Consider the following 57,671-nt stretch of genomic DNA (forward strand, 5'->3'; position numbering starts at 1 on the left):
GGCAAAGGTCTGCAAAACCTCTATCCCCCGGTTCAAATCCGGGTGGCGCCTCCAAATTAATATCGGTGATTTACTAAAGATAGCTTATGCTGTAACTTGTAGAGAGTTAATAGTGTAGGCTATTTTTATTTTGAGATATCCTCATAAATTTTTTGTCGTTTTTTGTTTATAACCTAGATTTTAAATTTTTTTCATAAATATACTGCATTTATATATATTTCCTCCATATATATAATAAGTTTTTGAATTTTATGGTTAGTTTATAAATATTATACACACTAATGAATGGGTAGAATTTTAATGTTTTATAAAAAGTTAAAATCAATTTAAAAAAATATTAAAGTTTGTATAATTATTAACGAATTTAGTGATGTAAACGTAATTTCTCAAATGATAAATAATACTCTCAATAGTAGTTAAAAATTATTAAGGTTGTACTATTTATCTTATTAAAATATTAATAATATGGAGGTATATATTATGAAATCAAAAAAACTTACTGCACTTGTTTTATCAGTATTAGTAGCTTCAGGAGCTACCTTGGCAATTCTTACAGAAAAAAATATAGTCCAAGCTAAAGAGATGACAACTAGTAGTGTACAGTCTAAAATAGCTACTAATATAGGAATAGGAGAAGAATACTGGGGATCTACTGTTTTTGCACCATATGTAGATGCTTGTTCATACCCTGTATTTTCCCTTACTGAATACGCAAAGGAAACAGGAACTAAACATTTTATATTAGGATTTGTAGTTGATAAAAATGGAGAACCTTCCTGGGGAACCTATTATGATATGGAAGAAGGACCTACAGATTATCAAGGTGGTGGATTATTAAAAGAAATTAAAGCTTTAAGACAAATGGGCGGAGATGTAATGGTATCTTTTGGGGGTGAAGCGAATACTCCATTAGCAGCATCAATTAAAGATGTTAATAAATTAAAAGATGCATATAAGAAAGTAATTAAAGATTATGGATTAACTCATGTAGATTTTGATATTGAAGGAGCCTGGACAGCTGATACCGCTTCCATAGAAAGACGTTCACAAGCTATTGCATTACTTCAAAAGGAACTTAAAGCTGAAAATCATCCACTTGAAATATGGTATACATTACCTGTATTGCCTTCAGGTATGACTAATGGTGTGGATGTAGTAAAGAGTGCTGTTAAAAATGGTGTTGAGCTAAGTGGAGTAAATGTAATGACTATGTGTTTTGGATATAAGGCTCCAGATGGAACTATGGGAGATTTAGTTATTGAGTCAGCTAAAAGCGTTCACAAACAATTAAAGAATATATACACACAAGCCAATATACAAAAGTCTGATAAAGATATTTGGAAAATGATAGGAGTAACTCCTATGAATGGTTTAGATTATAGTGGAAGTGTACTTGACCAAAATGAAGCAAGAGAGGTTGCTAACTTTGGTAAAACAGTAGGAATGGGACTTATAGGTATGTGGTCAGTAAATAGAGATTATCAAAATCCTAAGGGTTCAACAAATTACGTATCTATAACAGATAGTTCTATATTACAAGAAAAATTTGAGTTTGGTAAAATACTTTCAAATTATGATTCAAATGATGGTTCAGGTGTAATAGAGAAACCAGGTGATAGTGGAGATGGTGAAGATGGTCAAGATGGTGAAGGCGGAGGAGAAGTAGATGGGGTTCCTGCATATAAGTCTGAGCAAGAATATTGGGCAGGAGATAAAGTTAGCTATAAGGGAAAGATTTACCAAGCTAAATGGTGGACAAAAGGGTTTGCACCAGATACAGCAGTACAAAACTCCTGGGATACACCTTGGGAACTAATAGGAAATTCAGATGATGTTGAAGATGGTAAAGACGTTGAAGACGGTAAAGATGTTGAAGATGGTAAAGATGTTGAAGATGGTAAAGATGTTGAAGATGGTAAAGATGTTGAAGATGTTGAAGATGGAGGAGACGTTCCTTCATATAATCTACAACAAATATATTGGGCAGGAGATAAAGTTAGCTATAAAGGAAAGGTTTATCAAGCTAAATGGTGGACACAAGGATTTGCACCAGATACGGCAGTGCAAAATTCCTGGGACACACCGTGGGAACTAATAAAGTAAAATAGAACATCAATAAAATATTAAATATGTAAGTTCTTATCAAGAGCGGTGGAGGGACTGACCCTATGAAACCCGGCAACCAGTATATATTTGATACATGGTGCTAAATCCTGCAGATTTAACTGAAAGATGAGAGAATTTCGCGACTTGAGCTAGAGATTTTTCTCTAGCTTATTTTTTTATGTGCCCCCAGCATGGGCGCAATCTATAGGGTGAAAGTCCCGAGCGCCGAAGGTGATATAGGCGTTAGCAAAGAGAGAAAGATGAAACAATGTAGTAGATGATACTAATAACTTACTTGAAGGAATTCTAGCTAGAGAAAATATGCTTAAAGGTATGAAAAGAGTAATTGCTAATAAAGGAAGTCATGGTGTTGAATGTACTTAATAGTTAAATTACAAACAAGCTACCTCTATCTATAAGTTTTCCCCTTCTTAAATAAATTGGTTCTACATCATATTTGTATAAGAATTCTAAAACTTCTTTTCCGTAAGCGTAATAATTCAAGTCTCCAAAAAAAGCTAATCTATTTTCATGGAGAAGCCCGCAGCAGCCTCCAATAAAACCATAATCTAGACCAGGAAGTATTATATCGCCGGGAGGGAGGAGTAGTACATCTATGTTTTCTCTTTTAACTGCATTGGCAATTCCAATATCACTGGTGATGATTGCATTATCATTAACTATTGCTGTGGAACATTTAGTATATCCTTGCTTTACATTTAATAATTTTTTATCGGTGATCATATTTAGTAATATGCTATCTGTATGGCGAATATTATGTATGAAATAACTTTTTAAATTAACTGCGTTTAATCCTATATTATTTGGATATTTAGTTTCTAAACTTTTATTAGACAAAAATACATTAAATTTTAGGTTCTTAAAGAAATTTATAAAGTTATTTTCTATATCTTTATGAAGTATTATATTTTCTTTATCTATAAAATGGATCAGCATATCAGGATGACCACATACAGAATCGTAAAGATTAGAACAAGGGGGACATGTTATTATGTGGTACCCTAATTTTATTAAATTATCTTCTTCTTCTTTAGATATTCTAAAATCAATTATTGCATAATTTTTCATAAAAACCTCCATACTATGTTATGTTAATTTTAAATTAAAAAAATTTACTTGTCGATATTTATGTTTTTCCATTATGAATATACCTTTTAATTACACACATACTATTGTAGAAAGGAGTGAGTGGCATGCAATATTTAAAACTTGTTTATGAAAATGATTTTGATGGATTGGTAGAAGAGATTGAGGAGATGAAGGAATACTTTAGATGCAAAGGAATTAACATAGGAATATCAGAGAGTATGGAAGAAAAAACTCACTTCATAAATATATCTTTTGACGGTGATAGCTTAAATGAAAAGGCAGTAAATATTTTTAATCTACACATATCCAATATATTATACAAAGCTTTAGTAGAGGAATTTAATGAAAAATATATAACAGAATTTATAACAGAGACATATTTTTTTCTCAGTTTAGATGAACTAAAAGAAATAAGACATATAAGCATAAATGTTTTTAAAGATGATGGTCCAGCTATAAATGATAATAGTATATTTTATATAAATAGTAAAAATGAAATAATAAAAAAAATTCTTGAATGTGTTGAAAACAAAGAAGAAGTAAATATAAGTGGTTTTTTAACTTTTAGAATGAAGGTCCTTAGAAGTGGATTAGAAAAGATTATAGATAAAGTAGTAGAAGAGTATCTAATAGAAAAAGAATATAATGAATTTATAAAACTACTAAAGTACTTTGTTGAAATACAGGATAGTAAAATTGACATGCTAAATATACTGATTAAAGATGATGGAAGTTATGGTGTATTGGATAAAGAGGGGAAAGATATAATGGAGGATTTTGTAAAGGATTTTATGGATAGTAGGATTAGCGGAAGTATAAACATGGAAGATATTTTAATAAGTGGATTAATAACTTATTGCCCGGAACAAATAATAATACATGGTGATAAAAACTGTAAGAATAATGAAATTCTGAACACCATAAAAAATGTATTTATAAATAGAGTTTACTTTTGTGAGGAATGTAAAATGTGTACTGATTTAAGAAATAAGAGTGATGTTAAAAGATAAAGAACTGTTGACAATAAAGGCTAATAAGAATATAATAATAAAAAGAAAATAAAAGCTATGACAAGGAAGAGTAAACAAAAGATCTGTTAAAAGAGATGGAAACCCATGGGCTGAAAGGTTTTCTTATCAGTATTTGTTGAAAACCACCTTAGAGCTGGATGCTGAAATTAATATTTGAGTAAGCAATCCCGTAACCTGCGTTAAAGGAACTAAAGAGGATAGTTTTACTATCAATCTGGGTGGAACCGCGAATAGATCGTCCCATTATATTGGGAGGATTTTTTATTTTTTGAAAATATTATTAATTATTATAAATTTAATATAAAATCGGGAGGTAAACCATGATTAACGTAACTTTAAAAGACGGAAAAGTAATAGAAGTAGAAAAAGGGGCAAAAGTTAGTGATGTTGCAATGAAAATAAGTCCAGCCCTTTACAAGAAAGCTTTGGGAGCTAAGATAAATGGAAAAGATGGAGAACTTATGACTCAAATAAATGAAGATTGTACATTAGAGATACTGACTTTTGAGGATTCGGATGGAAAATGGACATTAAGACATACAGCTTCACATATATTGGCACAAGCAGTTAAAAATTTGTATCCTAATACTAAGCTAGCTATAGGACCAGCTATTGATACTGGATTTTACTATGATTTTGATGCAGATGTAACATTTACACCAGAGATGCTACAAGATATTGAAAAGGAAATGGCAAAGATAATTAAAGAAGATTTACCATTAGAAAGATTTGAGTTGCCAAGAGAAGAAGCTATAAAGTTTATGAAAGAAAAAAAAGAAGACTATAAAGTAGAATTAATAGAAGAACTACCAGAAGATGCAGTAATTTCTTTTTATAAACAAGGAGAATTCACTGACCTATGTGCAGGACCTCATGTGCCTTCAACTGGTAAAGTTAAGGCAGTGAAGCTTCTTTCATTAGCAGGTGCATACTGGAGGGGCGATGAAAAAAATAAAATGCTTCAAAGAATCTACGGAACTGCTTTTACTAAGAAGAGTGAGTTAGATGAATATTTAAAAATGTTAGAAGAAGCTAAAAAGAGAGATCATAGAAAAATAGGTAAAGAGTTGGAGTTATTCTCCATACTTGAAGAGGGCCCAGGATTTCCTTTCTTCCTACCAAAGGGAATGGTTGTAAGAAATCAACTAGAGGGATTCTGGAGAGAAAAACATGCAGAGGCTGAATATCAAGAAATTAGAACTCCAATTATACTAAACGAGAAGTTATGGCATCGTTCAGGTCACTGGGATCATTACAAAGAAAACATGTATTTTACAAAAATAGATGAAGAAGATTTTGCTGTAAAACCTATGAACTGTCCTGGAGCAATATTAACATACAGAAACTCATTACACTCATATAAAGAGTTTCCGTTAAGATTAGCGGAGTTAGGATTGGTTCATAGACATGAATTATCTGGGGCCCTTCATGGAATGATGAGAGTTAGATGCTTCACACAAGATGATGCTCATATATTTATGACAAAGGAACAAATAAAAGATGAATTATTAAAAGTAATTAAGTTAATAGATGGTATATACAAGGTATTTGGCTTTGAATATCATGTGGAGCTCTCCACTAGACCAGAAGATTCAATGGGTAGCGATGAAGATTGGGAAGCTGCAACAAATGGATTAAGAGAAGCTCTAGAGGAAATAGGACTTAGCTATAAAGTTAATGAAGGAGATGGGGCTTTCTATGGTCCTAAAATAGACTTCCATTTAAGAGATTGCATAGGAAGAACATGGCAGTGCGGAACAATACAGCTTGATTTCCAAATGCCAGAAAGATTTGATTTAAACTATGTAGGAGCAGATGGAGAAAAACACAGGCCAGTAATGGTTCATAGAGTTGTATTTGGAAGTATTGAAAGATTTATAGCTATACTTATTGAAAATTATGCAGGGGCATTCCCGACTTGGTTAGCTCCAATTCAAGTTAGAATTATGAATATAACAGATGCACAAAGAGATTATGCAAATAAGGTTGGAGAAATTTTAAAGAGCAAAGGTATAAGAGTAGAAATAGATACTAGAAATGAAAAAATAGGATATAAGATAAGAGAAGCTCAACTTCAAAAGATTCCTTATATGATAGTAGTTGGGGATAAAGAAATGAATGAAAATAAAGTAGCTATAAGAAGTAGAGTTAATGGAGATTTAGGGGCTATGGAAATAGAGAACTTTATATCTCATATAACTGATGAAATAAAGAATAAGTGCTACGATAATTGTTCATTATAATATTTAAAATATATGTTGACAAAATTTAAGTAACATAGTAAAATGTTATCTGTTAAGAAGAAACCAGCCGTTTCTCACCTTACAGCATGGCTAGTAAGGTTCAATGTAAAAGTACGTTATTATATTGTACTTATGGTGTTTGTATTTAGGGACGGCTATAGCCGTCCTTTTTTATATTGTTTATTTTTTTATAACACCTAGGGGGTGAATAGTATTAATAAAGATTTCTTATTAAATGAAGAAATTAGAGAGAATGAAATTAGGGTTATAACAGATGAAGGTGAACAATTAGGAATACTATCATCAGCGGAGGCCCTAAAAATTGCGGAGGAAAGAGAATTAGATTTGGTAATGATTGCTCCTTCAGCAAAGCCGCCTGTTTGTAAGATAATGAATTATAGTAAGTTTGTTTATGAACAATCTAAAAAAGACAAAGAGGCAAGAAAAAAACAAAAAGTTATTAATATAAAAGAAATAAGATTAAGTGCTACTATTGAAGAGCATGATATATCAATAAAGGCTAACCATGCTAGAGAGTTCTTATTGGACGAAGACAAGGTAAAAGTTACAGTAAGATTTAGAGGTAGAGAAGCTGACTACTCCTTTACAGGAGAAAAAATACTTCGTCTATTTCTTTCAAAAGTTGAAGATGTATGTGTGGTTGAAAAGCCAGCTAAAAAAGAAGGAAGAAATATGACGATGGTTTTAGCGCCAAAAAAATCATGAATATTGAGAGGAGGAACACACTATGCCAAAAATGAAAACACATAGAGGTGCAGCAAAAAGATTTAAAGCTACAGGAACTGGTAAATTAAAGAGAGCGAAAGCTTACAAAAGCCATATATTAACAAAGAAGAGTTCTAAAAGAAAAAGAGATCTTAGACAGACTGGATATGTAGCAGAATGTCAGGAAAAAGCAATTAAGAAATTGTTACCATATCTATAATTACAGTAGGAAAAAAGGAGGTTACGTTAAATGGCAAGAGTTAAAAGAGCTGTAAACGCTCGTAAAAATCATAAAAAAGTACTTAAACTTGCAAAAGGATACTACGGTGGAAAAAGCAAGTTATTTAAAACAGCTAATGAAACAGTTATAAGAGCATTAAGAAATGCATACGTTGGCAGAAAATTAAAGAAAAGAGACTTTAGAAAGTTATGGATAGCAAGAATAAATGCAGCTTCAAGAATGAATGGATTATCATATTCAAAATTCATGAATGGCATTAAGCTTGCAGGAATAGATATAAATAGAAAGATGTTATCAGAAATAGCTATCAATGATGAAAAGGCTTTTTCTGAATTAGTAGAGATAGCAAAAGAAAAATTAAACGCTTAATAGAAAATGCAGCCTTAATGCTGCATTTTTTAATTTATATAATTTGACAATGTAAGCTCAAGTGCTATAATAAATTACATTAATGCTATAATAAATTAGATTGGTTTCATAATATATGATAAATGAAATTGTTGTATGAGGTGCTTACAATGAAAATCAATGTTTTTAAAAAAGTTAAATTAACTCCAGTGCAAATACTAGCACTGGGTTTTGCCGTTGTAATTTTTATGGGAACAATTTTATTACATTTACCAATAGCAACTCAAAGCGGAGAGAGTACTCCACTTATTGATTGCTTTTTTGTTTCTACATCTGCAACTTGTGTTACGGGATTGATAACGGTAGACACTGGAACCCATTGGAATTATTTTGGTAAAACGGTGATTATGCTTTTAATTGAAATTGGTGGATTAGGATTTATGTCTTTTGCCACTTTGATTGCTTTAATATTAGGTAAAAAAATCACATTAAAAGATAGATTAATAATGCAAGAAGCGCTAAATTCATTTTCCCTACAAGGGTTAGTGAAAATGGCTAAGTATATATTGTTATTTACTTTTTCAGTACAAATTGGGGGAGCGTTGTTATTTGCAACTCAATTTATCCCTGAGTTTGGATTAGCGAAAGGTATATATTATAGTATATTTCATTCTATTTCTGCATTTTGTAATGCAGGTTTTGACTTGTTCGGTAATTTCCAAAGCCTTACGGGATATTATGATAATACTGTTATAATTTTAACAATGTCTGGTTTGATTATAATAGGTGGTTTAGGATTTTATGTTTGGCATGAAATTTATAACTTTAAGACTTTAAAGAAATTATCTCTACATTCTAAAATAGTATTATCTGTTACTACATTTTTAATAGTAGGTGGAACTATACTTATGTTTATACTTGAGTACAATAATCCAGGAACCATGAAGGATATGTCGCTTAAGGGCAAGGTTTTATCATCTATATTTGCATCTGTTAGCCCGAGAACTGCTGGACTTAACTCCATATCTACATCAGATATGACTACTGCAGGAAAATTCTTGACCATAATATTAATGTTTATTGGAGGTTCATCTGGATCTACAGCAGGAGGTATTAAAGTTACTACAGTAGGATTACTTATATTAGCGGTTATCTCTATAGTTAAAGGTAGAGAAGATGTGGAAGCTTTTAAAAAGAGAATACCAAAGGATACAATATATAAATCCTTGGCAATTACAGTTATAGGTTTAGGACTTGTTATATTTGTTACAATGGTATTGTCAATAACTGAAGCTGGTGCATCGTTGGAATATCTTCTTTATGAGGCAACCTCTGCTTTTGCAACTGTTGGATTGACATTAGGATTGACTACTAAATTAAGTTTTGCAGGTAAAATAATTATTGCCTTTACTATGTATGCTGGAAGAATAGGACCTTTAACTTTATTTTTAGCTTTATCAAGGAAAAAGACTTCAAGTAATATAAAGTATCCAGAGGAAAAAATATTAGTGGGATAGGAGAGGTTTAAATGGAAAAGAAACAGTTTGTTGTTATAGGATTAGGTAGATTTGGAACTTCTGTAGCTAAGACTTTATATTCCCTTGGGAATGATGTATTAGCTATTGATTCAGATGAAGATATAGTTCAAAGTGTATCAGATGATGTTACTCATTCAGTACAATTAGATGCTACAGATGAGCATACCTTAAGATCATTAGGTATAAGTAACTTTGACGTAGCTGTGGTAACTATTGGTTCAGATATACAAGCAAGCGTAATGGTTACATTAATTGTTAAAGAGCTAGGGGTAAAATATATAATAGCTAAAGCAAATAGCGAACTCCATGCAAAAGTACTGCATAAGATAGGTGCAGACAGAGTAATATTACCAGAAAGAGATATGGGTGTTAGAGTAGCACATAATTTAGTTTCAGAAAATATACTTGATTATATTGAGTTATCTCCAGAATACAGCATAGCAGAAGTATTGAGTCCTACAGCATGGCATGGAAAGACTTTAAATGATTTAAGCGTGAGGGCTAATTATGGAATAAATGTGGTAGCTATTAAAAGGAATAATGATATAAATGTATCTCCAACAGCAGATGATGTTATTAAACCAGGAGATATAGTTGTGGCTATTGGTGAAACGGAAAACTTAAATAAATTAGAAAACTTAGTTTCTAGATAAAGGGTGGAATCATATTGGAAGTAATATCTAGCAAGGATAATGTTATTATAAAAGATATAAAAAAGTTAAAGGAAAGAAAATACAGAGATAAAGAAAAGAAATTTTTAGTTGAAGGATTTAGATTTGTTGAGGAGACATTAGATTCAAATTTTACTGTTTCTTATATTTTTATAAATGAAAAATCAAAGGATAAATTTTACCAATTAGGGATTAATAACAAGATAGAAGAGAATACTAAGGTTTATATACTTACGGATTCAATATTTAAAAAAATAAGTAATACTGAAAATCCTCAAGGAATAATAGCGGTAGTACAAAATAAAGAGATAGCTATAGAAGATAAAGAGGGCTTTTATGTACTAGTTGATAAAGTCCAAGATCCGGGTAACTTAGGGACCATAATAAGGACTGCACATGCTGCTGGTGCATTAGGAGTAGTCACAATGGAGGGAACTGTGGATGTTTATAATGATAAAACTCTCAGGTCTACCATGGGATCAGTATTCCATATTCCAATTTTAGATAGCAGAGATTTAACTTTCATAAAAAGTCTTAAGGAAAAAGGATATAAATTTTTAGTAAGTTCCCTAGAATCAAGAAATAACATATATGATTTAAGTTTGAAAAATGAGAAGGTAGTAATATGTATAGGTAACGAAGGTAAGGGAATAAGTGAGGAAATATTCAATTTAGGAGATGAAAACTTTAAAATTCCTATGCCTGGAGGAGCAGAGTCACTTAATGTAGCAGTGGCGGCAGCAGTGATTATGTTCGAAATAGTTAGGCAAAATGCAAATTAGCATTGACAATTCAATTATAAATATGTAGAATTTTAAATTAAAGACATAAAATATAATATTTAAACGGTGAAGAAGAGAGTAAATATAAGGATTACTTCAGGGAGAAAGGGCCCTAGACTGAAAGCCTTTTTATTAGTTATTATATTGAAGTTCCCTTCTGAGTTCTAATTGTGAATGGATTTAGTAGCGATTAGCGGTTGATAACCGATAAATTATGAAAGATGAGCATGTTATGCTAATCAGGGTGGTACCGCGGATATAAGTTCGTCCCTATCAGGGATGGGCTTTTTTATTTTATAAATTATTATTGAAAGGAGCATTATACAATGAGAGAAAAGTTAGAAAATATTAAAGAAAGTGCTATAAATGAGCTAAAGACTATAGGAAATAAAGTTGAGTTAGATAGCATTAGAGTTAAATACCTTGGAAAAAAGGGTGAGTTGACCCAAATATTAAGAGGAATGGGTGGATTAAGTTCGGAAGAAAGACCTATAGTAGGTAAAATAGCTAATGAAGTGAGAGAAGTTATAGAAAATTTAATAGAAGAAGCTTCAAGTGAGATGAAAAATAAAGATAAAAATTCAAGGTTAAAAAATGAAACTATAGATATATCCTTACCAGGTAAGAGAAATATTTTAGGTAAGAGACATCCTTTAGACTTAACTTTACAAAGCATGATTGATATATTTATATCCATGGGATTTACTATAGAAGAAGGTCCAGAAGTAGAATTAGATTACTATAATTTTGAGGCGCTAAACATACCTGAAAATCATCCAGCGAAAGGGGAGCAGGATACTTTTTATATAAATGATAAAATGGTTTTAAGGACTCAAACTTCTCCAATACAGATAAGAACTATGGAGAAACAAAAACCTCCTATAATGATGATAGCTCCTGGAAAAGTTTATCGTTCCGATGCCGTAGATGCTACTCATTCACCTATATTTTATCAAATGGAAGGGTTAGTAGTAGATAAGGGAATAACCTTTGCAGATTTAAAAGGTACTTTAGAAATGTTTGCTAAAAAAATGTTTGGGGATAAGGTTAAAACTAAATTTAGACCTCATCATTTCCCATTTACAGAGCCTTCAGCAGAAATGGATGCCACATGTTTTGTATGTGATGGCGAAGGATGTAAGGTATGCAAAGGAAGTGGATGGATTGAATTGTTGGGTTGCGGTATGGTACACCCACAGGTTCTAAGAAATTGTGGAATAGATCCAGAAGTATATAGTGGATTCGCTTTTGGTTTTGGCGTTGATAGAATGGTTATGTTAAAGTATGGAATAGATGATATTAGATTACTTTATGAAAGCGATATGAGATTTTTAAATCAATTTTAATATTATGAATGGAGGCAAGTAAAATGAAAGTTCCAGTTAAATGGTTAAAAGATTATGTAGATATAAATATTTCAGCAAAAGAACTAGGGGATAGACTTACCCTTTCTGGTTCAAAAGTAGAAGAAGTTGTTACATCAGAAGATGAAATTAAAAATGTAATTACAGGTAAAATAAGTTCTATTGTACCTCATCCAGATGCTGAGAAATTAGTTGTGTGCCAAGTTAATATTGGGGAGGAAGAACTAACACAAATAGTTACTGGAGCAAAAAATATGAGAGAAGGAGATATAGTTCCAGTCGCTGTACATGGTTCAAATTTACCAGGTGGAGTAAAAATTAAGAAGGGTAAATTAAGAGGTATAGTATCTAATGGAATGATGTGTTCAGCAGATGAGTTAGGAATTGGGGGAGAAGAAGCTGCGGAAGGATTGCTAATACTACCACAGGAAACTCCAATAGGAAAAGATATAAAAGAAGTATTAGGATTAGATAATGCAGTAATTGAGTTTGAAATTACATCCAATAGACCAGATTGTTTAAGTGTAGTAGGTATGGCTAGAGAAACAGGAGCTACTCTAGGGGTTGAGTATAAGCAACCAGAAATTAATTATGTGAGTAAATGCAAGGAAAACATAAATGATATTTTAAAAGTAGAAATAAGAGATGATTTATGTAGAAGATATATGTCTAGAGGAATAAAAAATGTTAAAATAGCTCCATCACCAGCTTGGATGCAAGAAAGGTTGATGGAAGCAGGTGTTAGACCTATTAATAATGTAGTAGATATAACTAATTTTGTAATGTTAGAATTAGGTCAGCCAATGCATGCTTTTGATGCTAGAGAAATCACATCTAATAGCATAATTATTGAAAGAGCTAAAGATGGAGAAAAGTTTACTACTTTAGATGAAATAGAAAGAAATATAGATTCTAATGTATTATGCATAAAAGATGGGGAGAGAGCAGTGGCTCTTGCTGGCATAATGGGAGGATTAAATTCAGAAGTAAAGGAAGATACTACTGAAATAATTTTTGAATGTGCAAATTTTGAGGGTACAAATATTAGAGTATCTTCAAAGAAACTAGGGTTAAGAACAGAAGCTTCATCAAGATTTGAAAAAGATCTAGATGCAAACTTAGTTCAAATTGCTATAGATAGAGCATGTAATTTAATTAACGAATTAGGCGTTGGCGAAGTAATGGAAGGAACTATAGATGTATATCCAAATCCATTAAAGACCAAGGCTATTGAAGTAGAATATATATGGATAAATAAATTTTTAGGAACAGAAATATCAAAAGAAAATATGAAAGAATACTTGGATAGATTAGAATTAAAAACTGAAATAGAAGAAGAGAGATTAGTCATTAAAGTCCCTACATTTAGAAGTGATATAAATATTAAAGAAGATGTAGCTGAAGAAATTGCAAGAATTTATGGATATAACAATATACCTACTACTTTACTTAAGTCCACTAGCGAAAGAGGAGGAAAAACTAAGAAGCAGCATTTAAAAGATAGCATAGTTGAAGTGTTGATAGGAAGCGGTTTAAATCAATCTATAAGCTATTCTTTTGTAAGTCCAAAGGTGTTTGATAAAGTGCTGATTTCTAAAGAAAGTCCTCTTAGAAATGTAGTTAAAATAAAAAATCCTTTAGGGGAAGATTATAGCATAATGAGAAGTACTTCCATTCCTTCTATAATGGAAGCTTTAGCTAGAAATTATTCGAGAAGTAATGAAAGAGCAAGATTATTTGAAATTGGAAAGGTGTATCTACCAAAGGAAAGTGAATATGAACTTCCAGAAGAGATAAACATAGCAACTTTAGGTATATACGGCGGGGTAGATTATTTAGATTTAAAGGGTATTGTAGAAAATATAGTAGATAGCTTAGGTATAAAGGATATAAACTATAAAAGAGAAAGTGAAAATCCTTCTTTCCATCCAGGAAAAACAGCAAAAGTATTCATTGGACAAAAGTTACTTGGAACTTTAGGAGAAATTCATCCGGATATTACAGATAATTATGGAGTAGAAGAAAGATGTTATGTAGCTGAGTTAAACTTAGATTTATTATATCAATATGCAAATGTAAATAAAGCTTACAAACCTCTTCCAAAATATCCAGCAGTAACTAGAGATATCGCATTAATAGTTGATGATGAGGTTATGGTACAGGATATTGAAGGAATTATAGCTAAACAAGGCGGAAAAATGGTAGAGAATATTAAACTATTTGATATATACAAGGGTAAACAAATAGATGAAGGCAAGAAAAGTGTTGCTTATTCTATAGTATATAGACTTGAAAATAAAACTTTAACAGATGGAGAAGTAAATAAGGTACATGATAAAATAGTGAGAACTCTAGAAAATAGGTTAGGAGCAACTCTAAGATAAATTCTATTTTAACTATCAGAGAATTGTGTTAAAATATATATAAGAATTTATCTGAGAGGGTGTTTTCATGAACATAGTAGCTGTTAGGATAAATGGAGTTGAATATAACTTAAAAGGAAATGAAAAAGAAGAATATTTACATAGGGTAGCAGCTTATGTGGATAAAAAACTTAAAAACATAACTGATAATAACAGTAAACTCAGTACAGCTTCAGCTGCCATATTAACTGCCGTTAATGCTGTTGATGACATGCTTAAAAAGGAAGAGGAAAATCAACAGCTTAAAAATAAGTTAAACTACATGGAAGAACATGAGAGGAATTATGTAAGCGAAATTGAGGATTTGAAGAAGAAGGTATCTGAATTAGAAAAATATGTTGAGGAATTGAAAGAAAAAAACCAGTTAGAAGAATACGAAGAAGTATTAAAAAGTAAAGAGGCAATTCTTAGCAATGCCGAAAAAGAAAAAAGTGAACTTAGAGACAATTGTAAAAAATATTTAGAAGAAAATAATAAATTAAAATTAGAATGTAAAGAATATAGGTTTAAGATGCAATCCTCAAAATACAAGATACTAGATTTGCAACATAAGCTTATTGAAACAGAGGTTAAATTGGCAAAAGAGAAGAAAATGAATAATCCAATGATAAAATAAGGTGCATTAATTTGTACCTTATTTTATTTTAAATGTGATAATAACATTCAAAGTTGCATAATAATAATTTAAACACGGAGAAATTTAGGGGGATATATATGAGGATTCTATATTGCATAAGGAATGACTATTTGAGAAATTTTGCAGGAGATTCTATGCAAGCTTTAAAGTCAGCGGAACATTTGAGGAAAACTGGAGTCCATGTAGATATAAATAATGGTCATATAGAGGATTATTCTTCTTATGATTTAATTCATCTATTTAATTTAACTAGAACTGGGGAAACATATAAATATTATAAATTAGGTAGACACTATAAGAAAACAATTGCTTTATCGCCAATGTACTGGAATTTAACAAAATATTATAAATATATTAATGATGTGGATAGTATAAAAATGTGGGATAAATGTAGCCATTATAAAGTTGAGATATTAAGAGGTTGTAAAATAATATATCCTAATAGCAAAACAGAAGGAGACTTAATTAAAGAGGAATTTGGTAAACATATTAAGTATGAAGTAATATACGATGGAGTTGAAGTAGAAGATGATCAGGTTCCATTATATAATTTTAAAGATAGATATAATTTAGATAATTATGTTCTTTGTGTTGGAAGAATATGCAAAATGAAAAATCAGTTAACTTTGTCTAAGATTTGTAATGATTTAAATTTACAATTAGTGCTTATAGGTACTATAGATGATAAAGATTACTTTAATGAATGTATAAAATATAAGAATACTACTTACTTAGGATTTATGGACAGCTATAATATTTATAATGCATATAGATTTGCAAAACTTCATATATCTCCATCTTTTATGGAGATACCAGGGATTTCTTCCTTAGAAGCGGCTGCTAGTGGATGTAACATACTAACCACTAAAGAAGGAAGTGCTTACGAATACTTTAAAGAAGGTGCTACCTATTGCGATCCATTTGAAGAAATGTCCATAGCAAAAGGGATAATGGAAGGAATTAATAGAAAGAAAAACGGGGAGTTTAAAAACTATATTTTAGAAAATTATAATTGGAATAAATGTATACAAAAATTATATGAAAGTTATTTGGCTATCCTATAGTAAAGGATAGCCTTAAATTATTGTTAGAAACTATGGGTATTATATTGTATAATAAATCTAGATTAAATTAGGAGAGATGAATATGAAAAAAATAGAGTTGTTAGCTCCAGCAGGTAGTATGGAAAGTTTATATTCAGCGGTTAATGGTGGAGCAAATGCAGTATATTTAGGAGGAAGTAAATTTTCTGCAAGAGCATATGCCTCTAATTTTGATGAGGCGAATATGACTAAGGCAGTGGATTATTGTCATATATATGGAGTAAAAGTATACGTTACGGTAAATACCTTATTGAAGGAAGAGGAATTAGAGGAAGCCTTAGAATACACTAAATTTCTTTATAAAATAGGTGTAGATGGGTTGATAATACAGGATCTAGGATTAGCTAAAGCCATAGGAAGGGAAATGCCAGACTTCGAACTACATGCTTCAACCCAGATGACCATACATAATTTAGAGGGAGCAAAATTGCTTAAAGAAATGGGCTTTAAAAGAATAGTTCTCTCTAGGGAATTATCTTTAGAGGAAATTAAATATATATCAGAAAATATAGGAATAGAGACGGAGATATTTGTACACGGAGCTTTATGTATATGCTATTCAGGTCAATGCCTTATGAGCAGTATGATAGGAGGCAGAAGTGGAAACAGAGGAAGATGTGCTCAACCTTGTAGATTGCCTTATTCATTGATGGAGGGGGATGAAGAGGGAGTAAAAAAGAGCTATCTATTAAGTCCTAAGGATATTTCTACATTAACCAATATTGAGGATATAATTTTAAGTGGCGCCACTTCACTAAAAATTGAAGGTAGAATGAAAAGACCAGAATATGTAGCAGGGGTTATAGATAATTATAGAAAGGCTATAGATAATATACAAATAAAAGAAGAAAAATTAGATTATGAGGCGGAAAATAAAAAGCTTCTTCAATTATTTAATAGAGAAGGCTTTTCTAAAGCTTATCTATATGGAAGTGTAGGGAAAGATATGATGGCATATAACTTTCCTAAAAATACTGGTATATTGCTAGGAAAGATAGATAAGGAATTAAAAATCACCTTAAAGGAAGATATAGATTTAAAAGATGGAGTGAGAAATGGAGAAGGTGGTTTTGCCATATCTAAAATGACAAAGGATAATAAAGAAGTAGAAAAGGCTTATAGGGGAGAAAAAGTTAAAATATACCCAACAAATTATAAGGCAGGGGACACAATATTTAAGACCTCTGATGTAAAACTGTCGAAACACTATGAAGGATTCTATAGCAATAAATATAGTAAAAAAATAAATATACCTTTAAAAGTAGATTTTAAAATAAATTCTCCTATAGTTATTTCCACGGAAATAAAGGGGAGAACTATAACAGTTAAAGGAGAGGAAATTCAAGAGGCAATAAAAAAACCACTAGATAAAAATAAAATAATCGATAGCTTAAGAAAAACTGGAGATACTCCATTTAATTTTGAAGAGATTACATTCAATAATTTTGAAGAGGGATTTTTGCCAGCAGCTTCAATTAATGGAGTAAGGAGAGCTTTATTAGAAAAGGTAGAGAATTTTATTGTTGGTTCATATAAAAGAGATGGGGACTTAGGTAAAACAAACTATAATAAAAATTATGTTATAAAAGAGAAGAGAGTTTTACCAGAGAAGTTAATATATATAATCACTAAAGACCAATTAAAAGCAGTGTTAGAGTTTGATATAAAAGACATATGCATTAATCCTTTTATGAGAAATAATGAAATAGATATCGATTCTATAGATGGAGAAAAAGTAAACTTATATTTAAAAATACCTAATATTATTAAAGGAGAGTTTCAATTTATAAGTGAATTCATAGAAAAAAAATTGCATAAAATTAAAGGTGTTACCACAGCAAACTTAGGTATTATAAATAAGTTTAAAGATAGAACATGTATTATTGGAGATTACAAACTAAATGTATTTAATAGTGAAAGTTTAAATTTCTATGATAATCTTATAGATGGAAGTTGTGTAAGTGTAGAGCTAAATAAAAAAGAGTTGGAAAATACTTTTAAAGAAAATAAAAATACACAAATGCTTGTTTATGGCAAAATTGAGCTTATGGTAAGTGAATATTGTGCTATTGGAAGTGTTTTAGGCGGTAAGGATAAGAATAGAAACTGTGATTCATATTGCAATAAGAAAAAATTTAAGCTCATAGACAGGATGGGAGAAAAGTTCCTACTGGGTACTGATAAATTTTGTAGAAGCTATATATATAATTCAGTAGCTTTAAATTTACTTCCTAATGTAAAAGAACTAAACAAAATAGGTTTTAAAAACTTTAGGCTAGATTTTACAGATGAAAACTATGAAGAAGTAGTATGTATAATGAAGTCTATGCAAACTAAAACCTGGGATGGAGATTTTAAAAATTATACTAGGGGACATTATAAAAGAGGTGTAGAATAATGAATGATAGAGCATTAAGAGTATTAGAATTTAATAAAATAAAGGAAATCTTAAAGGGGTTTACCCATACTCAGGCAGCTAAAGATATAATTGATGATTTAAAGCCATATGATAATTTATATGAAATTAGAGAGCATCTACAGGAAAGCAAAGAAGGACTAGAGTTGCTGATGAAAAAAGGGTTACCACCTTTTGAGGGAATATATGATGTTAGAGAGGAAATAGGAAAAGGAGAGAAGGGTTTTACTCTTCTTCCTGGACAATTGTTAAAGATTGCAAATGTTATGAGATCATGTAGAAAATTTAAAGACTATGTTTCACATAAAGATGAAGAAGAAGGATATAAAGTTATAGAAGACATTTGCGAGAGTATATATCCTCTTAAATCTTTAGAAGATGACATATATAATGCAATCATTGGCGAAGAGGAAATATCAGATAGAGCAAGTAGCACTCTTTACAATATAAGAAGATCATTAAAGGATAAGAATGCTTCAATAAGAGATAAGGTTAATTCACTTATGAGAAGTTATGCTCCTTATCTTCAAGAAAGCTTATATACCATGAGAGGAGAGAGATATGTTCTTCCAGTAAAAGCTGAGAATAAAAGTTCAGTTCCTGGATTAGTACATGATCAGAGTTCCTCAGGTGCCACATTGTTTATTGAACCTATGAGTTTAGTGAATTTAAATAATGAAATAAAAGAGTTGATTTTAAAAGAAAAGGCAGAAATAGAGAGAATACTAAGGGAGTTATCAAAAAAAGTATGTGATAATATAGCATATGTTAAAAATAATGCAAACATAATATGGGAGTTGGATTTCATATTTTCGAAATCTAAGTTTGCTAGTAGTTTAAATGCTATTTGCCCTCATGTAAATGAGGATGGATTTGTAGACATAGTACAAGGGAAACATCCATTAATTGATCCTAAAGTAGTTGTTCCTACTGATGTATATCTAGGAAGGGATTTTACTTCCATTGTAATAACAGGCCCTAATACTGGAGGGAAAACAGTAACTTTAAAGACTGTAGGACTTTTGCACATTATGGCTATGAGTGGTCTTATGATTCCTGCTAGAGAAAATTCCACTATAAGCTTTTTTAAAGAGATATATGCAGATATAGGAGATGAACAAAGTATAGAGCAGAGTTTGTCAACATTCTCATCACATATGACAAACATAGTAAATATAATAGGAAATGCAGATTCAAAGTCATTGGTATTGTTTGATGAATTAGGAGCGGGGACGGATCCAACAGAAGGAGCTGCCTTAGCTGTTTCAATATTAGAATACTTAAGAAAGAAAGAGGTTAAAATTATTGCTACTACCCACTACAGTGAGCTAAAAGGATATGCATTAAAGACTGAGGGAGTGGAGAATGCTTCGGTGGAGTTTGATGTAGAAACATTAAAGCCTACCTATAGATTACTCATTGGAATACCTGGTAAATCTAATGCTTTCCAGATTTCAAAAAGATTAGGGCTTCCAGATTTTATTATAGATGAAGCTAAAAGTAGTATAGCTAGTGAAAGTTTGAGATTTGAAGATTTAATACAAAGTCTTCAGGAGAAAAGCATTAAAGCTGCGGAAGATGCAAGAAAGTCAGGGATGCTGAAGGATGAAGCGCAGAAGTTAAAGGAAAAATATGAAGAAAAATTGTACGGCCTTAATAAAGTAAGAGAAAATGCTCTTATAGATGCCCAAAGAGAAGGGAAAAGACTTGTAAAAGAGGCAAAAGAAGAGGCAGATAATATATTAAAAAATATAAGAGAATTGGAGAAAATGGGGTATACCTCAGATTTAAGACATAAATTAGAAGAGGAAAGAAAGAAATTAAAGGACAAATTAGAAAAAATAGAAGCACAGGGAGAAAATTTAGAAAAGGAAAAAGGAGAAAAAGTTAAAGAGATAAAATTAGGAGAAGAAGTATATCTACCAAAACTAAATCAAAATGTAATTGTTCTAACTAGGCCTGATAATAAGGGAGAACTTCAAGTTCAGGCTGGTATAATGAAAATAAGTGTGAATATAGAGGATTTAAGGATATCACAAAAAAGCGCAAAGGATAAAAAGGCAGTAAAAAGAGAAGCAAGATTAAATCTTAAATCCGTTGGAACCTCAATTGATTTAAGAGGAATGGATTCAGAAGAAGCTATTTATGCTACTGATAAATATTTAGATGAAGCCTACATGGCGGGGTTAAGTGAAGTTACTGTTATACATGGTAAAGGTACAGGAATATTGAGAAAAGCTATAAATGATATGTTAAAGAGACATTCTCATGTAAGATCTTATAGATTAGGAGAATATGGGGAAGGAGGCACCGGAGTTACGGTGGTAGAATTAAAATGATAGGTAGTAAAGATAAAATGATATTGGTAAGTGCTTGTCTTTGTGGAGTTGATTGTAAATATAATGGCAGTGATAATACAAATCTTGAAATAATGGAGATGGTTAAAGAAGGAAAGGCCGTCCTTGTATGTCCTGAACAATTAGGGGGTATGGAGACCCCCAGACCTCCTCATGAAATAGCAGGAGGTGATGGAAGTGATGTATTAGAAGGCAGAGCTAGAGTAATTGGCCAGGAAAATATAGATTCTACAGAAAGATTTTTAAAGGGTGCCTATGAAACTTTAAAAATAGCTAAGCTTTATAATATTAACACTGCCATACTCAAAGCTAAGAGTCCTTCTTGTGGCTATGGCAAAATATATAATGGCACTTTTTCACATGAATTAATAAATGGAAATGGAGTAACAGCTGAGCTTTTAAGCAAAAATGGTATAGAGGTATATACAGAAGATAACTTTAAATTGATGAGGTGAATTATAAGCCTATGTATAAAGATATTGAAAATAAAACGGAAGAAATAATAAAGACATATTATCAAAAGGGAGAGACAGCAAAGGCTATACACATACAATACAAGGGGAATACATATAAATCTGTGCAATTTAGAAAAAAGGGCTTTGGGAAAGACTATTATATTTTAAAGGGTGTTTTATACCTTACAGAGAAGGATGAAATAGTAAAAGATAATAATATTCTAGAGGAAATAGAAAAATTAACTTATTACTATAAGAGTATATTTAATGCAGATAATAAGAACTCTATTGTTTCTACCTATGAAGATGAGAGTAGTATTAATAGATATGAAGACGACGGCAATAGAGCTATAAAAGCATTAGAATTTTTAAAAGATGATGGCATGGAAGAAGCCTTAAAACTAAAAGAAGTTATTACAAAAGTAGTAGAGCTAAGAAAAGAAAAAAACAATAAAATAAAAGAATTATTAATATTAGAAGAAAAAATTAAGGATAATGATTATGTATTTGCGGATACTTTATTTCATAAAGCCTATGATATTTTTGAAGAAATTCTAAGAATTAATTTTCAAAGTGTAAAGATAATAAATTTATGGAGAGCTCTCTATGAGGATTTAATAAAAGCAGTTAGAAAGAAAAAAAGAAGCTTTCATGTTAAAGTAAATAGAGAAATATATGTGGCCTTTATTAAACTTGAATACATACTTTCTTATTTCAAAAAAATATTAAATACCTATGACTCTATATTAAACTTAGATGAAAATAGTTATATGAAATATATTAGGAATAAACATAAGGAAATAATAAAAGAAAATTTGAAATGGATAAGAGAGGATTAGGTAAAAATGCATAGCATTTTTACCTAACAACTTTTATAAAGTTAACTTCAGGATCTTCTGTTCCTTGAACATATAATCCTGTGTTTTTTAATCTTTCAACATAGTCAATTATCTCTTGAGTAATTATTTCACCTGGGCATAATATTGGAATTCCTGGAGGATAAGCCATTAAAAATTCCCCACTTATTTTTCCTACGCTTTCTTTTAGGGAAATACATATTTTTTCACTATTGAAAGCTTCTCTAGGAATTTGATGCTGTTCTGGTATTGATGGAATATCTATAAAATCAGATTTTTTATTTCCTTTTCCATAAAAATCTTTACTAATTTCTCTTAGTGCAAATAATAATTTATCTATATTTTCCACAGTATCTCCAAAGGAACCTACAGCTAAAACATTATATAGGTCAGAAAGTTCCATTTGTATGTGATACTTATTTGATAAAATCATATCTAAATCATATCCAGTTATTCCTAAATCTCTACAAGTTATAGTTAGTTTTGTTGAATCAAGGGCATAAGCTCCTGAACTATTTAATATTTCTTCACCAAAACAATAGAAACCTGGTATTTTATTGATTTCTTCACGAGCGTAGTTTAAAAGTTCTATGGTTTTATCAAGTAACTCTCTACCGTGTAGTGCTATTTGTCTCCTTGCACAATCTAGAGAAGCCATCAAAATATAAGAAGGTGATGTTGTCTGCAAGAGATTTAATATTTGTTGAACTCTATGCACATCAATTCTTTTAGAGCAAACATGAAGCAGTGAGCATTGAGTTAAAGCACCTATTATTTTATGAGTACTTTGAGCACACATATCTGCACCAGCTTCTATTGCGGATATAGGTAATTTATCATTAAAACCAAGGTGTGGCCCATGGGCCTCATCTACTATTAATGGAATGTCATATTTATGAACTATTTCTGCTATTTTTTTAATATCTGTTGCAACACCGTAATAGGTTGGATTTATGATTAAAACAGCCTTAGCATCAGGGTTTTCAGACAAAGTCTTTTCTACAGTTTCTGGAGTAACACCATGGGCGATTCCAACTTTTTTATCCAATTCTGGTTGCATGTACACAGGAACGGCACCGCTTAATATTATTCCACCAGTTACAGATTTATGAACGTTTCTTGGAATAATTATTTTGTCTCCAGATTTAACTACAGACATTATCATTGCCTGAATGGCACCTGATGTACCATGAATTGAAAAGAATGCAGCATCAGAACCATATGCATCCGCAGCAAGTTTCTGAGCTTTTCTTATTGCTCCTGTAGGGTGATGTAAGCTGTCCACTAATTTAAAAACAGTAACGTCAATTTTAAAGGGATTTTCCCCAATAAAATTTTTAAATTCTTCATCCATTCCTACGCCTTTTTTATGACCAGGCACATGGAAGGGTATTGTTTCTCTGTTTACATATTCTTTTAAAACATCGAACAATGGAGTCTCATTTTGATCTAACTTATACACCTTGATAAACACCTTCTTTCAATAAATGCACCCGTGAAACTTTGAAGAATCAATGGTTTCCGTGGATTTGCATAAAACAATATAATTATAAGGTAAATAATATTTAAATGCAATATAATACGCGGAAATATTTAATATTACATTTGTATTGTATGCAAAACATTAATCTTTATATATTCTTTTATAAAATAATCTTAAATAAATTTGATTACAATGCTTGATTAAATTTATTTAAAAGATAAAAGATTCTAGACTTATGCAAATTCAATGATATAAAATTAGAATATATCTATTTTTTAAAAGAAAGTATGTGGAAGAAGTGAATAATAAAATGTATAATCTTAAATAAGCTATGATTAGATTAAATAAATATAGAAGGGATGATTTCATATTGGATATTAAATCTAGATTTTCAGATAAACTCTCTAAAATATTATTTCTAGAAGTTGATAAAAATACATTAGGTAAAATGTTTAAAAAAAACATTGAAGAAGAAATTTATATGCCAATAAAGTCAGAAGATATAATAAACAAAGTTAAGTCCGGTGAAAGCATGGATAATATTTCAGCCGTTTATTTTGTAGAAGCGATGTTTTTTGTTTTAGGGGCAGATGAGCATTTTAAATTTAATAAATACTATGTGGATTTTATTAAAAATACATCGGAAAGTGTAAAATTTATTAAAGGTAAGATTTTTAAGGCCATAGATGAAAAATTATATGAAGATGCTTATATAATGTTAAAAGGACTTATTAATGTAGAAGAAAGTAAAGAAAATTACGAAAAGCTACTTATGCTCTGTGATAAGTTAAGGAGTTTGGACCCTATATATGAAGATGAAGAAATATCTATTATAAATAAAATAAAAAATCTTTATCCAGAGTATTCTCTACCCTATTTATACGAGGGATTAATTAAAAGAGAGGAGAATAATTTTGAAGAAGCTCTGTTTTCAATTAATAACTATATAGCTTTAGGTGGAGAAGAAACCTTAGAAATTACGGATTTGAAGCTTTCATTAAAGACTATTAGCAACTATGAAAAGGGAAAAGAATTAATTTATGATAATCCTAAAGAAGCATTAGTATATTTGCTACCTTTAATAGATACTGTTACAGAAGATGGAGCTTTGTATTATTATATTGCTATAGCATACAGAATTTTAGAAAATTATGAGAAGGCTATATATTACTTAAATGAAGGTTTAAATATAGACAGTAATATGCCACAGGTAATAAATGAATTAGGAATTAATTATGCTTCATTAGGAAATTATGAAAAAGCTATAGAGTTATTAAGAAAGGCCTTTGAAGTTACAAAATCAGTAGAGATATGCACCAACATTATAATGTGTTATTTAAACTGGGGAAATATTGAAGGAGCAAAACAGCATTTAAAAATTGCTCAAAAAATAGATCCTAAGGATGAAGTAGTCTTGGAGATTGAAGAAATACTGCAAAAATTATAAAAAGTATAATTTATAATAAGTTAGCTAATTATATATTAATGAGTGCACTTTTGTATTGACTTTTAGAAAGGAGAAGCTTTAATGAGGGTTAAAAAAGCTATAATACCTGCAGCGGGGCTTGGAACTAGATTCTTACCAGCCACCAAGGCTCAACCTAAAGAGATGTTACCTATAGTTGATAAACCAACAATCCAATATATTATAGAAGAAGCAGTTCATTCAGGGATTGAAGAGATATTAATTATAACAGGAAGAAATAAAAGAGCTATAGAAGATCATTTTGATAAATCTATTGAGTTAGAGCAGCAGTTGCAAAGCAAAGGAAATGAAGAGATGCTCAATATGGTGGAGGAAATATCCAATATGGCGGATATATATTACATAAGACAAAAAGAGCCAAAGGGGCTAGGTCATGCCGTAAGCTGTGCTAAAACCTTTGTTGGAAATGAACCTTTTGCAGTTATGCTAGGAGATGACGTTGTAGATAGTAAAGTTCCTTGTTTAAAACAATTAATTGATTGTTTTAATGAATATAAAACTACTATACTAGGTGTACAAAAGGTACCTAAAGAAGAGGTATATAAATACGGGGTAATAAAAGGAATGCAAATAGAAGGGAATGTCTATAAGGTTAAGGATCTGATAGAAAAGCCTAAAGTAGAAGAGGCGCCATCTAATATAGCTATATTAGGAAGGTATATTATCACTCCTAGTATTTTTGATATTCTAGAAAGTACAACGCCAGGTAAAGGTGGAGAAATACAATTAACGGATGCATTGAAAACCTTGGCCTCTAGAGAGGCTATATATGCCTATAACTTTGATGGAAGAAGATATGATGTTGGAGATAAGCTAGGATTTTTAGAGGCAACAGTAGAATTCGCTTTAAAAAGGGAAGAATTAAAGGACGAATTTATGAAATATCTGTTAACTATTACGGAGGAGCCAATGAAACCTATCTCTGATAGAGTTTAATATGATTTTGTACTTGAAAATAGGTATTAGTGTAATTAAGCTATGATATAAATAAATATAAAAAAATACAAAGAAGGCTTGTAAATAACATTTATAGGCCTTTTTTGTGTGAATATAATTAGATACTGTGTATTACAAAAACGTATATATTGTGGTATATTTAAATGGTGAATATAATAATAGACATATTAAATAATTTATTATAGGGTGTAAAAATATAAGGAATGTACAAAACTAATTTATTTAAGGTGTGATATATATGAAAAAGGATAGAAAGTTAATTGTTTCTGATGTTATATTATTAGTGTTTTCATTATACTTTGCTTTATTACTCAGGTTGGATTTTAAAATTCCTAGTGCATACATGGAATTTTTTAAACTTACAGTTATACCAGTAATTATAATTACCTTGTTTTTTAATAAAGTATTTAATTTATATAATAGTATTTGGAAATATGCATCTATAGAAGAATTGATGTCTATAGTTTATTCTATTTCCTTGTCGAATGTGGTTATTTTAATATACAGCTATTTTATAAATTATAAATTATTAGAAACACACTATATTAGATTCCCTTATGGAGTACATGTAATCTTTTGGATTTTATCTGTAGTTTTCTTAGGGGGAACTAGATTTATTGCTAGAATAGTTCAAGAAGGTAATTCTGACAAACATAATAACAAGAAGAAGAAGAAACTATTAATTATAGGTGCTGGTGATGCTGCTGCTTTATTAATAAAAGAAATTAAAAGAAGCGTAAATTTAAATTATGAGATAGTTGGGTTGATAGATGATGATAAAAGTAAAGTGGGAAAACGCATTAGTGGTGCAAAGGTAGTAGGGACTAGGGAAAATATTGTTCCTATATGCAATGAATTAAGGGTGGAAGAAATAATACTTGCTATTCCGTCAGCAGATGTGGATACTAAAAGAAAAATTATCAATATATGCAAAAATACCAACGCTAAGCTAAAAACTCTTCCAGGGATATATGAAATTATTGATAGTGAGTTTAGTATAAAGAATATAAGAGATGTAAATATTGAAGATTTACTAGGAAGAGAAGAAGTTAGATTAAATAATGAAAATATAAATAAATATATCAAAGATAAGGTAATACTAGTAACAGGTGGGGGAGGCTCTATAGGATCTGAATTATGTAGGCAAATAGCTAAATTTAACCCGAAACAATTGTTGATATTGGACATTTATGAGAACAATGCTTATGATCTTCAAATGGAGCTGAATTATAATTATGATGATTTAAACAAAAAAGTAATAATTGCTTCAATAAGAGATGATAAGAGATTAAAGGATATATTCGAGAAATATAGACCAGAGGTGGTTTTCCATGCAGCGGCACATAAACATGTTCCATTGATGGAAAATAACCCTAGTGAAGCTATAAAAAATAATATTATTGGAACGTACAATGTGGTTAATTGTAGCCATTTATATGGTGTTAAGAAATTTGTTCAAATAAGTACTGATAAAGCTGTAAATCCAACTAATATAATGGGAGCAACAAAGAGATTTTGTGAAATAATGATACAGGCATTTGACAGTATAAGTAGTACGGAATATGTAGCAGTTAGATTTGGAAATGTATTAGGAAGTAATGGATCAGTAATCCCATTGTTTAAAAAGCAAATTGCTCACGGGGGACCAGTGACTGTAACTCATCCAGAAATAAATAGATATTTTATGACAATACCAGAAGCAGCACAATTGGTAATACAAGCAGGAGCCATGGCCCATGGAGGAGAAATATTCGTTCTTGATATGGGAGAGCCAGTAAAGATAGTGGATTTAGCTAAAGACTTAATAAGACTTTCAGGATATCAACCGGATGTAGATATAAAAATAGAGTACACTGGATTGAGGCCAGGAGAAAAATTATATGAAGAATTGTTAATGGATGAAGTTGCATTAACCTCCACTGAACATGATAAAATATATGTGGAAAAACCAGCGGATAATAGTATAGATTTTGTGGAAAAGTCAATACAAGAGTTTAAAGAAGTATTAGGTAAAGATACAGAAGATATGTTTGAATTAATAGGAAAAAAAGTACCAACTTACCATAGAAAGGACTGCTAAGTATGAAGATTTTAGTGATTTCTCATATGTACCCTTCGTCCTTTAATAAAATGGCTGGTATTTTTGTACATCAACAGGTGAAGGCCCTTGTGAAACAAGGATGTGAAGTGAGAGTTATAAGCCCGGTCCCTTGGGCCCCTTTTCCTATAAACAAAGTGAGTAGTAAATGGAAGAGATACTCACAAATACCTACTAAAGCTATAATGGATAATGTAGAGGTTTTTTATCCTAGATATATTGAATTCCCTAAAGGATTTCTCTTCCATAAATCAGGAGGATTTATGGCTAAAGGAATAGATAGAATAGTTAATAACATTTACAAAGATTTTAAGTTTGATATAATTCATTCCCATGTTGCACTACCTGATGGTTATGCAGGTATGGTGATAAATGAAAAATATAATACCCCTCATGTAGTAACTATTCATGGTCAGGATTTTCAAAACACAATTAATAGAAATTTAGAATGTAAAAAGGCTTTGTTTAAAGTACTAAATAAAGTAGATAAAATAATAACTGTCAGCAGTAAATTAAAAAATATAGTAAAAGATGAAGAGTTTTTTCATAAGATTGAAGTTATAAATAATGGAATAGATAAGAAATATATAGCCCCAAAAGTTGAAGAGCTTAAAACTGATGAAATAAAAGTATTGAGTGCTTCTAATCTTAACGAAGCAAAAGGAATTCAATTTAATATAAAGGCTATTGCTAATTTAATAAACCAATACCCTAATATACAGTATAGTATTATAGGTGATGGAGAATATAAAAATAAATTACTAGAATTAGTGGAAGAATTAGGTCTCAAAGATAATGTTAGTTTTTGGGGTAAGCTTGATTATGATAAAGTTATTGAAAATATGAGAGGTTGCCATATTTTTTCCTTGCCAAGTTATAAAGAAGGTTTTGGAATGGTTTATATTGAGGCCATGGCACAAGGGAAGCCGGTTATAGGGATAAAAGGTGAAGGTATAACAGATGTAATAGATAGTGGAGTAAATGGATTTTTAGTAGAGAGAGAAAATGTACAGGAATTAGAGAGTGTTCTAGAGCTTTTGATTAAAGATGATTTAAAAAGAAATGACATAGGAAAAAATGCAAGAGAAACTGTTTTAAATAATTATATTTGGGACGAGAATGCAAAAAAAACTATAAAAGTATATAAATCTTTAATAAAATGAAAACAATGTAAAAAATTTTAAATTTAATACAAAAAAATTTGACCACAACTATTAATAAAGTGTATAATTTTAATGGTTGTAAATCTTAAAACCTAGGAGGTTATTAACAATGTCACAAATAAGAGACGAATTAATAAAAAAGTTAGAAGATAAGACAGCAAAATTAGGGGTAGTGGGATTAGGATATGTAGGATTACCACTAGCCGTAGAAAAAGCAAAAGCAGGCTATGAAGTAATAGGTTTTGATGTTCAAGATAGCAAAGTGGAAATGGTTAATGAAGGTCATAACTATATAGGTGACGTAGTTGACACAGATTTAAAGGAAATAGTGGAAAATGGAAAACTGAGAGCAACTACAGACTTTAGTTTTGTAAAAGATGTAGATGCAGTATGTATTGCAGTACCAACACCACTTGATATATATAAGCAGCCAGATTTATCCTACGTGATAAAATCAACAAGAGATGTGGCAAAATATTTAAAAAGAGGTATGCTAGTAGTACTTGAAAGCACAACATACCCAGGAACAACAGAAGAAATATTAAAACCAATACTTGAGGAAACAGGACTTAAGTGTGGAGAAGACTTTTTCTTAGCATTTTCACCAGAAAGAGTTGACCCAGGTAATAAGGACTTCAATACAAAAAATACTCCAAAAGTAGTTGGAGGATGCACAGAAGAATGTACAGAAGTAGCAGCAGCTCTTTATAAAAGTGTACTAGAAGGGGAAATACACTCAGTATCTTCACCAGCAGTAGCTGAAATGGAAAAAATACTTGAAAACACATTTAGAAATATAAACATAGCATTGGCAAATGAAATAGCAGTGCTTTGTAACAAGATGAATATAGATGTTTGGGAAGTAATAGATGCAGCAAAAACTAAGCCATACGGATTTATGGCATTTTACCCAGGTCCTGGACTAGGAGGACACTGCATACCACTAGACCCATTCTATTTAGAGTGGAAAGCAAAAGAATATGATTTCCACACAAGCTTAATTCAGGCATCAGGAAGAATCAATGATAGAATGCCTGAATACGTAGTAGAAAATATAATGAAATTATTAAATAAAGAAAAGAAAGCCATGAATGGAGCAAAGGTACTTTTAATGGGAGTGTCTTATAAGAATGATATAGATGATTTAAGAGAGTCCCCAGCATTAAAAGTTATCGATGAATTAAACAGACATGGTGCAGATATAATCTATTGTGATCCATTCATTCCAGAGTTTGAGCACAAGGGAAGAAAGTACTATTCAGTTGACTGGAGAGAAGCAGCATCAAATGCAGATGTGGTAGTTATTACAACTAACCATAGCAATATCGATTATGAAGCATTAGTAGAAAAAGCTAAGTTAGTTTATGATACAAGAAATGCTACAAAAGAAGTTAAGAACAATAGAGAAAAAATATATAAACTTTAGTTTAGAGAGGATAAGTCAGTTTGACTTATCCTATAATATAATTATGAGGTGATTTTTTTGAAAAAATTAAGATTCGCTATAATAGGATGTGGAAGAATTTCATATAAACACGTAGAAGCACTAGTTAACAATAAAGAAGAGGGACTGTTAGTTGCAGTTTGTGATGTTATAGAAGAAAAAGCAGAAAAAGAAAAGAATGAATATGTATCGAAGATGGGTGCTCCACTTACAGTAGGAGTATACACAGACTATAAAGAAATGTTAGAGAAGGAAGAAATAGATGCAGTTGTAATATCAACAGAAAGTGGATATCATCCAGAAATAGCTATTTATTGCATGAATAAAGGCAAACATGCTATAGTAGAAAAACCTATAGCTCTATCAATAAAAGATGCTGATGAAATGATTAAGACAGCAAAAGAAAACAATGTAAAATTATGTGTAAGCCATCAAAATAGATTCAATGCTCCAATACAAAAGCTGAGAAATTCTATAGAAAAAGATAGATTCGGAAGATTAGTAAATGGTACAGCAAGAATTCTTTGGAATAGAAATATGGGATACTATGAACAAGCACCATGGAGAGGAACTTGGGAACTTGATGGTGGAACTTTGATGAACCAGTGTATCCATAATATAGATTTATTGCAATGGATGCTAGGAGGAGAAATAGATACAGTTTATGCACAGTGTGATACTTTCTTAAGGGATATAGAAGGAGAAGACTTTGGAGCTATAACTATAAGATTTAAAAACGGTGCTATAGGAATAATAGAAGGAAGTGCTTGTGTATATCCAAAGAATTTAGAAGAAACACTAAGCATATTTGGAGAAAAAGGAACAGCTTGCATAGGCGGCCTTGCTGTTAATAAAATTGAAACTTGGAGATTTGCTGATGGTGAGGATAATGAAGAAGAAATATTAAAACAACAAGGTGAAGATCCAGATAGCGTATATGGTTTTGGACATACATACTTATATAAGGACTTTATTGATGCATTACATGAAAATAGAGAGCCATTAATAAATGGTGAAGAAGGTAAAAAGGGTATGACAATAATACTTGCAGCTTATAAGTCAAGGCTTACAGGACTTCCAGTTAAATTCCCATTAGAAGACTTTTCTACAATGGAAATGGTGGGAATAGATAAAATCAACAAATAATTAGTTAAAGGAGAATAATCCATGAATTATATATCCTCTAAAGCTATAATTGGAAATAATGTTCAAATTGGAAGATTTACCATAATAGAAGATGATGTAGTAATCGGTGATAACTGCATCATCGCTAATAATGTGGTGATAAAAGCGGGAAGTAAAATTGCTTCTAACGTTAGAATAGATGATAATACTGTAATAGGAAAAGAGCCTATGAGATCAGTAAATAGTATTTTTAAAGATGACAAAAAACTTCCTCCTGCAATAATTAAAGATGAGTGTTTAATTGGAGCAGGAGTAGTAATTTATGCTGGCTGTCAAATAGAAAATAAAACTTTAATTGCAGATTTAGCTGTAGTTAGAGAAGATGTTACAATAGGAGAAAAGACCATAATAGGTAAAGGTGCTACTATAGAAAACTTCTGTAAGGTGGGCTCTAACTGTAAAATTCAAACTAATGTATACTTAACTGCCTATTCAGAAGTAGAGGATTATGTATTTATAGGACCTTGCGCCGTTACTTCAAATGACAACTTTGCAGCTAGATCAAAGGAAAGATTTGGAAATTTTAAGGGTGTAACTATAAAAAAAGGTGGAAGAATTGGAGCGGGAGCAACTATATTACCAGGCAAAGTAATTGAAGAGGATGGATTTGTAGCAGCAGGAAGTGTAGTGACTAAAGATGTGGAAAAGGAAACAATTGTTGCTGGAAATCCGGCTAAAGTTTTAAGAAAAGTTCCTGAGAACCAACTATTGAGAAATCAGTAATTAGAATAATGACCTATGAGGTGTAGTAAATGAAAATATGTATGTTAACATCTGGGCATGATGTTTATGATAATAGAATATATTACAAGGAAATACTTTCTTTAAAAAGAGAATATGATGAGATATATATTGTAGCCCCAGGAGACAAAGACTTTATTACTGAAGATGGAGTCATAATAAAATGTTTTCCAAAGAGAAAGAATTGGAGAGATAGGTTTAGACCTATGAAAGATATGTACAATATAGCCAAAGCAATAGGAGCAGATGTTTACCATGCCCATGAACCAGATTCTTTTCAGGTAGCGGTTAAATTAAAAAAGAACTTTGGAAGTAAAATAATATATGATTCTCATGAATACTACCCAGAAGCTTTTTCAGAGCATTTTCCTGCCATTAAAGGAATTATGGAAAAAGTTATATATAACTATGAGAAGGTATTAGCTAAAAAAGCCGATTGTATAATAACTGTAAATGATATACTAGTGAATAAATTTAAAAAGTATCATTCTAATGTAATTCTACTGCCTAATTACCCAGTATTAAAAGATGAAGAAATGATAAAAGAATATAATACAATTCCTACGTTTATCTATGTGGGAGGATTAAGAGAAGATAGAGGTATTTATAAGATTTTAGAAGCAGCAAAGCTAATTAATGTAGAATGTAAATACATATTTGTAGGTCCTTTTGAAAGTGAAAGTTTTAAATCTAAGTGTGAAGAGTATATCAAAAATAATTTACAAGATAAAGATATTGTATTTACGGGAAAAATACCTCACACTAAAGTTTTTGATTATTTAAAAACTGCCCATGCTGGGTTTGTTTTGTTGCAACCCCATAATTGGAGATATGTAAATGCAGAACCTATTAAATTATTTGAATACATGATAACAAGGACTGCTGTAATAGGAAGTGATTTTCCTATGGTTAAAGCTATAGTAGATCCTTCTAAAAGCGGGCTGGTTGTTAAGCCCGATTCACCAGAGAGTATAGCAAAAGCTATTAACGATCTAGTAAATGATATAGAAAAAACTAAAACTATGGGTGAAAATGGATTTAATAAAGTTAAAAAAGATTATAATTGGGCGGTGTGCGAAGCTAGATTATTAGAAGTCTATAGTTTATTAAGATAGTTTATTTGGAGGGATTATGACTGAATTAAAAAAGGATGTAAAAAATGTAGCGAAGTACGGTATTATTATTACCATTCTTTTGGTTTTAAGTAAGCTTACTGGTTTTGCTAGAGAGTTCATTGTAGCAATACAATTGGGGACAACTAGAGAAGCGGATATATTTAAAACCGCAAGTGCTATGCCGCAGGTTTTTTTTAGTGCTGTAGCAGCAGCTTTAGTTACGACTTTTATACCTATCTTTTCAAATATTAAAAATGATAAGGAAAAAGCAAATAAATTTTTTAATAACGTATTAAATATTGTAACAATAGTATGTTTCATATTATCAATAATAGCCATAGTAGTTTCACCTCAGTTAGTATCTCTATTTGCAGGAGGTTTTAAAGGCAATGATTTTAATATCACTGTTCAGTTAACCCAAATATTGATGCCTTCTATAATCTTCTTAGGCATGAGTGGACTATACACTGGCTATTTACAATCCTATGGGAAATTTGTTCAACCTGCCCTAACTGGTATTACAGCCAATGTAGTTATAATCATTGGACTAATAGTATTTTACAAAACATATGGTTTAATGGCAGCTATAATATCAGTGTTTGTTGGAGCCATAGCCCAAGCTTTTACTCAAAGACCCTTTATGGGGAATGATTATAAATATGAATTTGTAGTGGATTTAAAGGATAGCAATGTGAGAAAAATGTTAACATTAGCTATTCCAATTCTCATAAGCAGTGCGGTTTCCCAAATAAATTTAATGGTAGCTAGAAATTTTGCATCAAATTTAGTAGCAGGAAGTATATCTGTAATAGATTATGCTAGTAAATTTAGTACTATTATAAATCAAGTATTTATAGTATCAATAACTACAGTATTATATCCAAAATTAACAGAAAAGTATTCTCAAAATGATTTAGATGGTTTTAAAGAGTTGTTTGTAAAATCCGTTAACTTAGTAATTATGGTGGCCATACCATTAATATTTGGACTTGCAGTTCTAAGTAAACCTATTATTCAACTGGTATTGGAACGAGGAAAATTCGATAAAACTTCAACGGAATTAACTTCTATGTGTTTAAAATATTTAGCCTTTTCAGCTTTAGGATATTCTTTAATGGATATATTAGGCAAGGTATTCTTTGCTATGAAAAATACGGTAACTCCAATGATAAATGGTTTTATTCTTGTAGTGGTTAATATAATATTTACTTTAGTTTTAGGTTCTAAGATGGGTGTAAATGGGCTTGCATTAGCAACAACCTTGTCTGTAACTATTTTAGCTTTAATTCTTTTTATTGAAATAAAGATTAGGATTAAAGGAGTTAATTATAAAAAAATATTTATAAGCTTTTTAAAGATGTTGTCTTCTGGAGTAGTTATGGCCTTAGCTGTAGGTGGATTATTTAGTTTAATAGATAATTTCCTGCCGAAAAATAATATGTTTTTAGGTGTAAATATAATAATATGTACTCTGGTAGGTGCATGTGTATATACTATTATGTTAATAATATTTAGAGTAGATGAATTAAAGGAATTAATAAACTTAAAAAGAAAAAAATAAGAAGTATTTAAGAGAGGAACAGTAGATGAAAAATAAAAGGTTTCTTTTTTATACTGGATTGGTAATTATATTACTAGCATTTTCAACATTTTACAGAGTAAAGTTTTATAAAAGTTACTCTGATGATAAAACTCAATTGCCTCCAGAATTAAAAGATAAAACTATAATCAGACTATGGATGAAGAAAAGTATTATATCTCCTACTAGATCCTATCAAATAGAAAAATTTAACAATGAAAATAAGGATAATATACATATTATCTTTAGTGAATACAAAGAGGATTACTATAACGCTTTAAGAACCACACTAGCCTCTGGATATGGCCCGGACATATTTGAATACGGCTATACAACATTGATGAAGAATAATCAAATAGCAGATTTAAATTCACTTGAATTGGATTTAAAAGACGTAGATAAAACCAGTATAATAAGTTATAAAGATATGCCAATAGGGGTTAAACTAATGGAAAACAACGCTAAATTAGTATGGAATAAAGAGTTGTTTAAAAAAGCAGGACTTGACCCTAATAAAGGCCCTACTACTTTAGAGGAGTTAGTAGATTACTCAATGAAAATAAAAAAAGCTTTTCCACAGGTAACTCCTTTTGCTTTTCCTCTTAAAGATTATGAAGATATGAAGACCGTAATAGGGGAGCCAAGCGTAAGTAATGGAAATATATATAGTACTTTTTGGGATTATAAAAAAGGTGAATATAATTTTAATTATGCAAAGGATATATTAAATGTATATAATAAGCTGTATTCATCTTCATTGATAAATGAAGACTTTGATAAAAAAAGTAAAAATCAATTAAGGTCTGAGTTTTATAGAGGGGAAGTAGCTATGATGATAAGTACCTTCGAAGACAAGGGATATTTCTCTAACATAGTTCCATTAAGTTTTGAAATGGGAATAAAAGATATTATTCAAGCAAAGGGAGAAAATGAAAATAAGTATTACTATACTAATAACCTTAATTTTTTAGTTGTAAATAGTGAAGCCATTAAAGATGAAAAGAAAAAACAAGGGGTTAAAAAAGTATATGAGTTCCTGCTAAGTGAAGATATCAACAGAGAAGTTCTAGAAACGAGAAATGCACTACCTGTTAATCTGAAGAATAAGTCTGTTAAAAATGATATTTATAAAGAATATAATGAAGCAGCTAACTATTATAATGAAACTTATGACCCTACATTGTTTTTGAGTAGAAATTCAAGACAAGAAATCAATGTAGTGTTAGAGGGGATAAAAGGATTGAGAAGCGTAGATAGCGCTATAGAAGAACTGAATAAACAATTTAAAAATTATTATGATTTTGCTATAGAAAAAGAAGGTTTTGATTTTAAATATTATATAGAAAAATAAGCTTTATGCTATTTTATGATTGGAGAAGTGACACAGATGTATGAATTTATAAATAAACATTTAAAAGAATATTACAAGTTGTTATCTGTATCATTCTTGCTATCCGCAATAATCACAATCCTTTTCTTTAAAAGGATTGGTATTAGAAACTCTACCATGCTTTTTGCAGCTTTGTTTTTTTTAATAATGGATATATACCTAATTTTTAAGGATAAGAGAAAGTCTATTTTATTGTTTATATTATTATTGCCTATTTTTACTACAGTGAGAAGATTGTGTTACTATGATTTGTTTTTCGCTAAGATTACTTTTGAAACCATATATATAGCTCTATTATTTATATTTAGTTTCAAGGATATAATATATGCATTAAAAAATAATTACAAAGGAGAAAATAAGTTTACTTTTAAATTTATTTTCCTCATTGTTGCTCTTTTAATATTCTGCATCAATAGTAGTTTTTTCTCTTCAGATGTGATGAGAAGTATAAGGGAAGTGCATATAGGTGTATTAACTCCTATGATGCTTATGATGACTTTAATTACTTATTTTAATAAAGAGGATAAATATAAAATATATTATGCAGCTATTGCGGCTCTTAATTTTAGTTGTCTCTATGGATACGTACAATTGCTAATGAAAGGTGCGAGTCTAGGGGCTATTAAAAGCAACAGAATATATCTAACTTTTGGATTTCATAATGTAAACATATTTGCAGGTATATTAATTACGATTTTACCTCTGCTTTTAGAGATGATACTTCATAAAAAAAATACTAGAAATGAAAAAATATTTCTCTATTTATCATTTATTAACTATACTTTGGCAATTTTATTGACCTTTACCAGGGGAGCGTGGCTTACTTATTTTGTTGTTATATTCTTGGCTTTACTTAATAAAAAGTACAGAAAGATTATATATATAGCTGCTGTACCTTCTTTGTTTCTAGCAAAGCCAGTACTATCTTATATTTTACATAGAGGGACTTCTACGTCATTTTTAAATAACTCATCAGCAGTAGCTAGATTACAATCTATATTTACTGATATAATAATGATGAAAAATTATCCTTTTGGTATTGGAGGGGGAAGCTTTCCGGAGGCATATAAAAAGTTTTCCTTTCAAGGGTATTTATTTATGCCAGAAAGTATAAGATTTAACTCCACTGTTGCTTCATATCCATTAGATCATGCTCACAATTTATTTCTTCAAATTGGGGTTGAATTTGGATTGGTAGCTCTGTTTATCTTTATATTTATTATTATAAATAGGATAAAAGCTGGTTTCAAAGATATAGATTATAATAGAGGAGCGATTAACGCAATAATCGTTTATTGTATATTTTCTCTTATAACAGGAAATGAGTTTAATCATAAGGGTGTTATAACTGGTACGTTGATTATATTTATTATCTTTGGAATAGTGGAATTAAATTTTAAAAACAATTGTGATAAAACAATTAGGAGAGTTAAAAAATGAAGGATAAAGAAAATTTAACTGTATCTATAGTTATTCCTTGTAGGAATGAAAAAAATTATATAAAGAAGTGTATAGATTCTTTTATAAACCAAACATATCCTGCTAAGTTATTTGAGGTTCTTATTTGTGATGGTATGTCCGATGATGGAACAAGAGATATAGTAATGGAATATGAAAACAAGTATAGTAACGTAAAGCTTATAGATAATGAAGGCTTATCAGCTCCTAAAGGAATGAATAAAGGTATAAAATATAGCCAAAAAGATGTAATTATAATATTTGGAGCTCATGCTTATGCAAAAGAAGATTTTATAGAAGAGAACATCAAGGCACTGATTAATAATGAGGTAGGATGCGTTGGTGGCCCTATAGAAACGATAAATGAAGATGATAAAGGTATGGCTATATCCTTAGCTATGAGTTCGCCCTTTGGAGTGGGGAATGCTCTTTTTAGGTATGCTAAGGAAGAAACCTATGTAGATACAGTAGCTTTTGGATGTTACAGAAGAAGTGTATTAGATAAAATAGGATATTTCGATGAAGAGCTAGTTAGAAATCAAGATGATGAGTTGAATTTTAGGGTTATAAAAAATGGATATAAGATACTTTTATCTCCTAAAATAAAATCCTATTACTATAGCCGTTCTTCATTAAAAAAACTTTGGAAACAATATTATCAATATGGATTTTGGAAGGTAAGGGTCATGCAGAAACATGGTAGAACTGCTTCTATAAGACATCTTGTTCCTGCAGCCTTTGTTATTACTAATGTTTTAGGATTACTTTTAGGTCTAGCATTTAAGTGGATATTATATCTATGGTTTATAGAGATAGGGTTATATATAATTGGAGATATGGTATCTTCTTTTAAATTAATCAATAAGAACAAAGGTATATGGAAATATATATTTTTCATATTTCCAATACTTCATTTTAGCTATGGGCTAGGATTTTTAAACGGACTGTTGAATTTTTATGTTTTTAAATCTAAAAAATCTCTTGAGAAGAATACAAAAATGTCTAGATAGAATATATAAAAAAATAGCACATGATTATTGCAAAAAATCAATACTCTTGTGCTATTTTTGTGTATAATTAATATTTAGGTGGATTAAATAAAAGAAGGAAGGGTGAATTTATGGGAATACCGAAGAAAATACTTAGTCTTTTATTATATTCCTATGTATTATTATTGCCTATATTACCTAGTAAATTTAAAGTAGGAAAAATTCCTTTTAATGGGGATGTAATATTAGCTTTGTTGATTTTATTTTATTTATTAACGATTATATTTGTAAGAGACCATAGAAAAAAATTCATTGAAGGAATTAAGGATTTTTTTACAAACTATTTAGATATATTCATATTTGTATTGATAGGAATTATGTTTATTTCTATAAGCTATTCTGTTGATAGAAAAATAGCTTTAGGAGAAACTCTTAGGTTTTCTACTTATATTATGTTATATTTTATTATTAAATATCAGCTAAATGAAAGTAAAATATTAGATAATATTTTAAAATTATATATTATAGCAGGAAGTATAATTAGTGTAATTGGAATCTTTGAATACTTTAAGGGAGTAGGATATGTGCAACAAAGCGAGCATGGTGTTATGGTTAGGATATTCTCAACCTTAGAAAATTCAAATAACCTTGGGGTTTTTATGGTTATATTTATTTTCCCGGTGATAATGCTTGCATTAAATGAGAGTAATACAAGAAAAAAAATAATATATATCGTGATATCTTTGATGGCTTTAATTAACATAATTTTGAGCTTTTCAAGAAATGCTTGGGTTGGATTAGTTATAGGGTGTGTTATTTTAGCTATAACCTATAATTGGAAGATAATAATTGGGTTATTTGGTTTGGGAGGAGCTTCTTTATTCATACCTGCGGTATGGAATAGAGTAGTAGAAATTACTGATCTAAGCCAAAACTTGTCAAGAATAAAACTTTGGGATATAGCATTAATGATGATTAAAGATCATCCTATTAGAGGAGTTGGTAATGGAAATTATAGAGCATTATATGAAAAATATAGATTGCTATATAAAAATAAAATAGAATATTACCCAGGACAAAATTTTCATCCTCATAATATTATATTAAAGATACAAACGGAGCTTGGAATTTTTGGTACAATAGCATTTACAGCTATGATTTTATCTATAGCTATAAAATTAATAAAATTTATAAAGTGGAGTAGAAATGATTTTTATAAAGTATTTTATAAAGGATTTTTAGCCTCTTTCATAGCTTTTATTTGTATGAATTTCATAGATAATTTTTTCTCAGCACCTAAAGTAATATCTTTTTTTTGGATATTAATAGCAGTTTTTCAAGCTGTAAATTATAGAGAAAGCAGGGCAGGTGATTTCTATTAAGATATTGCAGATTATATCAGGAAATGATAATGGTGGAGGAGCTAATCACGTAATAAACATATGCAAAAATAATATAGATGATATGAAATGTGAAATAGCATGTATAGGGAATGGACCTTTATATGATAAAGCGACAGATTTAAATATTCCTATAGTATCCTTCTCTTTAAAAGAGATGGTAAATGGTACTTTAAGCGAATTCATAGAAAAAAATCAAATTGATATAGTTAATTTTCATGGAGCTAAATCAAATTTTATTTATTTATTGACAAAGAATAGTATAAAAATACCTGCAGTAGTGACAATACACAGCGACTATAGATATGATTTTTTAAATGATAAAGTAAAGAAAATTCTATATACTCCATTATCTAAAATGGGATTAAAAAGATTTGATAATTATATATGTGTATCCAATTATTTGAAAGACTTGCTTATTGAAAAAAACTTTCAAGGGAAAAAGTATGTAATACCTAATGGTATAGATATAGAAGATTATAAGCCTAGTATTTCAAGAGAAAAAATAAGAAAGAAATATAATATATCAGAGGATGATTTTGTTTATATTATGGTTGCTAGAATGCATCCTATAAAAAATCATAATAGCTTAATTAATGCTTTTAGTAGGCTTAATAAAGAATATAATGATACTAAGCTTTTCTTACTTGGAGGGGGAGAGCTTATAGAGGAATTAATGGATAGGGTTCGAAAGCTAAATATTGAAGATAAGGTTATTTTTGCAGGCTTCATAGACAATGCATTAGATTACTTTAATGGGTCAAACATTAGCATATTAACCTCATTTAACGAAGGGGGAGCTCCACCATTAGTTATATTAGAAAGTGCCATAACAAAGAAAACCGTTATAAGTTCAAATGTAGGAGATATGTCTTCCATAATAAGTAAAAACAATGGTTTTTTAATAGACCCTTATTCAGAAGATGATATTTATGATAAAATGAAACAAGCATATTTAACAAAAGATAAATTGGATTTAATGGGAAACAACCTCTATAATCATATTGTAGATAAGTATTCCATAGAAAAATTTTGGCAAAATTACTATAATACATATAAACATATATTGACCGGAGTGAATTAGATGAGTAAGGATAAGTTTATTAAAGATTCAGCAATTGTTATGCTGCTTATAATCTTAGGGAAATTCTTTGCAATTGTAAGAGATGCCTTGGTAGCGGCTAAGTTTGGGGCAACCTATACAGCTGATATATATAATTTTTCCATAGGGATAGTATATTTACTTACTACTATTAGCTATGGATTAACTACTACTTTTATACCATTGAATACAGATCATATTAATAACTATACAAGAGAGAAAAGAAATAGATTTGTTAATAATGTTATAAATTCCTATAGTATTTTTACTATTTTAGTGACAGTTATTATATTTTTCTTGTCAAAATATATAGTTTTGACCTTTGGTAGTGGTTTTAGCAAAGATCCAGTAATATTTAATACTTCAGTGAGTGTAGTTAGATTAATGGTTCTATCATTAATTTTCGTAAGTTTACAAAGTGTAATTACTGGAGTGCTGCAGTCACACAATGAATTTTATGAACCAGCAGCAATGTCCATAGTATCTAATGTGGTTTTTATCGTATACTTGGTTTTCTTTACTGAAAAGTATGGGATATATGGTTTTGCATTAGCAACTGTCATTGGGTTTTTGGCGCAATTACTGATAAATATTCCTAAGTATAAAAAGTTAGGATATAAGTATGAATCTTATATAGATTTAAAGGATGAAGAGCTAAAGAAGATGGTAAATTTAATGTTACCAGTGATAATTAGTACTTCTTTAATACAGCTCAATAACTTTATAAACAGAGCTTTTGCAGTTAATATATTTGAAGGTGCAGTAACAGCTTTAGATTTGTCTAACAAGTTAAATACCCTAGCATATGAGGTTTTTGCAATTGGAATTGCAATGGTTATTTATCCCACATTGTCTCGATATGCATCAGGAGAAAATTTAAAAGAATATAAAAAAGCTTTGCTAAAAGGTATAAATGTAATTTTTATAATAATGGTTCCAGCGGCTGTAGCCATTGCTATACTTAGAATTCCTTTGATTACATTATTGTTTAAAAGAGGTGCTTTTGATGATAGAGCAGTTACTTTAACAGCTAATGCACTACTTTTTTACTCACCAGCAATGATAGCCTATGGTCTAAGAGATGTTTTGAATAAAGCTTTTTATTCAGTAAAAGATACTAATACACCTATGATTAATAGTTTTATTGGTATAATAATAAATATAGGGATAAATATTCTTTTAGTGAAGTATATGGGAGTATCAGGATTAACTTTAGCCACATCAATATCTTCAGCCATAATTACCATAGTTATGCTTATAAAATTAGATAGAAAATTAAATGGTATAAATCTAAGATATATTTTCACCAGTTTATTGAAAATAGTATTTGCTTCTTTAATTATGGGAGTTATTATATTTATTATCAATAATAAAGTTAATCTATTATTTGGAATGAATATGAAAGGAAGCTTAATATCTTTAATATCTAGTTTAATATTAGGAAGTGCAGTATACTTTGGTATAATATATTTATTAAAAATAGAAGAGTTTTTGTATTTAATTAATTTAGTTAAGGATAAAATCCATAGGAATTAAAGGGAGGATACTATGCAGAATAAGGTTATTGAAATAGATATGGAAAAACATATAAATAATAAAAAGTTTCAATTTTTTATGAAAAGGCTAATGGATTTAATTTTGTCGACCATAGGGATAATTATACTTTCTCCAGTTTATGTGATTATAGTGTTGCTTATAAAGTTAGATTCCAAGGGACCAGCTATATTTAAGCAAGTGAGAGTTGGAAAGAATGGAGAAGATTTTGTGATTTATAAGTTCAGAACTATGGTTATGAATGCCGAAAAGAAAAGAAGCTTAGAAATTAATCCAAAGGATATAAGTAATTTTGTGTTTCAAAGTAAAGAAGATAACAGAATAACTAAAATAGGATCATTTTTAAGGAAGACTAGTTTAGATGAAATACCTCAATTATTCAATGTATTTATAGGTAATATGAGTCTTGTAGGACCAAGACCTGAAATTCCAGATGTGGTTAAATATTATCCGCCAGAATATAAACAAAGATTATTAGTACCTCCAGGAATAACCGGTCTTGCCCAGGTCAGTGGAAGAGGAGAAATAGAATTAGGCAAGACTATAAATTATGATTTAACCTATATACAAAACTTTTCAATACTATTTGATATAAAGATACTATTTAAAACTGTTTTTTCAGTATTTAAAAGAGAAGGGGCATTTTAAGTGAAGGATTTAATTTTTACTAATATATTAGGATATAAGATATTTAGTGGAAATAAGAAAGAATTTTTACACTATATAAAAAAACTTAACAAGGTGCATGTGATATCTGGTAATCCTGAAGTGTTAAGCAATGGATTAAATAATGAATTGTTATTTAATAATTTCACGGAGGGAACTTCTATAATAATTCCAGACGGAATAGGTACTGTTATAGCTTCTAAGATGGTTAAAAAGCCAGTAAAAGAAAAGATAGCAGGGATTGAAGTAATGGATGATATAATTAAATACTCATGGGAGGAAGGAAAAGGGATATATTTATTAGGGACTAAAGATGAAATTTTAGAAAAGTGTATTAAAAATTTAAAAAATAAATACCCTAACTTAAATATATTGGGATGGCATAATGGTTTTTTTGATATAGATAGTTGTGAAGAAATTATTGAAGAGATAAATTCTCTTGAACCATATGCTATATTTGTTGCTATGGGTTCTCCAAGACAAGAAGTGTTTATTAGTAAATATATGAAGAATCTGAAATGCAATCTTTTCATGGGAGTGGGAGGAAGCATTGATGTATTTGCAGGAGAAGTAAAAAGAGCTCCAAAGTGGATGATATCTATTGGGATGGAATGGCTATATAGAGTAGCTAAGGAGCCATGGAGAATAAGTAGATTATCTTCCATACCCAAGTTTTTAATAAAAGTTTCTAAGAATGGGTAGTTGAATCAATTAGTAGATAGTGCCATAGCAAATGAAATAAAGCTTAAATTATAGAGGCTATACTCCTTGAGTATAGCCTCTATAATTTTAAATTTAAGGTAATTCATTTAAAGATGCGAATCTATATCCTTTAGACTTAGCGTCCTTAATAAACCAATCTAAAATTTCAGTATTAGTTTTTGATACTGCGTGTAATAAATATATACCGCCACTATGTGCTCTATCTAATAATACTTTTTTTGCAGTTTCATGACTTGGCTGCTTCTTAATATCCCAATCATTATATGCAAAACTCCAAAATATAGTTTTATATCCTAAGTCTTTTGTGTACTGTAGAGATAATTCACTATATTTTCCCATTGGAGGTCTAAAGAATTTAGGCATTTTTTGCCCGGTAACTTCTTCAAAAGCTTTTTCTGTATCTGTAAATTCTTTTTCAAAGGCTTCTTTACCCTTAAGAGCCGCTGAAGCCATAGAAGGATGAGTATTAGAGTGATTACAAACTAAGTGTCCCTCTTCCACCATACGCTTAATTAAGTCCTTGTTACTATTGATATATGGTTTTACTACAAAGAAAGCAGCTTTTACATCATTTTCTTTTAAAATATCAAGTATTTTAGAAGTATAACCATTTTCATATCCCTCATCGAAGGTTAGATAAATAATTTTTTCAGAAGTATTTCCTAAATAATAAGCTGAATGTTTACTTATTATTTCAGCTACATCATCAGGTATACCAGATGGAGAACCATCTTTCTTAGGTATGAAAAACCAATCCCTTTCTTTTGTATTTAAATTACTACTAACATTAGAACTGGTTTGTTTTGAAGTATCAGTATCTTCCTTTTCTTCATTTTTTTCTTCAACTCTATCATTCTTATCTTTTAAATCATCTTCTTTTTTATCATCAGAAGCTATGGGAATATTATCATTTTTATTAGTTTTATTAATTCTATTAACAAATATTCCTAAGGCTGAGGATACTACAAAAAAGAATAATAACAAACTAAGTAAAGACCTTTTTCTTCTAGACTTTCTTTTCAACTTTAAATCACCTGCCATTAATGATATACTTTACTTACTTTTACTTTATATACGATGGAGAGATATAAAATGTATGATTTATTTACAGAAAAAATTGAGGAACTATATAATATTATTTTACAACCTATAGATTATATATACAAGGAAATAGCTGTAATAAAATACAAAAACATCTTAAATATTGATGATTCGGAAACATTTGGTGAAAGATACTTTAGTATATTAAATGATAATAAAAGCACTGGAGTAGTGTATACTCCAATTGAAATTGCAAACTACATTATAGAAAATACTATAGTTAAAGAAGAAATAATTAATAATCCTTTTATAAAAATATTAGATCCTTCTTGTGGATGTGGTAATATTATAATTCCCTTATATAAGTATTTATATGATATATATCGAAATAATTTAGAGGAAATAAATATAAAAAATAACATAGATTTGAATGAGTTTAATATAAAAGAGCATATTATAAAAAATAATATATATGGAATTGATATTGATAAAAAGGCTTTACAGATACTTTCAATAGACATTTATATAGAAAGCGGAATTATTTATACTAATAACTTAAGAAATCATGATTTTCTAAGAGGAGAAAGTACTGAAAAATTTGATATTATAATAGGAAATCCACCTTACATAGGTCATAAACAAGTGGATAAAGAATATTCAAAAAAAATCAAGGAAATATATAGTGAAGTATATAGAGATAAAGGAGATATATGTTATGCTTTTTTTAAAGCTGCACTAGTAAATTCCTATGTAGGAGGAAAAGTAAGCTTTATAGTGTCAAGATATTTTATCGAAGCACAACACGGTAAAGGTTTAAGAAAATATATACTAGATAATTATAAAATAGAAAAAATAATAGATTTTTATGGGTTGAGACCCTTTAAGAATATAGGAATAGATCCAGCTATATTATTTTTAAAAATAAAAAATAATGATGACATGGAAGATTATAAAATAAATATAATCAAGCCTAACAATAGAAAAGATAAAGAAGAATTTATTAAATATTTATCTAAGAATGAAGAAAAAAGCTCTAATAGCTTTTATTTGAATTATAAGTTATTAGATGAGGAAAGATGGATTTTAAGAGAAAAAAAAGAGTGGGATATAATCAAAAAAATAGAAGGTAAATGTTTTAATAAATTAAAAGACATATGTGAAAGCAATCAAGGAATAATAACGGGGTGCGATAAAGCTTTCATAGTAGATATGGATTACATAGTAGAGAAGAAATTAGAAGAGGATATAATAAAGCCATGGATAAAAAGTAGCAATATAGATAAGTTTTCTGTAAGCAACAATAATAAATATATAATATATTTAAATGATGATGATATAGAAAAATACCCTAATATAATGAAACATTTAGATGCTTTTAAAGAAAGATTATCTAAGAGAAGGGAATGTAAAAAAGGTATTAGGAATTGGTATGATCTTCAATGGGGAAGGAAAAAATCCATTTTTGAAGGAGAAAAAATAATATTCCCATATAAAAGTAGTAATAATAGATTCGCCCTAGATATAGGTAGTTATTATAGCGCCGATATATATTCAATTAAAATAAAAGAAAATGTTAATTATGATTATAAGTTCTTATTATTTATACTAAACAGCAAAATCTATGAGTTTTATTTTCAATCCTTTGGCAAAAAGCTTGGGGAGAATTTATACGAATACTATCCAAATACAGTGATGGAACTATGTATTCCAGAAAAATTTCAGGTTAAGGATTTTAAGGAAGAAGAAATATACAACTACTTTGGGTTTTGTGAAAAAGAAGTTTATATTATTGAGAACTATATAGTATAACAGTTAATCTACATTTGAATTTAATGCTTTTTATGTATAAAAAAAATATTATTGGGAATAATAAATAATACATTTTAAGAAAAAAGAAGGAAAAATATGTAATATGTAGAATACATAAGTTGTTATATAATTGAAAAAATGGACAAATAATAAACTGGGGGGAAAGATATGTACTTAAAATTTGAAAATAAAGAGGATAAGCTTTTAGTTTATATGATGGGAGAACTGGACCATCATAGTGCAGAAGAGGTAAGAAGCAAAATAGATGATAGGTTAAGCAGAGAAGATACAAAAAAGCTTATAATGGATTTTTCAGGTGTTTCTTTTATGGATAGTTCAGGAATTGGAGTAGTTATTGGAAGATATAAAAAGTTATCTCATAATAAAGGTAAAGTATGTATTACCAATGTAACTGACTCAGTAAAAAGAGTGTTCGAGCTATCAGGCATGTTTAAAATAATTAAGTTATATAACAGCAATAAAGAAGCATTAGAAAATATTTAATGGGGGGAAAAAACAATGTATGAAAACATGATGAAAATAGAATTTCTAAGCAAATCTGAGAATGAAAGCTTTGCTAGAGTAGCAGTGGCAGCTTTTGCGTCCCAATTAGATCCAACCATAGATGAAATAACAGATGTAAAAACAGCTGTGTCTGAAGCAGTTACAAACTCTATAATCCATGGATACGATAATAAAGAAGATATAATAAAGGTAGAGGCTTACATAAAAGATAAAGAATTAACTGTAATAGTATGTGATAATGGTATAGGAATTGACAATATTGACCTAGCTATGCAACCTTTATATACTTCTAGACCAGATTTAGAAAGATCGGGTATGGGTTTTACTGTAATGGAATCTTTTATGGATAGTTTAACCATAGAATCTGCACATGGAAAAGGTACTAAAATAATAATGAAAAAAGTTTTTAAATCGTTAAGTTAGGTGAAAAATATGAGTGAAGAAAGGGTAAAAAATGTAACTTATGACTACGAGGACAATATACAACTGATAAAAAAAGCTAGAAATGGCGATAAAGAAGCACTTAATAATGTAGTGGAGATAAATCTACCTTTAGTTTCTGCTATTAGTAAAAAGTTTCTAAATAGGGGATATGAATACGAAGATATTTATCAAATTGGTTGCATGGGGTTGATTAAAGCTATAAATAATTTTGATTCAAATTATGGTGTGAAATTTTCTACATATGCTGTTCCTATGATAATGGGAGAAATAAAAAGATTTATAAGAGACGATGGTATCATCAAAGTAAGTAGAAGTATAAAAAACACTGCTAGAAAGCTACACTATGATAAAGAAGCTTTGGCAAAAGAGTTAAATAGAGAACCTACTATCGAAGAGTTATCTGAATATTCAGGTATAGACAAAGAAGAAATAGTATTTGCATCTGAATCTATAAACAATATGCAATATTTATATGATACTATTCATCAAGATGATGGTTCGCCAATAATGTTGATAGATAAAATTAGTGAAAATTACGAAGAGGACAGCGAAATAGTAAATAGAATTGCACTTAAAGAAGCCATAAGTAAATTAGATGTGAAGTCTCGCCAAATTATAATGCTGAGGTATTTTAAAGATAAAACTCAAGTAGAGGTTGCTAAAATGTTGGGCATAAGTCAGGTGCAAGTATCTAGAATTGAAAAAAGAGTATTAAAAATGATGAAAGATAAATTAAAAATAGGATAAATTACATATCCTATTTTTTTTGGACTAAAATTTATATTTATGTGCAAAATATTATTAGCATCTTTATAAGGGGTGAAAAATATGAAATCAAACGAAAAGCAGATAAAAGAAAAGTTTCAAACGTTATCAACCCAAACAGAGCCTAAAAATAATACTCTGAAAAATTGCTTTTATGCATTCATAGTTGGAGGAATTATATGCGATATAGGCCAGTTTGTTAATAATTATTTTCTAAGTAAAGGAGTTCCAAAGGATGAAGTAGGTACTTATGTTTCCATAGTAATGGTATTTATAGGAGCTTTCCTAACGGGTATTGGTGTTTATGATAAGATTGCTAAATTTGGTGGAGCTGGAACAGTAGTACCTATAACTGGATTTTCAAACTCTATGGTATCACCAGCTATGGAGTTTAAAAAAGAAGGCTATGTATTTGGAGTAGGAGCGAAGATGTTTACTATAGCAGGTCCAGTGTTAGTTTATGGAATCAGCACTTCTTTTATAGTAGGGCTAGTATATTATTTTTTGAAAATCATGTAATAAAATTTACGTAATCGTAAGAGGTGATAATGTGATAAAAAAAATTGGTAAACAGACTATGAGAATAGATAGTAAGCCTAGAATAATATCTACTTTTAGTATAGTTGGTCCTAAAGAAGGAGAAGGTCCATTAAAAGATCATTTTGATGTGATAGTAAATGATGACCTTATTGGTGAGGATAGTTTCGAGAAAGCAGAAAGTACCTTATTGTATAAAGCTGTAACAGAAAGCATAAAGAAGGCTAATTTAACAGAAGAAAATATAGATTTTTTGTTTGCAGGGGACTTATTGAACCAACTAACCTCCTCTAGTTTTGCTGCAAGAGATATGAATATACCATTCTTTGGTTTGTATGGAGCTTGTTCCACAATGACTGAATCTCTATCACTGGCTTCAATGGCTATGGACGGTGGGTTTGCTAATTATGTTGTAGCCGCTACATCTTCTCACTTTTCATCTGCAGAAAGGCAATTTAGATTTCCACTAGAGTTTGGAAGCCAGAGACCACCAACTGCACAATGGACCGTTACTGGATCTGGTTCTATGGTACTAGGGAGAGAAGGAAATTATCCTTATGTAACCTATGTAACAGTAGGAAAGGTAAAAGACTATGGGATAACTGATGCAAATAATATGGGTGCAGCCATGGCGCCAGCAGCTGTATCTACACTATATAGTCACTTTAAAGATACGGGAAGAAGTCCAAAGGATTATGATGTAATAGCTACTGGAGATTTAGGCAAGATAGGCAAAAAAATAACTATAGAATTATTAAAAGAGTATGGATATGACCTCAGCAGCAATTACATAGATTGTGGTGAAGAGATATTTGACAATGAAAATCAAGGAACGGATTCAGGTGGAAGTGGATGCGGATGTTCTGCTGTAGTATATTGCGGATACTTATATAATAATATGCTGAGCGGTAAATTCAAAAGAGTACTGTTGGTATCTACTGGAGCGTTAATGAGTCCTACTTCTTCTTTACAAGGAGAAACCATGCCTGGAATAGCTCATGCAGTAGCGATAGAATATGGTACTGGAGGCGTATAAAATATGTTAGGAGATTATATTAGTTCTTTCATTGTTGGTGGAATTATTTGTGTAATAGCTCAAATATTAATAGATAAAACTAAATTTACTCCAGCAAGAATATTAGTAACCTTTGTTACGCTAGGTGTTATATTGGGAGGATTAAATATTTATGATTATGTAGTAGACATAGGAAAAGCAGGAGCAACAGTACCGTTACCGGGTTTTGGATACACTTTAGCTAAATCTACTATAAAAGAGGTTAATGAAAAGGGATTGATAGGAGTTTTTACTGGGGGGATAAAAGGTGCAGCAGGAGGGATTAGTGCTGCAATAATATTTGGATATATAATGTCACTGCTTTTTAATCCAAAAACAAAAAAATAATATACCCTAATTAGGGTATATTATTTTTAATGATTATTTATATTACTATTTTAATCTAAAGGAATATCTACTTCTTCATCACCAGAATTATTTTCGTCTTGGTTTCCAGAAGAATTATCTTCATTCTTATCCTTGTCTTTATCTTTATCCTTATCTTTGTCTTTATCTTTATCTTTATCCTTATCCTTGCCTTTATCCTTATCTTTGTCTTTGTCCTTATCCTTATCTTTATCCTTGTCTTCTTCTATAGGCTTTTGTTCTTCTGTATGAAGATTACATATTTGTGTTGGAACAGTACCATCAATAAAGAGTTCCGTTCTAATCGTATCTTTTGGACAAAGAGCGCTTGGTATTTTTCCTGATATAGTACATATTGAAGCTCCCACTACACCAGAAGGTCTAGGAATTTCTTTATAGGCTAAGTTTTTGTGAGCTTCTTGCATTATAGCTCCCCAAATCCTTGAAGCGTCATTACTCCCTATATATCTACCAAATTCTCCGTAAGTATTAAAGTCAGAGTTATCATCTTTTCCTATCCATATTGCTGCAGAATAATATGGAGTTAATCCAGCAAACCATAAGTCTTTAGAACCAGTTGCAGTTCCAGTTTTTCCTCTAGCCATTGGGCTAAAGTTAGCACCAGTACCAGTGGAGCCAGGTAAATAATCTACAGGACCTCTTAATAAGTCATACATTATATAAGCAGCTTGTGGTGATAGAACCTTTGAGGTTGAATAGTCACCTTTTAACAATACCTTACCATTTCTATCTTTTACTTCTCTATAAAGCAATGGCTCAACCTTCATACCATTGTTGCCGAAAACTCCAAAGGCAACTGCCATATCTAATGTATTACTACCACTTACTCCATCTTTACCGGAAAGCTGACCTAAAGAAAGAGCAGCAATACTAGTCTCATCAGTACTTTTATCAATTTTTAATCCGAATTTTCGTCCATAATCAGCGGCGTTTTTTAAGCCAACCTCATGATCTATTCGTACAGAAATTACGTTTTTAGATTTTTGTAAGGATTCTCTTAAAGTCATATTTCCTTCATATATATTAGGGCTATTTACCGGACTATAAGGCTGCCCATTTGTAGGATATAATTTACCTATCTCATATGGAACAGGTGCATCTTCATAAATTGAGGCCGCCGTAGCAAGCTTCATATCAATTGCAGGGCCATGCACTGTCAATGGTTTAATACTTGAACCAACAGGTCTATAGAATTCTGTAGCTCTGTTAAAGGATAAAGGAGGTTGAGGACCTCTTCCTCCAATTAAAGCTTTTACCTCACCTGTGTGGTAATCTACTATAGTAGCCGATAATTGAGGTTGTAGTATTTTATTATTATCATTTTTAGAAGTAATCCCTAAAACATTATCTACATTATTAAGGGTGTTTTGAGTGGAATCTTGCAAGCTTTTATCCATAGTTGTGTATATTTTTAATCCACCATACATCAACATTTTTTCTGCTTCTTCTTTACTCATTTTGTATTGAGCCATAAGATCATTTTTGACTCTTTTTATAACTTCTCTAGAAAACCATTCATATTTAATTTTAGTACCTACAGCAGTATTAATATTGAAAACTAACTTATTATTATCTAAATCCTGTAGGGCTTGTTTATATTCAGCATCACTTATATGTCCAAGTTCATTCATTTTCATTAATACAGACTTTGTCCTATTCATATAAGAAGAGGTATTTTCACCTGATACAACAGCAAAATAAAAGGTAGATGGACTTTGAGTTAGCCCTGATATAAATGCAGATTCAATTAAGTTAAGATCCTTAACACTTTTATTAAAGTATTGTCTTGCACCAGCCTCTACCCCGTGAGCAGGGCCTCCTAAAGGTATAGTATTCATATAAGCTTCTATAATTTGTTCCTTAGATAATTCTTTTTCAAGTTGTAAAGACAAATATATTTCTTGAACTTTTCTCTTGATTTTAACCTCATTGGATAGCATAGTATTTCTAACAACCTGCTGAGTAATTGTAGATGCTCCTTGAAGCTTGGAACTACCGCTTAATTTATTTAGTACATTTTTGATGGTAACTCCAACAAGTCTTTTTACGTCTACACCTTTGTGACCTATGAATCTTTCATCTTCAATACTGATAAATGCGTTGACTAAGTTTTCAGGAACCTGTTTGTAGGGTACTACAGTTCTATTAGTATCCGATACAACTGTGTCCATTAAGTTTCCTTTATCATCATATATAACAGATAGTTCATTCAAACTTTGTACTTTGCTTATATCTAAAGGTGGGGCTGTTTTTATCATTGCTAAACCTATACCTAAGGCAGCGACGGATAAAAATAAAAATATCAAAAACATGGTCAAAACAGTAATCTTTAAAACTTTACGAGGACTACGTTTCTTCTTTTTGCCCGCCTTTGTTTTATTATTTTTCATACTTTTCCTCCTGAATTGAAAAATTAAAGAATAGATTTATCTTATTATTATATCATATAATGTGATTTTGTTGAAATAATTATAATATTCCATGGTATATATTGTATACCGGAGAATATTTCCAATCTAATATAAATATATGTTATTAGATGAGTTTTATAGAGGAGTGAATAAAATAAAAAGAGGTAGATATAAATATATTATTTTTTTTGTATTGTCCTTTACAATCATACTTCTGACAGTTTTTATATATGTGTTTGACAGCATAGTTACTCCAATTGTACTTAATGTAGCTGATAGGGAAATGAAAGCTAAAGTAATTGATACAATAAATAGAACTACAATAGATGTATGCATGGATAATTTTGAATATGAGGATATAATTAATATTGAAAAAGATAATGATGGGAATATTTCTATAATTAAAGCTAATACTTTAAAGATGAACAAGATAGCCTGTGATGTTGCTATAGAATCACAGAATAAATTAAAGGAAATGAGTATGATAGGAGTTAAGATACCCTCAGGGTTTGTATTTAAAAACAACTTATTATCATATTTTGGCCCTAGTTTTACTATAAAAGTAAGGCCAGTAGGATATATTGAAACAAAATATAGCTCTGATTTTGAAAGTGCAGGCATAAATCAAACTAGGCATAAGATATATATACATGTAAAGAGTAATTTAAGAATAATAACGCCGATGAAGAGTAGGGATATAGAAGTAAATAATGAAATAGCTATAGCAGAAACAATTATTGTCGGTAAGGTTCCCGAAACAGCAATTGATTTTGGGTTAAATAATGCAGGGTTTAAGCTAAAGACAACAGAAGGCAATTAACTATCTTACAGTTAATTGCCTTCATCAAGGTTAGTTTTCTTCCCAGTTAAAAATGTATGGAATATTTCTAAAGTGATCTCCATAATTTAAACCGTAGCCGACTACAAAAACATCGGGTATTTGAAAACAACAATAATCTGGGGAAAGATCTATCTTTCTTCTTTCCGGTTTGTCTAGAAGAACACAGCACTTTACAGAAGAAACACCTAGTTTCTTAACGTGATTAACAACAAAATCCATTGTAATACCGGTGTCAACAATGTCATCTACTATTAAAACATCTAATCCTTCTACGTTGTCAGGGATATCATTTACTATTTTTACTTGGCCAGAGGACTCTTCAGAATGACCGTAGCTAGAAGTTGTCATAAAGCCGATTTGTGTGGGAACAGTAATATGTCTTACTAAATCTGCTGTAAAAATAAAGCTTCCTCTTAAAAGGGAAAGAACATATAGTTTTTTACCTTTATAATCTTCTGATAATTTTTTACCTAGTTCTTTAATTTTTTCATTAATTTCATCGGTAGAAATCAATATATTTTCTTTTTTTTCCTGCATGGTAAACCTCCATCTATGAATACTTATATGTATTTACAATGTTGTAAATATAGTATAAAATTATATGAAAGTTGTCAAGGAGTATATATTTTCTAGTTAAAATAGGGAGAGGATAGTTATGATAAAAGGTAATATAGAGGGAGTAAAGGATATAATATTAGAGAAGTTAGAAAAACTATATGATTTAAAAATATCAAAAGATGAAGTGTTTAGTTATGAATTAATGACTGAAATTGCACAGGTAACTTGTGAGCTGCAAAGAGAAGTAAGTGTAGCCATTGATAGAAAGGGAAATATCACTAGCATAGCCTTAGGAGATAGTACTTCAGTAGAGATGCCTTTTATAGATATAAAAGAGAGAAGACTATCCGGTGTTAGAATAATTCACACTCATCCAAATGGTAACTCTAGGCTATCGGCACTAGATACCTCAGCCTTAGTTAAATTAAAATTAGATTGTATTGCTGCTATAGGAGTGGATGAATTAGGAGTTACGGACATAACCTTTGGGTTCTGTGATGTAGAAAATAATATTCTACTATATGAAATGTCAGATAAACTTTCAGTAGAAGAGGCTATACAATATGATTTACGAGATAAAATAAAATATATTGAAGAAATTTTGGAAGTAAATGATATAGAAGAGGATAATAGCGAGAGGGCTGTTTTAGTTGGAGTAGAAAGTGAAGAGAGTTTAGATGAACTTGAAGAATTAGCTAAAGCATGCAATGTAAGCGTAGTTGATAGAGTTTTACAAAAAAGAAATAAATTAGATTCAGCTTTTTATGTTGGAAAGGGAAAAGTAGAAGAAATTGCTATGCTGCGCCAAGCAAGAGGAGCAAATGTAGTAATATTTGATGATGAATTAAGTTCCTCTCAAGTTAGAAACTTAGAGGATTTTATTGGAGTAAAGGTTATAGATAGAACTACATTAATATTAGAGATATTTGCCAAAAGGGCCAAGAGTAGAGATGGGAAAATACAAGTTGAATTAGCTCAGTTAAAATACAGACTTCCAAGGCTTATGGGATTAGGTACTGTTTTATCAAGAATGGGTGGAGGAATAGGAACAAAAGGACCTGGAGAAAAGAAACTAGAAACAGATAGAAGACATATTAAAGAGAGAATATATGATTTAACTAAGGAACTAGAAAAAATAAAGAAAATCAGAGAGACCCAAAGGGATAGCAGAAATGAAATACCTAAAGTGTCTCTTGTAGGTTATACCAATGCCGGTAAGTCAACATTGAGAAACATTATATATAATACGTTTCCAGTAAAAGAGGGTGTGCAAAAAGAAAATGTCTTTGAAGCGAATATGCTTTTTGCTACTTTAGATACTACTACTAGAGCTATTCTTTTACCAGATAATAGAGTGGTGACCCTCACAGATACTGTTGGATTTATTAGAAAACTACCTCATGATCTAGTAGAAGCTTTTAAGTCTACATTAGAAGAGGTTATTTATTCTCAGCTACTTTTACATGTTATTGATATTTCTTCCGAGAGTTATGAAGAACAAATTGAAGCTGTCAATAATGTTTTAATGGAGTTTGAATCACTAGATAAACCTACAATACTAGTATTAAATAAGGTAGATAAAATTGAGGAAGAAAAATTAATAGAAATAAGAGAAAAATTTAAGGGAAAAGAATATATAGAAGTTTCAGCTAAAGAATGTATAAATATAAAAGAGCTAATTAATATGATAGAGGAAAAGCTTCCTAATAAACTTATTAAAGTAGAGTACTTAATACCTTATACTGATGGAGCCACTGTATCATATTTGCATAGCAACTCCGTTATTAAACAGGAAGAATATAGAGAAGAGGGTACTTATATTAATGCTGAAGTAAACGAAAAAATCTACAACAAATATAAAAATTACATTATATAAATATAGTTCTTTAAAGAATGAATTTTTAAAATTTATAAGGAAAAAATAGATTATAGAGTTTGATATATTAAATTAACATTAAAATTTTTAAAAATATTTCAAAAATTTCTAAAACATGATAAAATTACACTAAGGAGGTAGATATTATGGATAAATATATTTGTACTGTTTGTGGCTATGTATATGACCCAGCTACAGGTGATCCTGATAATGGAGTAGTAGCAGGTACATCCTTTGAAGCTATACCAGAAGATTGGGTATGTCCTCTATGTGGAGTTGGTAAAGAGGATTTTGAAAAAGTAAAATAATAAACTAAATAAATAGTGGATAGTATTACTATCCACTATTTATTTATATTCATACAAATAAATTTTGCAAGTTTAGTGCATAAATTATTTCAGTATTCCATTTTTAAAAGTCTTGATTATACTTTGGAATCTTTAGAAAGCTTAGTTTTTAGGATGGTAAATATAAAATATAAA

The 57,671-nt window shown here is 30.1% G+C and carries 49 protein-coding genes, 1 riboswitch and 3 other annotated features; of the genes, 44 read left to right on the forward strand and 5 right to left on the reverse strand.

Features of this window, described 5'->3' with window-relative positions:
• Positions 1–480: 480 nt before the first annotated feature.
• Positions 481–2,103, forward strand: coding sequence for a carbohydrate-binding protein (locus RYO54_RS08350; protein ID WP_315117460.1), 1,623 nt, complete (start codon positions 481–483; stop codon positions 2,101–2,103).
• 33 nt (positions 2,104–2,136) lie between these two features.
• A riboswitch (SAM riboswitch) is annotated at positions 2,137–2,239 on the forward strand.
• A 254-nt stretch (positions 2,240–2,493) separates the two neighbouring features.
• Here RYO54_RS08350 and RYO54_RS08355 read toward each other — a convergent pair.
• Positions 2,494–3,195: a DUF6873 family GME fold protein gene (locus RYO54_RS08355; RefSeq protein WP_315117462.1), complete on the reverse strand. Its 702-nt coding sequence runs from the start codon at positions 3,193–3,195 to the stop codon at positions 2,494–2,496.
• 125 nt (positions 3,196–3,320) lie between these two features.
• Here RYO54_RS08355 and ytxC point away from each other — a divergent pair, with 125 nt between their 5' ends.
• The 16 genes from ytxC (at position 3,321) to RYO54_RS08435 (ending at position 22,390) form a co-directional block, all read left to right on the forward strand.
• Positions 3,321–4,226 (forward strand): putative sporulation protein YtxC, encoded by a 906-nt coding sequence (ytxC, locus tag RYO54_RS08360; protein WP_315117464.1) that lies wholly within the window; start codon positions 3,321–3,323, stop codon positions 4,224–4,226.
• Positions 4,227–4,274: 48 nt separating this feature from the next.
• Positions 4,275–4,493: a binding site (T-box leader), on the forward strand.
• Between the two features lie 74 nt (positions 4,494–4,567).
• The gene (thrS, locus tag RYO54_RS08365; protein WP_315117465.1) at positions 4,568–6,490 is read left to right on the forward strand and encodes a threonine--tRNA ligase; all 1,923 of its coding nucleotides are present in this window, start codon (positions 4,568–4,570) and stop codon (positions 6,488–6,490) included.
• 48 nt (positions 6,491–6,538) lie between these two features.
• Positions 6,539–6,673, forward strand: a sequence feature (ribosomal protein L20 leader region).
• Positions 6,674–6,694: 21 nt separating this feature from the next.
• Positions 6,695–7,216: a translation initiation factor IF-3 gene (gene infC / locus RYO54_RS08370; RefSeq protein WP_315117467.1), complete on the forward strand. Its 522-nt coding sequence runs from the start codon at positions 6,695–6,697 to the stop codon at positions 7,214–7,216.
• 22 nt (positions 7,217–7,238) lie between these two features.
• On the forward strand, positions 7,239–7,436 hold the full coding sequence (gene rpmI, locus RYO54_RS08375; protein WP_315117469.1) for a 50S ribosomal protein L35: 198 nt from the start codon (positions 7,239–7,241) through the stop codon (positions 7,434–7,436).
• A gap of 30 nt (positions 7,437–7,466) precedes the next feature.
• On the forward strand, positions 7,467–7,826 hold the full coding sequence (gene rplT, locus RYO54_RS08380) for a 50S ribosomal protein L20 (RefSeq protein WP_315117470.1): 360 nt from the start codon (positions 7,467–7,469) through the stop codon (positions 7,824–7,826).
• A 149-nt stretch (positions 7,827–7,975) separates the two neighbouring features.
• The gene (locus tag RYO54_RS08385; protein WP_315117471.1) at positions 7,976–9,322 is read left to right on the forward strand and encodes a TrkH family potassium uptake protein; all 1,347 of its coding nucleotides are present in this window, start codon (positions 7,976–7,978) and stop codon (positions 9,320–9,322) included.
• Positions 9,323–9,333: 11 nt separating this feature from the next.
• Positions 9,334–9,996: a TrkA family potassium uptake protein gene (locus RYO54_RS08390; protein WP_315117473.1), complete on the forward strand. Its 663-nt coding sequence runs from the start codon at positions 9,334–9,336 to the stop codon at positions 9,994–9,996.
• A 14-nt stretch (positions 9,997–10,010) separates the two neighbouring features.
• A complete protein-coding gene (locus RYO54_RS08395) occupies positions 10,011–10,796 on the forward strand; it encodes an RNA methyltransferase (protein ID WP_315117475.1) in 786 nt (261 codons plus the stop codon).
• A gap of 57 nt (positions 10,797–10,853) precedes the next feature.
• Positions 10,854–11,071 (forward strand) — a binding site (T-box leader).
• A gap of 51 nt (positions 11,072–11,122) precedes the next feature.
• On the forward strand, positions 11,123–12,142 hold the full coding sequence (gene pheS, locus RYO54_RS08400) for a phenylalanine--tRNA ligase subunit alpha (protein WP_315117476.1): 1,020 nt from the start codon (positions 11,123–11,125) through the stop codon (positions 12,140–12,142).
• A gap of 23 nt (positions 12,143–12,165) precedes the next feature.
• On the forward strand, positions 12,166–14,544 hold the full coding sequence (pheT, locus tag RYO54_RS08405; RefSeq protein ID WP_315117478.1) for a phenylalanine--tRNA ligase subunit beta: 2,379 nt from the start codon (positions 12,166–12,168) through the stop codon (positions 14,542–14,544).
• Between the two features lie 67 nt (positions 14,545–14,611).
• Complete coding sequence (gene zapA / locus RYO54_RS08410; RefSeq protein ID WP_315117480.1) at positions 14,612–15,199, forward strand: cell division protein ZapA; 588 nt, start codon at positions 14,612–14,614, stop codon at positions 15,197–15,199.
• A gap of 98 nt (positions 15,200–15,297) precedes the next feature.
• Positions 15,298–16,284, forward strand: coding sequence for a glycosyltransferase (locus RYO54_RS08415; protein ID WP_315117482.1), 987 nt, complete (start codon positions 15,298–15,300; stop codon positions 16,282–16,284).
• 82 nt (positions 16,285–16,366) lie between these two features.
• Positions 16,367–18,721: a U32 family peptidase gene (locus RYO54_RS08420; RefSeq protein WP_315117484.1), complete on the forward strand. Its 2,355-nt coding sequence runs from the start codon at positions 16,367–16,369 to the stop codon at positions 18,719–18,721.
• Positions 18,721–21,078 (forward strand): endonuclease MutS2, encoded by a 2,358-nt coding sequence (locus RYO54_RS08425; protein WP_315117486.1) that lies wholly within the window; start codon positions 18,721–18,723, stop codon positions 21,076–21,078. Before RYO54_RS08420 ends, RYO54_RS08425 begins: the two co-directional genes overlap by 1 nt.
• A 17-nt stretch (positions 21,079–21,095) precedes the next feature.
• Positions 21,096–21,551, forward strand: a complete 456-nt coding sequence (locus RYO54_RS08430; RefSeq protein ID WP_315117677.1) for a DUF523 domain-containing protein — start codon at positions 21,096–21,098, stop codon at positions 21,549–21,551.
• 11 nt (positions 21,552–21,562) lie between these two features.
• The gene (locus tag RYO54_RS08435; protein ID WP_315117488.1) at positions 21,563–22,390 is read left to right on the forward strand and encodes a hypothetical protein; all 828 of its coding nucleotides are present in this window, start codon (positions 21,563–21,565) and stop codon (positions 22,388–22,390) included.
• Between the two features lie 19 nt (positions 22,391–22,409).
• Here RYO54_RS08435 and RYO54_RS08440 read toward each other — a convergent pair whose 3' ends face one another.
• Positions 22,410–23,870, reverse strand: coding sequence for an aminotransferase class I/II-fold pyridoxal phosphate-dependent enzyme (locus RYO54_RS08440; RefSeq protein ID WP_315117490.1), 1,461 nt, complete (start codon positions 23,868–23,870; stop codon positions 22,410–22,412).
• A gap of 391 nt (positions 23,871–24,261) precedes the next feature.
• Here RYO54_RS08440 and RYO54_RS08445 point away from each other — a divergent pair, with 391 nt between their 5' ends.
• The 17 genes from RYO54_RS08445 (at position 24,262) to RYO54_RS08525 (ending at position 44,920) form a co-directional block, all read left to right on the forward strand.
• On the forward strand, positions 24,262–25,338 hold the full coding sequence (locus RYO54_RS08445; protein ID WP_315117679.1) for a capsular biosynthesis protein: 1,077 nt from the start codon (positions 24,262–24,264) through the stop codon (positions 25,336–25,338).
• Positions 25,339–25,419: 81 nt separating this feature from the next.
• Positions 25,420–26,313 carry a UTP--glucose-1-phosphate uridylyltransferase GalU gene (galU, locus tag RYO54_RS08450; protein ID WP_315117492.1) on the forward strand — a complete coding sequence of 298 codons (894 nt, stop codon included), beginning with the start codon at positions 25,420–25,422 and terminating at the stop codon, positions 26,311–26,313.
• Positions 26,314–26,572: 259 nt separating this feature from the next.
• Positions 26,573–28,414, forward strand: a complete 1,842-nt coding sequence (locus RYO54_RS08455; protein ID WP_315117494.1) for a nucleoside-diphosphate sugar epimerase/dehydratase — start codon at positions 26,573–26,575, stop codon at positions 28,412–28,414.
• A gap of 2 nt (positions 28,415–28,416) precedes the next feature.
• Positions 28,417–29,595, forward strand: a complete 1,179-nt coding sequence (locus tag RYO54_RS08460; protein ID WP_315117496.1) for a glycosyltransferase — start codon at positions 28,417–28,419, stop codon at positions 29,593–29,595.
• A gap of 109 nt (positions 29,596–29,704) precedes the next feature.
• Complete coding sequence (locus tag RYO54_RS08465) at positions 29,705–31,021, forward strand: nucleotide sugar dehydrogenase (RefSeq protein WP_315117498.1); 1,317 nt, start codon at positions 29,705–29,707, stop codon at positions 31,019–31,021.
• 57 nt (positions 31,022–31,078) lie between these two features.
• On the forward strand, positions 31,079–32,185 hold the full coding sequence (locus RYO54_RS08470) for a Gfo/Idh/MocA family oxidoreductase (RefSeq protein ID WP_315117500.1): 1,107 nt from the start codon (positions 31,079–31,081) through the stop codon (positions 32,183–32,185).
• Between the two features lie 21 nt (positions 32,186–32,206).
• Positions 32,207–32,947: a DapH/DapD/GlmU-related protein gene (locus RYO54_RS08475; RefSeq protein WP_315117501.1), complete on the forward strand. Its 741-nt coding sequence runs from the start codon at positions 32,207–32,209 to the stop codon at positions 32,945–32,947.
• 29 nt (positions 32,948–32,976) lie between these two features.
• Positions 32,977–34,080: a glycosyltransferase family 4 protein gene (locus tag RYO54_RS08480; protein ID WP_315117502.1), complete on the forward strand. Its 1,104-nt coding sequence runs from the start codon at positions 32,977–32,979 to the stop codon at positions 34,078–34,080.
• 16 nt (positions 34,081–34,096) lie between these two features.
• Positions 34,097–35,641 (forward strand): murein biosynthesis integral membrane protein MurJ, encoded by a 1,545-nt coding sequence (gene murJ, locus RYO54_RS08485; RefSeq protein ID WP_315117504.1) that lies wholly within the window; start codon positions 34,097–34,099, stop codon positions 35,639–35,641.
• Positions 35,642–35,666: 25 nt separating this feature from the next.
• Complete coding sequence (locus tag RYO54_RS08490; protein WP_315117507.1) at positions 35,667–37,010, forward strand: ABC transporter substrate-binding protein; 1,344 nt, start codon at positions 35,667–35,669, stop codon at positions 37,008–37,010.
• 36 nt (positions 37,011–37,046) lie between these two features.
• Positions 37,047–38,489, forward strand: coding sequence for an O-antigen ligase family protein (locus RYO54_RS08495; RefSeq protein ID WP_315117509.1), 1,443 nt, complete (start codon positions 37,047–37,049; stop codon positions 38,487–38,489).
• Positions 38,486–39,517, forward strand: coding sequence for a glycosyltransferase family 2 protein (locus RYO54_RS08500; RefSeq protein ID WP_315117512.1), 1,032 nt, complete (start codon positions 38,486–38,488; stop codon positions 39,515–39,517). The genes RYO54_RS08495 and RYO54_RS08500 overlap by 4 nt, the downstream gene beginning before the upstream one ends.
• 110 nt (positions 39,518–39,627) lie before the next feature.
• A complete protein-coding gene (locus RYO54_RS08505) occupies positions 39,628–40,878 on the forward strand; it encodes an O-antigen ligase family protein (RefSeq protein WP_315117514.1) in 1,251 nt (416 codons plus the stop codon).
• Complete coding sequence (locus RYO54_RS08510) at positions 40,865–41,980, forward strand: glycosyltransferase family 4 protein (protein ID WP_315117517.1); 1,116 nt, start codon at positions 40,865–40,867, stop codon at positions 41,978–41,980. Before RYO54_RS08505 ends, RYO54_RS08510 begins: the two co-directional genes overlap by 14 nt.
• Entirely contained in the window at positions 41,981–43,534 is a 1,554-nt protein-coding gene (gene murJ / locus RYO54_RS08515; RefSeq protein ID WP_315117520.1) for a murein biosynthesis integral membrane protein MurJ, read from the forward strand.
• A gap of 12 nt (positions 43,535–43,546) precedes the next feature.
• The gene (locus RYO54_RS08520; RefSeq protein ID WP_315117522.1) at positions 43,547–44,200 is read left to right on the forward strand and encodes an exopolysaccharide biosynthesis polyprenyl glycosylphosphotransferase; all 654 of its coding nucleotides are present in this window, start codon (positions 43,547–43,549) and stop codon (positions 44,198–44,200) included.
• Positions 44,201–44,212: 12 nt separating this feature from the next.
• Positions 44,213–44,920, forward strand: a complete 708-nt coding sequence (locus RYO54_RS08525; RefSeq protein ID WP_315117682.1) for a WecB/TagA/CpsF family glycosyltransferase — start codon at positions 44,213–44,215, stop codon at positions 44,918–44,920.
• A gap of 93 nt (positions 44,921–45,013) precedes the next feature.
• On the opposite strand, the gene pdaA is transcribed toward RYO54_RS08525, so the two are convergent.
• The gene (gene pdaA, locus RYO54_RS08530) at positions 45,014–45,982 is read right to left on the reverse strand and encodes a delta-lactam-biosynthetic de-N-acetylase (protein ID WP_315117526.1); all 969 of its coding nucleotides are present in this window, start codon (positions 45,980–45,982) and stop codon (positions 45,014–45,016) included.
• A gap of 51 nt (positions 45,983–46,033) precedes the next feature.
• On the opposite strand from pdaA, the gene RYO54_RS08535 reads away from it, so the two are divergent.
• The 7 genes from RYO54_RS08535 (at position 46,034) to spoVAE (ending at position 51,464) form a co-directional block, all read left to right on the forward strand.
• Complete coding sequence (locus RYO54_RS08535) at positions 46,034–47,791, forward strand: Eco57I restriction-modification methylase domain-containing protein (RefSeq protein WP_315117528.1); 1,758 nt, start codon at positions 46,034–46,036, stop codon at positions 47,789–47,791.
• A 168-nt stretch (positions 47,792–47,959) separates the two neighbouring features.
• Positions 47,960–48,295, forward strand: a complete 336-nt coding sequence (gene spoIIAA, locus RYO54_RS08540; protein ID WP_315117530.1) for an anti-sigma F factor antagonist — start codon at positions 47,960–47,962, stop codon at positions 48,293–48,295.
• Positions 48,296–48,310: 15 nt separating this feature from the next.
• Positions 48,311–48,739 carry an anti-sigma F factor gene (gene spoIIAB, locus RYO54_RS08545; protein ID WP_315117532.1) on the forward strand — a complete coding sequence of 143 codons (429 nt, stop codon included), beginning with the start codon at positions 48,311–48,313 and terminating at the stop codon, positions 48,737–48,739.
• 9 nt (positions 48,740–48,748) lie between these two features.
• Entirely contained in the window at positions 48,749–49,507 is a 759-nt protein-coding gene (sigF, locus tag RYO54_RS08550; protein WP_315117534.1) for an RNA polymerase sporulation sigma factor SigF, read from the forward strand.
• A gap of 81 nt (positions 49,508–49,588) precedes the next feature.
• Positions 49,589–50,044: a stage V sporulation protein AC gene (gene spoVAC, locus RYO54_RS08555; RefSeq protein WP_315117537.1), complete on the forward strand. Its 456-nt coding sequence runs from the start codon at positions 49,589–49,591 to the stop codon at positions 50,042–50,044.
• A gap of 31 nt (positions 50,045–50,075) precedes the next feature.
• Positions 50,076–51,098, forward strand: coding sequence for a stage V sporulation protein AD (gene spoVAD, locus RYO54_RS08560; protein WP_315117539.1), 1,023 nt, complete (start codon positions 50,076–50,078; stop codon positions 51,096–51,098).
• 3 nt (positions 51,099–51,101) lie between these two features.
• Positions 51,102–51,464, forward strand: coding sequence for a stage V sporulation protein AE (gene spoVAE / locus RYO54_RS08565; protein ID WP_315117542.1), 363 nt, complete (start codon positions 51,102–51,104; stop codon positions 51,462–51,464).
• Between the two features lie 50 nt (positions 51,465–51,514).
• Here the strand turns inward: spoVAE and RYO54_RS08570 are convergent, their stop codons facing one another.
• Entirely contained in the window at positions 51,515–53,893 is a 2,379-nt protein-coding gene (locus tag RYO54_RS08570; RefSeq protein WP_315117544.1) for a transglycosylase domain-containing protein, read from the reverse strand.
• 139 nt (positions 53,894–54,032) lie between these two features.
• On the opposite strand from RYO54_RS08570, the gene yunB reads away from it, so the two are divergent.
• Positions 54,033–54,734, forward strand: a complete 702-nt coding sequence (yunB, locus tag RYO54_RS08575) for a sporulation protein YunB (protein WP_315117547.1) — start codon at positions 54,033–54,035, stop codon at positions 54,732–54,734.
• A gap of 30 nt (positions 54,735–54,764) precedes the next feature.
• Here the strand turns inward: yunB and hpt are convergent, their stop codons facing one another.
• Positions 54,765–55,292, reverse strand: a complete 528-nt coding sequence (gene hpt, locus RYO54_RS08580) for a hypoxanthine phosphoribosyltransferase (protein ID WP_315117550.1) — start codon at positions 55,290–55,292, stop codon at positions 54,765–54,767.
• Between the two features lie 118 nt (positions 55,293–55,410).
• On the opposite strand from hpt, the gene hflX reads away from it, so the two are divergent.
• Positions 55,411–57,189 (forward strand): GTPase HflX, encoded by a 1,779-nt coding sequence (gene hflX / locus RYO54_RS08585; RefSeq protein ID WP_315117553.1) that lies wholly within the window; start codon positions 55,411–55,413, stop codon positions 57,187–57,189.
• Positions 57,190–57,335: 146 nt separating this feature from the next.
• Complete coding sequence (gene rd, locus RYO54_RS08590; RefSeq protein ID WP_315117556.1) at positions 57,336–57,497, forward strand: rubredoxin; 162 nt, start codon at positions 57,336–57,338, stop codon at positions 57,495–57,497.
• Positions 57,498–57,671: the final 174 nt, after the last annotated feature.

This window comes from uncultured Clostridium sp. (genome assembly GCF_963515715.1).
Classification (GTDB): domain Bacteria; phylum Bacillota; class Clostridia; order Clostridiales; family Clostridiaceae; genus Clostridium_AW.

What these genes read in the sequence shown, in the direction of transcription:
- RYO54_RS08390 (WP_315117473.1), top strand. Translation starts at nt 9,334, where the DNA reads ATGGAAAAGAAACAGTTTGTTGTTATAGGATTAGGTAGATTTGGAACT.
- spoVAC (WP_315117537.1), top strand. Translation starts at nt 49,589, where the DNA reads ATGAAATCAAACGAAAAGCAGATAAAAGAAAAGTTTCAAACGTTATCA.
- RYO54_RS08480 (WP_315117502.1), top strand. Translation starts at nt 32,977, where the DNA reads ATGAAAATATGTATGTTAACATCTGGGCATGATGTTTATGATAATAGA.
- hflX (WP_315117553.1), top strand. Translation starts at nt 55,411, where the DNA reads ATGATAAAAGGTAATATAGAGGGAGTAAAGGATATAATATTAGAGAAG.
- RYO54_RS08350 (WP_315117460.1), top strand. Translation starts at nt 481, where the DNA reads ATGAAATCAAAAAAACTTACTGCACTTGTTTTATCAGTATTAGTAGCT.
- spoVAE (WP_315117542.1), top strand. Translation starts at nt 51,102, where the DNA reads ATGTTAGGAGATTATATTAGTTCTTTCATTGTTGGTGGAATTATTTGT.
- pheS (WP_315117476.1), top strand. Translation starts at nt 11,123, where the DNA reads ATGAGAGAAAAGTTAGAAAATATTAAAGAAAGTGCTATAAATGAGCTA.
- RYO54_RS08500 (WP_315117512.1), top strand. Translation starts at nt 38,486, where the DNA reads ATGAAGGATAAAGAAAATTTAACTGTATCTATAGTTATTCCTTGTAGG.
- rd (WP_315117556.1), top strand. Translation starts at nt 57,336, where the DNA reads ATGGATAAATATATTTGTACTGTTTGTGGCTATGTATATGACCCAGCT.
- RYO54_RS08465 (WP_315117498.1), top strand. Translation starts at nt 29,705, where the DNA reads ATGTCACAAATAAGAGACGAATTAATAAAAAAGTTAGAAGATAAGACA.
- RYO54_RS08535 (WP_315117528.1), top strand. Translation starts at nt 46,034, where the DNA reads ATGTATGATTTATTTACAGAAAAAATTGAGGAACTATATAATATTATT.
- RYO54_RS08455 (WP_315117494.1), top strand. Translation starts at nt 26,573, where the DNA reads ATGAAAAAGGATAGAAAGTTAATTGTTTCTGATGTTATATTATTAGTG.
- zapA (WP_315117480.1), top strand. Translation starts at nt 14,612, where the DNA reads ATGAACATAGTAGCTGTTAGGATAAATGGAGTTGAATATAACTTAAAA.
- RYO54_RS08460 (WP_315117496.1), top strand. Translation starts at nt 28,417, where the DNA reads ATGAAGATTTTAGTGATTTCTCATATGTACCCTTCGTCCTTTAATAAA.
- RYO54_RS08495 (WP_315117509.1), top strand. Translation starts at nt 37,047, where the DNA reads ATGTATGAATTTATAAATAAACATTTAAAAGAATATTACAAGTTGTTA.
- spoIIAB (WP_315117532.1), top strand. Translation starts at nt 48,311, where the DNA reads ATGTATGAAAACATGATGAAAATAGAATTTCTAAGCAAATCTGAGAAT.
- RYO54_RS08520 (WP_315117522.1), top strand. Translation starts at nt 43,547, where the DNA reads ATGCAGAATAAGGTTATTGAAATAGATATGGAAAAACATATAAATAAT.
- RYO54_RS08420 (WP_315117484.1), top strand. Translation starts at nt 16,367, where the DNA reads ATGAAAAAAATAGAGTTGTTAGCTCCAGCAGGTAGTATGGAAAGTTTA.
- rpmI (WP_315117469.1), top strand. Translation starts at nt 7,239, where the DNA reads ATGCCAAAAATGAAAACACATAGAGGTGCAGCAAAAAGATTTAAAGCT.
- RYO54_RS08505 (WP_315117514.1), top strand. Translation starts at nt 39,628, where the DNA reads ATGGGAATACCGAAGAAAATACTTAGTCTTTTATTATATTCCTATGTA.
- RYO54_RS08570 (WP_315117544.1), bottom strand. Translation starts at nt 53,893, where the DNA reads ATGAAAAATAATAAAACAAAGGCGGGCAAAAAGAAGAAACGTAGTCCT.
- murJ (WP_315117504.1), top strand. Translation starts at nt 34,097, where the DNA reads ATGACTGAATTAAAAAAGGATGTAAAAAATGTAGCGAAGTACGGTATT.
- murJ (WP_315117520.1), top strand. Translation starts at nt 41,981, where the DNA reads ATGAGTAAGGATAAGTTTATTAAAGATTCAGCAATTGTTATGCTGCTT.
- RYO54_RS08475 (WP_315117501.1), top strand. Translation starts at nt 32,207, where the DNA reads ATGAATTATATATCCTCTAAAGCTATAATTGGAAATAATGTTCAAATT.
- RYO54_RS08430 (WP_315117677.1), top strand. Translation starts at nt 21,096, where the DNA reads ATGATATTGGTAAGTGCTTGTCTTTGTGGAGTTGATTGTAAATATAAT.
- pdaA (WP_315117526.1), bottom strand. Translation starts at nt 45,982, where the DNA reads ATGGCAGGTGATTTAAAGTTGAAAAGAAAGTCTAGAAGAAAAAGGTCT.
- RYO54_RS08385 (WP_315117471.1), top strand. Translation starts at nt 7,976, where the DNA reads ATGAAAATCAATGTTTTTAAAAAAGTTAAATTAACTCCAGTGCAAATA.
- RYO54_RS08415 (WP_315117482.1), top strand. Translation starts at nt 15,298, where the DNA reads ATGAGGATTCTATATTGCATAAGGAATGACTATTTGAGAAATTTTGCA.
- rplT (WP_315117470.1), top strand. Translation starts at nt 7,467, where the DNA reads ATGGCAAGAGTTAAAAGAGCTGTAAACGCTCGTAAAAATCATAAAAAA.
- sigF (WP_315117534.1), top strand. Translation starts at nt 48,749, where the DNA reads ATGAGTGAAGAAAGGGTAAAAAATGTAACTTATGACTACGAGGACAAT.
- RYO54_RS08355 (WP_315117462.1), bottom strand. Translation starts at nt 3,195, where the DNA reads ATGAAAAATTATGCAATAATTGATTTTAGAATATCTAAAGAAGAAGAA.
- ytxC (WP_315117464.1), top strand. Translation starts at nt 3,321, where the DNA reads ATGCAATATTTAAAACTTGTTTATGAAAATGATTTTGATGGATTGGTA.
- RYO54_RS08490 (WP_315117507.1), top strand. Translation starts at nt 35,667, where the DNA reads ATGAAAAATAAAAGGTTTCTTTTTTATACTGGATTGGTAATTATATTA.
- thrS (WP_315117465.1), top strand. Translation starts at nt 4,568, where the DNA reads ATGATTAACGTAACTTTAAAAGACGGAAAAGTAATAGAAGTAGAAAAA.
- hpt (WP_315117550.1), bottom strand. Translation starts at nt 55,292, where the DNA reads ATGCAGGAAAAAAAAGAAAATATATTGATTTCTACCGATGAAATTAAT.
- spoIIAA (WP_315117530.1), top strand. Translation starts at nt 47,960, where the DNA reads ATGTACTTAAAATTTGAAAATAAAGAGGATAAGCTTTTAGTTTATATG.
- galU (WP_315117492.1), top strand. Translation starts at nt 25,420, where the DNA reads ATGAGGGTTAAAAAAGCTATAATACCTGCAGCGGGGCTTGGAACTAGA.
- pheT (WP_315117478.1), top strand. Translation starts at nt 12,166, where the DNA reads ATGAAAGTTCCAGTTAAATGGTTAAAAGATTATGTAGATATAAATATT.
- yunB (WP_315117547.1), top strand. Translation starts at nt 54,033, where the DNA reads ATGTTATTAGATGAGTTTTATAGAGGAGTGAATAAAATAAAAAGAGGT.
- RYO54_RS08435 (WP_315117488.1), top strand. Translation starts at nt 21,563, where the DNA reads ATGTATAAAGATATTGAAAATAAAACGGAAGAAATAATAAAGACATAT.
- RYO54_RS08425 (WP_315117486.1), top strand. Translation starts at nt 18,721, where the DNA reads ATGAATGATAGAGCATTAAGAGTATTAGAATTTAATAAAATAAAGGAA.